Source organism: Streptomyces sp. NBC_01237 (assembly GCF_035917275.1).
Classification (GTDB): Bacteria; Actinomycetota; Actinomycetes; order Streptomycetales; family Streptomycetaceae; genus Streptomyces.
The window spans coordinates 230687-288357 of record NZ_CP108510.1 but is presented as its reverse complement, the minus strand read 5'-3'; the positions used below and the strand labels follow the sequence as shown (position 1 = coordinate 288357).

The window sequence follows — 57671 nt, the reverse complement described above, 5'->3', positions numbered from 1 at the left end:
AGGCCCGCCTACCACCGCGACGGACGCATGGTCGGATACGCCCTGCTCAGCCCGCAGGCCAAGTCGTCGAGGTCCTCCGGCACCTTCCGCCGCCGCGTCTTCTGGCTCCTGCCGCACGACCGGGACACCGACCCCGAGGGCCTGTACGCGACCGGGGCACCCGCCGAAGCCGTGGACCCGGGGACCCTGACCGCCCGTACCAAGGGCTACAAGACGGAGCGTTCCGAGGGCGGGCCGCCCTCCACCGCCATGCGCGAACTGGGCATAACGCTTCCGCTGTGAGCGGGGGAGGGGCGGCGGTGCGCTCCGGTCAGGTGGTGAGGGCCGCGGCTGCCGGAGCGGCGTCCCGGGAGCCGGCCGGCGGGTAGCCCGTGCCGTAGCCCTGTCCCACGATGCGGTCGGCAGCTTCGCCGTAGTAGCTGTCCTCGGCCGGGAGTTCGGTGGCCAGGCAGCTGACGTAGCGGTTGTACATGCAGAAGGCCGCGGCGATCAGCACGGTGTCGTGGATGTCGTCGTCCTCGGCACCTTCGGCGCGGGCGGCGGCCACCGCGTCGTCGGACACCGGACGGGCCTGCCGCTGCACCTCGGCCGCGATCCGCAGCAGGGCCCGCAGCCGGGGCGTGACCGGTGCGCTGTCCGGGCCGGTGAACACGGCATCCACCGTGGCCTGACCACCGTCGAGCTGGGCGGCGGCCGCCGCACCGTGCGTCCCCGAGCAGAAGGGCGTGCTGTTCAGGTGGGAGACGTACGCCGCGATCAGCTCGCGCTCTCCGGGGCTCAGGGAGGCCGGTTCCCGCAGCAGCGTGTTGGCGAGGTGGTTGAGCGGCGCGGCGGTGTCCCGGCGGTGGGCCATCAGACCGCGGATGCCGGGCAGGTCGTTGGTGATCGTGATGTGTGGCACAGAGACATCCTCATGAGTCGCACGAGCGGGAGACGCTCATGCTCCTGACTACGGCGTTTGCGCGCAACCCCTCTGTTGATGAAGGGAGTTCGGCCGGCCGTCGGCATTCTTCCTCCGCCGCTCCGGGTTCTTTCCGGACGGCGTACGGGTATTCGGCACCCTCGAAGAACCGAACGGCCTTCCGCCCTCTCTACGCTGTCACCCGTCCGACAGCTGACAAGGAGTCCCGCTGTGGCACGTGTCGATGAATTACCGGTTCGTGAACGTGCGGCCCTCGGGGGAGAGGACGAGGTGCGGCGGCGCGGACTTCTGCTGATCCTCAGTACGGTCGCCGGCTTCCTCCTGACCGTGATCTGGTCCGCCGAGTTCGTCGACAAGACCGTGGGCGGCAACATAGCCGGTTCGATCCTCGGACATGATCCGGAGACGTCCTCGCTCGCCTCGGTGGCGGCCGGGACGGCCTTCGCCTTCACCTCGGGTCTCGCCGGGACGTTCACCGCGTGCAACATCGCGGTGTTCGGCACGGTCGCCCCGATGCTGGGCACCATGAACAGCCGTACGGGCCGGGCCGTCCAGGCGCTCAAGCCGCTTGGCTGGCTCTTCCTCGGAATGGCCGTGGTCTCCGCCGTGTACGGCGCGGTGGTCGGCCTGGTGGGCACGTCGATGCCGCAGTTCTCCGAGGCGCAGGCCGCGCCGGGGGTGCTGTCGGGGCGTTCCCTCCAGTCGATGATCACGTTCGGGGTCATCGGGCTGGCGATGCTCTACCTGGGGCTGAGCTCGCTGGGGTACGTCCGTGATCCGTTCGCGAAGGCGGCCCGTCGCTTCCCCCACGCCCAGACGGTGTTCATGGGTGTGCTGGTCGGCGGCTTCCTCGTCGGCCGCCCGTATCCGCTCTTCCGGCAGCTCTTCCGCGATGCGGCCGAGAGCGGCAACCCGTTCTACGGGGCGGCGGTCTTCGTGCTCCAGTCGGTCGGCAACGTCGTGATCATCGCGGTGCTCTTCTTCCTGATGGCGTACTTCGCCGGTGGCCGGCTGGCAGCCTGGATGATCGCGAAGCCGGGGCGGATGGCCGCCGTGACGGCGGTGACCCTGATCGTCGCGGGCGTCTTCACCTTCCTCTACTGGGACGTCAGGATGCTCGCGCGCCGCGAGATCATCCCCTGGTACCCGATCGCGCCGTGGGCGGCGTGACCGGAAGGGGGATCTGACCGGCCGGTGCCGGTGCCGTGACGATGTCCGGCCCCGGCACCGGTGCCACGTCCGCCCCTGCCTCTCGGCCCCGTCCGGGTGAGGCAGGTGCCGCCGGGCTGCCCCCGGCGGGTGCCGGGTGTCAGAATGACCCTGTGCGACGGCTCGTCGAGGAGGAGGCAGAGTGAGTGCTCTGATCGACGAGGAAGAGATCAGCGACGAGGCGGAGCTGGTCTGGCTGGAGGATGTGTCCGTGCTGGACTACGTACGGCAGAGCCTGGACCGGCTGCCCACCCGGCGCGGCAGGCCCGCCTACCACCGTGACGGACGCATGGTCGGATACGCGGTCCTGGGACCGGAGGCCAAGGCGTCGCGTTCGTCGGGGACGTTCCGGCGGCGGGTGTTCTGGCTGCTGCCGCACGACCGGGACATCGACCCCGAGGGCCTGTACGCGACCGGCGCGCCGTCCGAGTCGGTCGATCCCCGGACCCTGGCCACGGGGACGAAGGGCTACAAGACGGAGCGTTCCGAGGGCGGGCCGCCCTCCACCGCCATGCGTGAACTGGGCATCACCCGGCCGAAGTAGACGCCTGGGCGGGGCCAACCGCCGATTATCACGGCGTGATAATCCGGACCGGCGGTGAATTATCACGCCGTGATAATGCGCGAGGGGTGCCGGCCGGGAGCCGGTGGCGCGAACGCCGAGGCCCGGGGCCGCCGTTCACTGCGGCTCGGGCAGGAACTCACTGTCCGTCAGAAGGCCGATGCCGGGGTAGTACTTGCGCTGGTTCGACAGCAGCATCACGCGGTGATCGGCGAGGCCGACCGACTCGCGTACCCGGCCGGCGAAGGCCCTCGACGAGACGGGGCTCGTGTCCTCCAGCCTGCACCAGGTTTTGTAGGCGTTGTAGAGGTGGGCTTGTTCGACGCGGTGGTGGGGTTGGTGGGTGCAGCATTCGTTGAGGAATCGGCCGGTGTGGTCTTCGGTTTCGGCGTAGGCGGTGGTGGCGATGCGGACGGTTTCGGGTCCGGTGAGGTCGCGGGGGCTGTTGAGGTAGTGGTGGGCTCCGGTGATGAGCCAGTTGAGGATGCCGGGTCCTTCTTCGGTGACGAGGATGTCGGCGAGGTTGTCGATTTTGCGGTGGTCGGAGACGACGCGTTCGAAGGGGATGAGGCGCATGCGTCGCCAGAAGGCGTAGCCGCCGGTGCCGACTTCGGGGCGGTGGTTGCCCAGGAGCCAGAGTTTGTGGGTGGGGGCGAAGGAGAAGAAGTCCTGGCGCATGCGTCGGGCTTTGATGCGGTCGCCGCCGGTGAGGAGTTTGACGCGGGCTTCGTCGAAGCGGTCGCCGGGTTTGACTTCGGAGCAGACGATGACGCGGCGGCCGTGGAGTTCGGCGAGGTCGGTGGGGTGGCCTTCGAAGGGGCGGGCCATGAGGAAGCCGGGTGGTGCGGCGTCGGCGTAGTCGCCGAGGAGTTTGATGAGGACGTCGAGGAGGACCGATTTGCCGTTCTTTCCGGAGCCGAAGAGGAACGGCATGACCTGGGCTCCGACGTCGCCGGTGAGGGAGTAGCCCAGGAGGAGGTGGAGGAAGCGGATCATTTCCGCGCCCTGGTCGTCGTCGCCGAACGTGTCGGTCAGGAACCGGTCCCAGCGGGGGGTCGGCATCCGCCGCGGTCCGATCGACGTCGACCGTGAGTGGAAGTCCCGGTCCGGGTCCGGGACCCGCAGCACCCCCGACCGCAGATCCACCACCCCCGCGGGAGTGCACAGCACATACGGATCCGCGTCCAGCACCCCCGCACTCAACACCATCCCCGGCGCCGACCTCGCCTGCACCAGCATGGCTCTGATGCCGGATGTCGACAGGGCCCGTCGGCGGTGGAGGCGCAGGGCCGCGGCCGTGTGTGCCCCGGAGGGGTCGGACAGGGCCAGGGACTCGGCCATCTCCCCGGCCGCCCAGAGCACGCACTCGTTCTCGTCGAGCTGCCAGCGACTGCCCGACCACTGGTACCAGCCCAGGCCCGGTACATGGCGGAACCGGTTGCTGTGCAGGGAGGCGAAGAGCTTCGCGCTGCCCCGGTCCGTCAGCGTGTCCGGTAACAGCCCTGCCGTATCGGCCTGTTCGGGTGCCGCGGGGTGCGAGTGCGCCCCGGCCTGGCCGAACAGGCCCGTGCGGACGGAGTCCGGGGGAGTGGTGAGGCGTTTCTTGGTCCTGCGGGTGGACGACTGCCGGATACCGGCCGTCCGTGGACGGTCGGCCGGGGCGGCCGGATCGGCGGGGGCACTGTGCACGATCTGGAGGAGCCGGTTCTCACGTCCGGGCTCCTTGGCGGCGTTCTGCCGGGAGAGGGCAGTTTCCGCCTCGTGTCTGATGCCCTCAGCCACGGTCTCTCCCCGCCGTCGGCCGAGCAGGCGTCCGCCGTAATCGTGTGGTCCGTGGGCTCCGCGCCTTTTCGGCGGGCCCACGGTTCACGGCGGGTTTTCCATGACAGGGGTGAGAGGTGCGCGGTCCCGACCCACTTCCGTGAAATGCCAGGTGAAGGGGCAATGCGCTTCCTCTCAGCGACCGAAGCGACTCAAGGGCCAGACCATGTGCCGAGCAAGGCGCGAGTACCACGGTGGCCGTTCCCACCGCGTGAGGCTGCGGAACGGAAATAACGTAACGGGTACTCGGTTTAGTTGTCGACGCCTGTCCCCATATGTGTGTGAGAAATGTGTTCGGACGGTGTGCGTCGGCGGACGGGGAACGGCCGGTGCGGGTGCCGTGGGTGCCGCGCGGTTGCTGCGGAGCCGGCTACGCGGGTGCGGTGGTGACCATCGCCGAGGCGGTGACCGTGTCGCCCTGCGTGGCGACCAGTTTGATGCTGGAACGGGTGAGCGCCTCCGCCTCGATCAGGCAGGGCTGGTCGAGTTCCACGTACCGCTTGAAGACCGCGTCGAAGGACAGGGGCCGGACCCGCCGCGGTGCGCAGAGCGATGTGGTGGCCTGGCTGAACGCCTCCAGGAGCACCATGCCCGGGATGTGGTCGTGCGGGTGGTCGAACAGCACGGAATGGGTGAGGTCGGCCCGCAGGAACCACAGATCGGCGCGGGTCGTCGGGCTGAGGACCACATCGCTGTCGGACTCGCGGCCGACCAGGGCGGGGGACACCGGGCGGCCGGGTGGCAGCGCTCTCGCGCAGGACTCGGCCGCACCGGCGTACCGCCCGCGCAGCCGGCGGTAGACCGCCTCCGGGTAGGCGGTGTACCTGATCTGGGCGCTGCCCATCCGCACCCCGTCGCGGGTGGCCTCGATCTCCGCGGTCAGACGGGCGCATCCGAGGCGGCGCCGGCTCACGGAGGTGTGGGTGATGTGAAGTTCTACCTGGGCCGGGGACCCCGCCGTACGCAGCCCCTCGGGGGTGGTGGAGCAGCTGATGTACTCCCAGCCCAGACGGTGGTCCAGGGGGATGCCGAACTCGGTGTGGGACAGGAGCGCCAGGGCCTGCCGTGTGCTCTCGGTGAAGAGCAGCGGGCTGTGGGTCTCCTGCTGCGGGGTATAGAACGGGTGAGAGCAGGGCCATTCGGTGGTGACGACGTGCTCGGTGTCCGAGACGCCGTGCCACGCAGTGACGAGCACTTCGGTGGGGTCGGTCTTGCGAACGAGGTGATTGGCTACGGTGGACCGCTGCGGGTGAAGGGTGGTCGAGCCGTGGCCGCTGAATGAAGTCATCACGTGCACTCCCCATGGATCATCGAAGCTGACCGTGCTTGGGTGCCTGGATGTGCAGATGCTTGAACGTGACGTCAGGCACCTGTGCTGTAAAATAAGGATTATTCTTTTTTTTGTCTACGAGGGAGAGGCTTCGTGTCCGAATTGCCTGACAAACGTCCCGTGAAGCAGGAGCGCGCACTTCGGACGCGGGCGAGTCTCATCAGAGCCGCCGCAGAGGTGTTCGCCGAGAGTGGCTTCGCTGGTGCAAGCGTCTCGCGAATTGCGGACCGGGCCGGCGTGACGCTGGGCGCGATGTACTTCCACTTCAAGAACAAGGAGGCACTGGCGCGCGAGATCGTCCGCAGTCAGCCGGACATCGTCTCGCCGCCGATCCCGTCGGACGGCCTGCAGAAGCTCGTCGACATCACGCTCACCTGGTCCTATCAGATGCTCGACGAGCCGCTGCTGCTGGCCGGTGCGCGACTGGTGACGGATCAGGAGCTCTTCATCTCCAGCGAGGAGAACTCGCATCAGCAGTGGACCATGGTGGCCATGTCGACGTTCACGGAAGCGAACGAGATGGGGCAGCTCCGGGACGGGGTCAACATCCCGGCTCTCGCGCGGATGCTGGTGAGCGCCTGTACCGGGGCGCAGATGCACGCGCAGATGGAATCGGGACGGCGGGACCTCCCGGACCGGGTCGAGGAGATCTGGCACTGCATGCTTCCCGCCATCGCGGTGCCGGGCGTCGCCGAGCAGCTGGAGTTCGGCGAGGCGCGGGGACGCCCGGCGGCCCGCCGGAAGAAGAGCGCGTCCGTGGCCGGGTGATCCGGCCGCCACAAATTTTCTGCCGACAGGCCCCGGGGGTTCATCCACTGCCCGCTATGGTCATGCCCCCAGGGAATGCGGTGACCGCTATGACACCCGGCCGTCGGCGGGGTGTCCGGGGGAGGGGTCGATGAACGCGATGTCGAGTGGATTACTGCACGGCAAGAGAGTCATGATCACGGGCGCGTCCAGTGGGATAGGGGCCGCGGCGGCCCGTCTCTTCGCCGCGGAAGGGGCGTCGGTCATCCTGATGGCGCGGCGGCAGAAACCTTTGTGCGATCTGGTGGACGAGATCCACGCCGCGGGGGGCCGGGCCGTCGCGGTCGCCGGGGACGTCATCTGCTCCGAGGACGTCGCGCGGGTCGTCGCGGTGGCGGTGGAGCGTTTCGGAGGGCTGGACGCGGCGTTCAACAACGCGGGCTGGGGGGCCAGGGGAACCGATCTGCACCAGACGGAGGACGCCGCGTACGACCAGATCATGGACGTCAACGTACGAGGGGTGTGGAACTGTCTGCGCCGTCAGATCCCGCTCATGCTGGACCAGCGGACGGGCGGGACGATCGTCAACACCTCCAGCACCGCGGGGCTCTTCGCCACCGGTGCGCTGGCCCCCTATGTCGCCGCCAAGCACGCCGTGCTCGGGCTGACGAAGGCCGCGGCCGCCGAGTACGGGGGCCGGGGGATCAGGGTCAACGCCCTGATGGTGGGCAGCACCCGTACCGAACTGACGGAGGGGAGCACCGGATCGGGGCGGCCCGTGGCCGCGCGAGCCATCCAGCACCGGCTGGCCGATCCGACCGAGATCGCCCAGGCCGCGGCCTGGTTGTGCAGTGACCGTTCGTCCTTCGTCACCGGTGGCGCTGTTCCGGTGGACGGCGGGTGCAGCGCGGTCTGACCCGTCGGCGGGTCCCCGCGACGCGCTCGGGGGCCGGCCCGTGTCCGGCCGTGGTCCGGCTCCGGCGGGACCACGGCCTCACAGGCGTGCCGCCTCGCTCGCCGAGATTCCCGTCAGGACGAGCTGCCAGACACCGGCCAGCAGGTCCACGGCGCTCTCGTGCGACGGGGCCCCGGCGGTGCGGTGGCGCCGGAGCACGATCTCGGATCCGGCCACCAGGTGCACGACCAGGGTCGTCATGGCCTCGGGGTGCGCCGAGGCGCGCAGGTCGCCGCTGTCGTAGGCGCGCCGCAGCAGTTCGTCGGCCGTGGGGAGCCAGATCTCCGTCCAGTGGTCGGTGGCCGCCCGCTCCCGTTCCAGCCGCAGCAGGGCCCGGACGGTGTCCTCCTGCTCGATGAGCCGGGCGAGCTCCAGGGTCAGGTCGGCCAGCTGCTGCAAGGGGGTGGTGGAGGAGTCCGCCATCCGTCGCAGGGCGCCCGTGACCTCGGCCCGGCCCTCCTCCTCGACGGCTTCGGCGAGTTCCGCCTTGGACCGGAAGTGGAAGGTCACCGCGCCCAGGGAGATGCCCGCCGCCCGGCTGATCTTGGCCAGTGAGGCCCCCGCGTAGCCGTCCCGGTCGAACTGTGCGGCCGCCGCCCGTACCAGGCCCTCGCGGGTCCTCGCGGCCCTCTCCTGTTTCACCATGGTGTCTCCGAAAGCGCCGGCGGGTACGGCGCCCCTGGCGCGGTACCTGACTGCCGATGCGGTGTTCCGGTGTTCCCTTCGGCCGGACGACATGAACCGGCCCAGCTTGGGCGGACCGGCCGTGCGAGGGCAACGCGGAGTTGCCGAAGTAGGGAAAACCCTTGGTCAGCGTGGTGATCAGCGTCCTGGTACCGCGCTCCTGGCCGCATCTTTTCTCCTTCCGCCGAGGAGGAGGGCCGCTCCTCCGTTGGAAAAAAAGATAACGTTCGCTATTCTATAGTGGTAGTCGATCGGATGACCGAAGCCGGAAGGAACCAGCCATGGCGGCACAGGACTTGGACCGCGCGCACCTGCCGGTCTCCGCGTTCACCGAACAGATCTTCGGGCACCTGCCGAGGGCCGATCAGCGGGCGTGGGCCCAGGCGTATCTGACGGGCCTGCTCACCACCGAGGGAAAGAAGTCGGTACGGCGGATCGCCGCCACGGTCTCCGGATCGCCGACCGCCTCACAGTCCATGCACCAGTTCGTCAACGCCAGCCCCTGGGAGTGGGCCCCGGCGCGGGCCGAGCTGATGCGGTGGGTCGAGCAGCGGCTGACCCCCCGCGCCTGGACCCTCGACGTGGCGGTCCTGCGCAAGCGGGGCGACCACTCCTGCGGTGTGCACCGCCGCTTCGTCCCGGCCACCGGACGATCGGTCAACTGCCAGCTCGGCATCGGCGCGTTCCTGACCACCGAGAGGGAAGCGGTACCGGTCCACTGGGGCCTGCTGCTGCCCGGAGCCTGGGTCAACGACGAGCAGCGCCGCTCCCGCGCCCGCATTCCCGACGACGCCGGTCACCGCACCATCGAGCAGCACGCGCTCGACCTCGTCGACTCGCTGAGCGACAGCACCCACCTCAGCGCCCCGCCGGTCGTCGCCGACCTCAGCTACTACACCGGTGTGACCTCGCTGGTGCGCGGACTCAGCACCCGGGGCCGTGACTTCGTCATCGCCCTGCCCGGCCGGACCCCGGTGGTCCCCGTCGGCCGGTCGATGCCCCCGCAGACGTACGCCTCCGAACTGCCCGCGGCCGTCGAGGCGCAGCGCCTGTTCGAGCTCAAGCACGGCGGCCACCTCCGGCTCGACACCCATGACGGCCTCGGCGGCCGGACGGACCGCACCTCGGTGATGACCGCCCTGGTGCGCCTGCCCGAGGTGCGGCTCGCCCGCCACGCTCCGCACCACACCTACCGGCTCTTCGCCGTCCGCTCCTACGCGGGACGCCGCTCCACCCGGATGTGGCTGACCAACATGGTGCACCGGCGCACCGACGAACTGGCCGCGCTCACCAGGCTCCAGCGCCGGGCGGGCGCCACGGTGCAGGGACTGGAGGACGACTTCGGCCTGCTCGACTTCGAGGGGCGTTCCTACCCGGGCTGGCACCACCACATGACGCTGGTGTCCGCCGCGGGCGCCTACAGCCGGCTCGAACTGGACAACGCGCGTGCCGCGCTGCCGGCGCTGCCGCCGATGCCCGTCATGTCGGCGGCGGCGCCCGCGCTGACCGCCGTACCCGCCTGACCGCCGTACCGCCGTACCGCCGTCCGGCGCGCGTGTCCGTCCGGGGCGCGGGCCGGACGGGGGAGCGGACGAACAGCGGGTGTGCCCGGCCATTTCGCCGGGCACACCCGCTGTCCGTCCGCTCCGGTGCGCCTAGGCGGACACCGGCCGTGCTGTCCGCCCGGTCGGCGGAGGCGGCATCAGATGCCGGCCGGCCACGACCGCGAGCAGGACGTATCCGGCGATCAGCAGCAGCACTGTGAAGATCCACTCGTTGGAACCGGACGGGTTGTAGACCCGCCCCGCGTTGCCCACGTCCACGGCCGACGCCTGCTGTCCGGCCTCGAACGTGTCCCGGCCGCTGCCGTACAGCTTGACGCCCCGCAGCTCCACCGCTCCGTCGGTGGACCGGAACGACCCCGACCACTCGCACGTCTCGTGCCCGGGGTGGCTCATGCAGGTGAGCCGGGTCGCGGTGAAGGTGCCTTCGGGCCCGTCGGCGGTCGCCGCCCTGGCGGCGTTGCCCAGATTGGGCAGCGCCACGTACAGCAGCAGCACTCCCGTCAGCAGGAGCAGCAGGGACACGAACCCCGAGGGTTTCCTCTTCTTCCCGCTCGTGCTCATGGCCGCCGTTTCAGTCCTTCGGGGCGCAGGCACAGCGCGCGGCGGCGTTGTCGGCCCGCCCCGCACGGGTGTGGTAGTACATCGCCACGATCATGGGGATGGTGACCAGCGTGTTGTAGAAGAGGTGCAGTTCCACGCGCGGCGCGATGAGCTGGATGATGCTCGTCGGGGCGGCCTTGCCCATCAGGTACGAGCCGGCGAGCGCCTGGACCAGGAGCAGCAGGTGCTCGAAGTGGTGCCACACCTGGATGCCGAGCGAGGTCTTCCACCAGGTGCCCGAGCGGCCGGTGAAGCCCGAGCGCAGGAGGAAGAGGGCCACCATCATCACCAGGGCGTAGCCGTAGTGCATCCACTCCGAGGTGACCAGCCACGGGAACGGCACCCCGAGGACGCCGCGCGCCTCCGGTATCGGCCAGCCCATGACGTAGATCTGGATCGCCTGGACGAGGTGCTCCGCCCAGTGCGCGACCACGATGAACATGAAGACGCGCAGGCCGAGTTGGTGGTGCCTGCTGTTGAGCAAGTCGATCTGACCCCGCACTCCGTGCGGCGGCGCTGCGGTACTCGTTGCCATGCTGAACCTCCATGATCCGGGACGGTGGCTCATCACAGCACAGCAGCCGCGCGCCTGTACGGGCTTCTTCCTGCTTGCCGAATCCGCCCGCGCGGGCACTCGATCGAGTCCTTTCACGCAACTCACGCGTTACGGTCTGGGCATGCTGCCACGGACATATGAAGGACAGGACTGCTCGCTTGCCCGTGCCCTCGAAGTGATCGGGGAGCGCTGGACCCTGCTGATCGTCCGTTCGGCCCTCCTGGGGGTCAAACGGTTCGACGGGTTCCTCGGCCACCTCCCGATCGCCCGCAACGTACTGACCAACCGGCTCGCCCGCCTCGTCGATCTCGGCATCATGGAACGGGTGCCGTACCAGGACAAGCCGGTGCGCCACGAGTATCCGCTCACCCCCATGGGACGGGACCTGACCGTGGCCGTGGTCGCCCTGATGCAGTGGGGCGACCGGAACCTTCCCACCGAGCTGGGCCCGCCGCGGCGCGCCGAACACATCGGCTGCGACGGCGATGTACAGGTGCGGATGGGGTGTGTCTCGTGCGGCCGGGACATCCATGACGAAGAGGTCGCGGTGCGCCGCACGCGCTGAGTTGACACGCCCTTCCGGTGCCCTCAAACCCCTTTCAGCACACAGGTGTTGCGCATTTGCGAAGATGCCCTGATCTTTGCCGCCGCCCGACCATGAGGCCCGTCGCCACCCCCCTGGTGGCCGGTCGAGGAGGCACCGCGTGGCAACGGCAATGGGCTCTCTGCGAAGACTGATCATGGCTCCGTCCCTGCGCGACGTGAGCTTCGCGGGCCGTGGTTTTCCGGTCGTCGAAACCGCCGCCACCACAGAGCTGGAGAGCATCCCACAGGCGGTGGTGACCGGTTTCGAGTGGGGCATCGAGTCGAAGGACCTGTGGGAGATCGAGCGGCGGCTGTCGCTGGTCGACCTGGAGGTGCAGGGCTTCGCCTACGAGGGCGCGACCATGGCCTCGGTCATCCGGGACTCGATGCCCGGCCGCGGCGGGCGCACCCGGGAACTCCTCCAGGGCGCCGGTCGGCGGCACATCTTCCTCAACTACATCGGCATCGGCTTCGCCATGGCGAAGCTGCCGAGACCGCTGTGGAAGAAGGTCATGCCCGACGAGCTCGACGGCGAGGAGTTCTACCCGCCGATGACCTGGCTCGCCGTCGACGGCTACGGCTTCGACCGCGCCTACTTCGACCCCGCCCGCTGGGTCGACGAGCAGCGCCTGGACACCCCGTACGCCTGGGACGGGCACCCGGACTACTTCCAGCGGGCGGTGGACCAGGGCATCGGGCGCGCCCTGTGGTTCATCCACGGCGCGCAGGTCGAGCATGTCTGCGCCGCCGTGCGCAGGTTCGCCTCCGAACGCCGGCCGGATCTGTGGGCGGGCGTCGGACTGGCCGCCACCTTCGCGGGCTGCTCCACGGCCGACGACCTGGCCGCGCTGCGCTCCGAGGCCGGCGAACTGCGCGGCCATGTGGCGCAGGGCTCCGTCTTCGCGGCGAAGGCCCGTCACTTCTCCTCCACCATCCCCGAGCACACCCGGACCGCGCTGCACGCGCTGGCCGGGATCACCGTCGAGGCGGCGGCCGCGCTCGCGGACGACGCCGCACCCGAGCCGAGCGCGGACGGCGAGGTCCCCACGTACGAACTCTGGCGTCGCGCGGTGCGTGAACAACTGCTCGTGAATGCCCGTTGAGCATTTCTGGAGTAGACGGCCGGGTACACCGATTGAATATGTTCGATTAAGTGTACGGGAAATTCAGGTAAAGGAATCGAGGGGCGGTCTTTTAGGTGTCCATCTTGCGTGCGCTGAGGCGCCGAGTCCTCACACCCAATGTCCGGGAAACGCAGCTGGAAACACGCGGATTCCACGTCAAGAACGCGGAGGCCAAACAGCAGCTGGAATCCGTCGGGGCGAGTTTCCTCCAGGGGTACGCCTATGCGGTCGAGGCGCGTTCCGCGGACCAGGCCGTCGAATGGCTGGAGACCGTTCCCCGGGCCTTCCGCGGGTTCGCCTACGAGGGCGCCGGTATGGGCGCCGTCATGCTCGACTCGCTGACGGGCAGCAGCAAGCGGCTGACCGGAATCCTGGAGGGCGAGGGCCGGCACCACAACTACATGATCTACGTCGGCGTCGGCTGGGCGATGGCCAGGCTGCCGAAGTTCCTGTGGCCCGACGTGACCGGGACCGACCCGGTGCTGCGCTGGCTGATCCTGGACGGATACGGCTTCCACCAGGCGTACTTCAAGACCGACGCCTACGTCCGCGACCCCGGCCAGGACCACCCCTTCAGCTGGAAGGGCGGCCCGGACGCCTACAGCGCCCGCGTCATCGACCAGGGCATCGGCCGCGCCCTGTGGTTCGTCGGCGGCACCGACCCCGACGTCGTCGCCGGACTCATCGGCGCCTACCCCGCCCACCGTCACGGCGACATGTACGCCGGTGCCGGACTCGCCTGCACCTACGCGGGCAGCGCCGACGCGGACGAGCTGCTGCGCTTCGCCGAGCACGCGGGCGTGCACCGGCCGAACCTGGCGCAGGGCTCCGCGTTCGCCTGCGAGGCGCGCGAGCGGGCGGGCACGACGATCGCCCATACGCATGTGGCGGCCCGCGTCCTGTGCGGCGGCCGTACCCCCGAGGAAGCCGCGCGGGTGTGCACCGACTCGGCGCCCGCGGGCTGCGACGGCGGCGACATCCCGGCCTTCGAGACCTGGCGGCAGCACATCGCCGCCGCGATCACCTCCGTTCCGCACGCGCAGAAAGGCGCCGTCGCATGACACACCCAATTTCCTGGCTGCGAAAGCAGGCGCCCGGAGTCGTGGCACTGGCTCTTATGGTCAGCACCTTTTATGCGGTGAAACCGCATGAGTCGAGTGCATCGGAAAAAGCGGAACTGGCCCAGAATTTCGCCTTCGAGCCGATGGCGATAGCCATGCCGGGCGGATTCAAGCAGCAGACCGTCCGCAAGGTGAACAAGGCGTACAAGCACATCGAGGCCTGGATCTCCTCGGTCGGCGCGGGTGTCGCGATGAACGACATCGACGGCGACGGGCTGCCCAACGACCTCTGCATCACCGACCCGCAGATCGACCAGGCCGTGGTCACGCCCGCCCCGGTGCCCGGCCGCAAGAGCCCGACGTACGCCCCGTTCGCACTCGACCCGTCGCCGCTGCCCAAGAGCGACATCACGGCCCCGATCGGCTGTGTCCCCGGCGACTACAACGAGGACGGCGCCACCGACCTCCTCGTCTACTACTGGGGCCGCACCCCCGTCATCTTCCAGGCGAAGAAGGACGCCGTGGAGGCCGGGACACCGGTGAGCGCCGAGCGCTTCGAGCCCGTCGAGCTGGTGCCCGGCAACGGCGGCAACGTCTACACCGGCCCGCTGTGGAACTCCAACGCCGCGGCCGTCGCCGACTTCGACGGCGACGGACACAACGACATCTACATCGGCAACTACTTCCCCGACAGCCCCGTCCTGGACGACACCAAGGACGGCGGTGTGACGATGAACGACTCGCTGTCGCACGCCCAGAACGGCGGCGGCGGTCACTTCTTCCGCTGGACCGCGTCCGGCTACCAGGAGATCAAGAACGTCCTGCCGGACTCCATCGACAAGGGCTGGACACTCGCCGTCTCCGCCACCGACCTCGACGGCGACCAGCGCCCCGAGATCTACCTCGCGCACGACTTCGGGACCTCGGCGCTCCTCTACAACAAGTCGACGCCCGGGAAGTTCAAGTTCAGCCAGGTCAAGGCCAAGCACACCGCGACCACCCCGAAGTCCAAGGAGATCGGCCGCAGCTCCTTCAAGGGCATGGGCGTCGACTTCGGTGACCTGGACAACGACGGCGTGTACGACGCGTTCGTCTCCAACATCACCACGTCCTTCGGTATCCAGGAGTCGAACTTCGCCTTCATCGGCACGGCCAAGGACAAGGCCGACCTGCGGGCCAAGTTCCGCGACGGCGTCGCCCCGTACAAGGACGAGAGCGCCCCGCTCAACCTCGCCTGGTCCGGCTGGGGCTGGGACGTGAAGATGGGCGACTTCGACAACAACGGCATCCAGGAGATCACCCAGGCCGTCGGCTTCGTCAAGGGCAAGCGCAACCGCTGGGCCCAGCTCCAGGAGCTCGCCACCGCCAACGACGGTCTGGTCAAGCACCCCTACTTCTGGCCCAACGTGGAAGAGGGCGACGACCTCGCCGGTGACCAGCACATCCGCTTCTACGTCAAGAACAAGGACGGCGAAGCCTACAGCGACCTGTCCAAGCAGCTCGGCCTGGCCGTGCCCGTGCCCACCCGCGGCATCGCCACCGGTGACGCCGACGGCGACGGCCGCCTCGACCTGGTCGTGGCCCGCCAGTGGGAGGACCCGGTCTTCTACTGCAACATGAGCGAGAACGCCGGGGACTTCCTGGGCCTCAACCTCACCGACGAGGCCGGCTCGCCCGTGATCGGCGCACAGGTCACCGTCACCCTCTCCGACGGCAGCACCCGGATCGGCCGCGTCGACGGCGGCAGCGGCCACTCCGGCAAGCGCAGTCAGGACGTGCACATCGGCCTCGGCAAGGAGGCCGACGGACCGGTGCAGACCCACCTGACCTGGCGCGACCGCACCGGACAGGTGCGCAACAAGGAACTCCAGTTGAGCCCCGGCTGGCACTCCCTCCAGCTCGGCACCGATGCCAAGGAGAAGTGACCGTGCCTGCCGAACAGACCACCGCTGCCGCCCCACGGCACAACGTCAAAGTCGTCACCGCGCTCCGCCGGTTCGCGATCTCCATCTCCATCCTCAACATCGCCGGGTACACCTTCCTCGGCTTCGAGCAGCCCTGGCTGTGGCCCTTCATCGCGGTCATCACCGCCTACACGGTGGAGATCGGCCTGGAGGCGCTCAGCGCCCGCGGCGAGAAGCGCGCACCCCGCTACGCGGGCGGCGGCTTCAAGGGGATGGTGGAGTTCCTCTTCCCCGCGCACATCACCGGACTCGCGGTGAACATGCTCACGTACGTCAACGACCGCGTCTGGGTCATGATGTTCGGCGTCATCGTCGCCGTCGGCACCAAGTGGGTGCTCCGCGCCCCGCTCAAGGGCCGCATGCGGCACTACATGAACCCGTCGAACTTCGGCATCGCGATGATCCTGCTGCTCTTCCCGTGGGCCAGCATCGCCCCGCCGTACCACTTCACCGAGTACCTGTACGGCCCCGCCGACTGGGTCCTCCCGGCGATCATCCTGACCCTGGGCACCATGCTGAACGCGAAGCTGACGGGCCGTATGTGGCTGATCAGCGCCTGGCTGGTCGGCTTCGCCCTCCAGGCCGTCATCCGCGGCCTCGTCATGGGGACCTCCATCCCCTCGGCGCTCGGCATGATGACCGGGGTGGCCTTCATCCTCTTCACCAACTACATGGTCACCGACCCCGGTACCTCGCCCTCCAAGCGCTCCTCCCAGATCGCCTTCGGCGGCGGCGTCGCCGCGATGTACGGCGTGCTGACCGGGCTCGGCATCGCGTACGGCATCTTCTTCGCCACCGCACTCGTCTGCCTGATCCGCGGCGGCTACCTGTGGGCCCTGCACTTCCTGGCCAAGCAGCGCGCCGCGGAGGCCAAGCAGGCACAGCAGGCCGAGCAGGCTCCGGCGAAACCGGCCGAGCAGCTCGCCGCCGTACCCGCTCATGTACCGGCGCACGCCCCCGTACCCGTCGTCGCGGCGGTCCCCTCCGGTGACCCGTGCAAGGACGGCACCTGCTTCCACGGCAAGTGCGCGGCAGCACGGGCGCAGAACGACAAAAAGGTGGCGATGCCCGTATGAGCAGGATCGCGATAGTCGGGGTGGCGTGCAGCTACCCCGATGCCACCACCCCACGCGAACTGTGGGAGAACGCGGTCGCCGGACGGCGCGCCTTCCGCAAGCTGCCCGACGTACGCATGCGCCTGGACGACTACTACGACCCGGACCCCACGGTCCCGGACAAGTTCTACGCCCGGAACGCCGCGGTCCTCGAAGGGTACGAGTTCGACCGGATCGCCCACCGCATCGCGGGCAGCACCTACCGCTCCACCGACCTGACGCACTGGCTCGCCCTGGACACCGCCACCCGGGCACTGGCCGACGCGGGCTTCCCGGTCGGGGAGGGGCTGCCCAAGGAGCGCACCGGCGTCATCGTCGGCAACACCCTCACCGGTGAGTTCTCCCGCGCCAACGTGATGCGGCTGCGCTGGCCGTACGTACGCCGGGTGCTCGCCGACGCCCTCAAGGGACAGGACTGGAGCGACGACCGCCTCGGCGAATTCCTCGAAGGGGTGGAGGACGCCTACAAGAAGCCGTTCCCCGCCATCGACGAGGACACCCTCGCGGGCGGCCTGTCGAACACCATCGCCGGACGGATCTGCAACCACTTCGACCTCAACGGCGGCGGCTACACCGTCGACGGCGCCTGCTCCTCCTCGCTCCTGTCGGTCACCACCGCCTCCACCTCGCTGCTGAACGGCGACCTCGACGTCGCGGTCGCCGGTGGCGTCGACCTGTCCATCGACCCCTTCGAGATCATCGGCTTCGCCAAGACCGGAGCACTCGCCAAGAAGGAGATGCGGCTCTACGACCGCGGCTCCAACGGCTTCTGGCCGGGCGAGGGCTGCGGAATGATCGTCCTGATGCGTGAGGAGGACGCACTCGCCGCGGGACACCGCGTCTACGCGTCCATCGCCGGCTGGGGCATCTCCTCCGACGGCCAGGGCGGCATCACCCGCCCCGAGGTCAGCGGATACCAGCTCGCCATGGACCGGGCCTACGAGCGGGCCGGCTTCGGCATCGACACCGTCCCGCTCTTCGAGGGCCACGGCACCGGCACCGCCGTCGGCGACGCGACCGAACTCACGGCGATCATGGGCGCCCGTGCGAAGGCCGACCCGAACGCCCCCACCGCCGTGATCAGCTCCATCAAGGGCATGATCGGCCACACCAAGGCCGCCGCCGGAATCGCCGGACTGATCAAGGCCGCGATGGCCCTGGACGCCGCGATGCTGCCGCCCGCCATCGGCTGCGTCGACCCGCACGAGCTGCTCACCGACGAGTCGGCCAACCTGCGGGTCCTGCGCAAGGCGGAGGCATGGCCCAGGAACGCACCGCTGCGCGCCGGGATCACCGCCATGGGATTCGGCGGCATCAACACCCATGTCGTCCTCGACAAGGCGGTCCCCGCCAAACGGCCGGCCGTCAGCCGCCGCGCCACCACCCTGGCCAACTCCCTCCAGGACGCCGAACTGCTGCTCCTGGACGCCGAATCACCGCAGGCGCTCAAGGAACGCCTCACCCGGGTCGCGGACTTCGCCGCCCAGGTCTCCTACGCCCAGCTCGGCGACCTGGCCGCCACCCTCCAGCGCGAACTGCGTGAACTGCCCCACCGGGCGGCCGTCGTCGTCACCTCGCCGGAGGACGCCGAACTGCGGCTGCGCAGGCTGGCCGACGCGACGGACACGGGCGCCGGCTCACCCATCACGCTTTCCCCGGACGGCCGCACCTTCCTCGGCCGGGCCACCGAGGAGGCCCGCATCGGCTTCCTCTTCCCGGGCCAGGGCTCCGGCACCTCGACCGGCGGCGGCGCACTCGCCCGCCGCTTCACCGAGGCCGCCGAGGTGTACACCCGGGCCAAGCTGCCCACCACCGGCGACATGGTCGCCACCGACGTGGCCCAGCCCCGCATCGTCACCGGCTCCACCGCCGCACTGCGCGTCCTGGACGCACTCGGCATCGAGGCCGACGTCGCCGTCGGCCACAGCCTCGGCGAACTCTCCGCCCTGCACTGGGCGGGCGCCCTGGACGCCACCACCCTGCTGGAGGCGGCCCGGGTCCGCGGTGCGGCCATGGCCGAGCACAGCGCCTCGGGCACGATGGCCTCCCTGGCCACCACCCCCGAACAGGCGGGGGCGCTCATCGAAGCGCTCCCCGTCGTCATCTCCGGGTACAACGGCCCCCAGCAGACCGTCGTCGCCGGACCCGTCGACGACATCGCCACCGTCGCCGAACGGGCCGGACAGGCCGGTGTCACCTGCACCCGCCTGCCGGTCTCGCACGCCTTCCACTCGCCCCTCGTCGCCCCGGCCGCCGACTCCTTCGGCGACTGGCTCGACGAAGCGCGCCTGGACGAGGTGGAGCGCCGGGTCGTCTCCACCGTCACCGGCGAGGAACTGGAGAGCGACGCCGACCTCGCCAAGCTGCTGCGGCAGCAGATCACCGACCCGGTGCTGTTCACCCAGGCGGTACGGTCGGCCGCCGCCGACGTCGACCTGTTCATCGAGGTCGGCCCCGGCCGGGTGCTCTCCGGCATGGCCGCGGCCACCTCCGACGTACCGGCCGTCGCCCTGAACACCGACGACGAGTCCCTGCGCGGACTGCTCCAGGTCGTCGGCGCCGCCTATGTGCTGGGCGCCCCGCTCATCCACGAGCGGCTCTTCAACGACCGGCTGACGCGGCCGCTGGAGATCGGCGCCGAGTTCAGCTTCCTGACCAACCCCTGCGAGCAGGCGCCCGATGTCGCCCTGCCCGCCGCCCGCGCCCCCCGTACGGAGAGCTCCGGCGGCGGCGCCCCCGCACCGGCCGGCAGCTCGGCGGGGGAGTCGGCACTCGACGTCCTGCGCGCGCTGGTCGCCGAACGGGCGGAGCTCCCGCCCGAGCTGGTCGACGAGAACAGCAGCCTCCTGGACGACCTGCACATGAGCTCGATCACGGTCGGCCAGATCGTCAACCAGGCCGCCGTCCAGCTCGGCCTCACCGCCGCCCACGTACCGACCAACTTCGCCACCGCGACGGTGGCCGAACTGGCCGAGGCGCTCACCACCCTGGCCGAGACCGGCGGCGACGGCGCGGGCACCGCGGCCGTCGTGGCGGGCTCCGCAGCCTGGGCCCGCCCCTTCGCCGTCGACCTCGACGAGATCGCGCTGCCCGCCGCCGTACCGGGTGGGGAGAAGGGGACCTGGGAGCTGTTCACCGCCCAGGACCACCCCTTCGCCCAGGACGTGCGACGCGCCCTGGAGAACGCCGAGGTGGGCTCCGGGGTCCTGGTCTGCCTGCCGCCCGCCTGTTCACGCGAACAGATCGCACACGCGCTGAACGGTGCCAAGGCCGCCCTCGCGGGCGACCGCGAACGCCGCTTCGTCCTGGTGCAGCACGGCCGGGGCGCGGCCGGACTGGCCAAGACCCTGCATCTGGAGGCACCCCACCTGCGGACCACCGTCGTCCACACCCCGGTGGCCCCCGGTGCCGCGGAACGGGTGGCCGCCGAGGTCGCCGCGACCGGCCGCTTCAGCGAGGTCCACCTAGCCGCCGACGGCAGCCGCCGCGTCCCGGTACTGCGCGCCCTGCCCGTCCGCGCCGAGCACAGCGACCAGATCCTCGACGACTCCGACGTCCTGCTCGTCACCGGCGGCGGCAAGGGCATCACCGCCGAGTGCGCGCTCGCCGTGGCCCGGCGGACCGGCGTCAAGCTGGCCGTCCTCGGCCGGTCCGACCCCGCCCGGGACGAGGACCTCGCCGCGAACCTGCGGCGGATGGCGGACAGCGGGGCGACGGTGCGCTACGCCGCCGCCGACGTCACCGACCCGGCACGCGTCGCCGAGGCCGTCGCCGAACTCACCGACGCGCTCGGCCCCGTCACCGCCGTACTGCACGGGGCGGGCCGCAACGAACCCGCCGCGCTCACCGGCCTCGGCATGGACACCGTCCACAGCACGTTCGCCCCCAAGGTCGACGGGCTGCGCACCGTCCTGGATGTCGTCGGCGAGGAGAACCTGAAGCTCCTCGTCACCTTCGGCAGCATCATCGGCCGGGCCGGACTGCGCGGTGAGGCGCACTACGCCACCGCCAACGAATGGCTGGCCGACCTCACCGAGCAGGTCGCCCGTGACAATCCGGACTGCCGTGCCCTGTGCATGGAATGGTCCGTGTGGTCCGGCATCGGCATGGGCGAGAAGCTCTCCGTCGTCGAGTCGCTGTCCCGCGAGGGCATCGTCCCGGTCTCGCCCGACCAGGGCGTCGAGATCCTGCTCCGGCTGATCTCGGACCCGGACGCGCCCGTGGTGACGGTGATCAGCGGACGTACGGAAGGCATCGAGACCGTACGCCGGGACCTGCCGCCGCTGCCGCTGCTGCGGTTCACCGGCGCCCCGCTCGTGCGCTACCACGGGGTCGAGCTGGTCACCGAGGTCGAACTGAACGCCGGTACCGACCTCTACCTCGCCGATCACCTGCTCGACGGCAACCTGCTGCTGCCCGCCGTGTTCGGCATGGAGGCCATGGTCCAGGTCGCGTCCGCGGTCACCGGCCGCACCGACGTACCGGTCATCGAGGGGGCGCAGTTCCTGCGGCCCATCGTGGTGCCGCCCGCCGGGACCACCCGGATCAGGATCGCGGCCACCGTCACCGACACCGACACGGTGGACGTGGCCATCCACGCGGAGGACACCGGCTTCGTCGCCGAACACTTCCGCGCCAGGCTGGACTACTCCGGTACGCCCATCCCGGACGGGCCCCCGGCCCAGGTGGGCCCGGACGTCCCGGCCGCCCCGCTGGACCCGGCGGCCGACCTGTACGGCGGCGTCCTCTTCCAGGGCGAGCGCTTCCAGCGGCTGCGCCGCTTCCACCGGGCCGCCGCCCGGCACGTCGACGCCGATGTGGCGATCGGGGCGCCGTCCGGCTGGTTCGCCGGCTTCCTGCCGGGCACGCTGCTGCTGGCCGACCCCGGCATGCGGGACGCGCTGATGCACGGCAACCAGGTGTGCGTCCCCGACGCGACCCTGCTGCCGTCCGGCATCGAGCGGCTCTACCCGATGGCCGCCGGCGCCGATCTGCCGGAGGAGGTGCGCTACTGCGCCACCGAGCGCTACCGGGACGGCGACACCTATGTGTACGACATCGCGGTACGCACCCCCGACGGCACCGTCGTCGAACGGTGGGAGGGACTCACCCTGCACGCCGTCCGCAAGACGGACGGTTCCGGACCGTGGGTCGCCCCGCTGCTCGGCTCCTACCTGGAGCGGACCCTGGAGGAGGTGCTCGGCACCCACATCGACGTCGCCGTCGAACCGGACCTGCCCGGCACCGGAGACTCCACGGCCGAGCGCCGCGCGGCCACCGCGCGGGCCGTCCAACGGGCCCTGGGCGAGAGCGCCGAGGTGCGCTACCGCCCCGACGGCCGCCCCGAGCTCGACGGCGGGAGCCACCTCTCGGCGGCCCACGGCCTGGGGGTGACCCTCGGGGTCGTCGCCGCGTCGACGGTGGCCTGTGACGTCGAAGCGGTCAACATCCGCAGCGCCGCCGACTGGGAGGGACTGCTCGGCGAACACGGCGAGCTGGCCGCCCTGGTGGCCAGGGAGACGGGGGAGACCCCCGACACCGCGGCGACCCGTGTATGGGGCGCCGTCGAGTGCCTGCGCAAGGCCGGACTGCTCGGCGGGGTGCCCCTGACCCTGGTCCCGCAGACCCGGGACAACTGGGTCGTCCTCACCGCGGGCGGACTGCGCATCGCCACCTTCGTCACGTCGCTGCGCAACGCGCTGGAACCGGCGGTGTTCGCCTTCCTCACGGACGGCGGGGACACCGCGCGGGCTCCGGGGGCGGAAGGGTGAGCGCCATGACGGCGACGACGGACCCGGGCGACCACTTCGCGTACCGGCACACGGTGGCCTTCGCCGAGACCGATCTCTGCGGCACCGCCGACTACGTGACGTACATGAACTGGCAGGGGCGCTGCCGCCGGGAGTTCCTCCGCGAGGCGTTCGGCCTCGCGGAGGAAGGGGCCGACGGCACGCGGCTGTTCACCCTCCAGGTGGACTGCGAACTGCTGGAAGTGGTCAAGGCACTCGATCAGCTGTCCATCCGGATGCGGGTGGCGGACATCGGCCACACCGAGTTCGACCTCGTCTTCGAGTACGTCAAGGAGGACGGTGAGGTGCTGGTGGCCCGTGGCCGCCAGCGCGTCGCCGTCATGAGCGGTCCACCCACCGCCCCTGTTCCCGCACTGATCCCCGACGTGCTGGCGCGAGCGCTGGCCCTCTACGCGGCCGGTTCGCGGCCGTCGGCTGGGAGGCAGATATGAGTCTGATGGCTGCTCCGCCCGCGGAGCTCGTCAACCTGCTGGACACCAAACAACTACGAGGAACGTTCGGGGCGTTCCCCACCGGGGTCACCGTGGTGACCGTCGGCGGGGAGGCCTCGCGGGGCATGACGGCCAACTCCTTCACCTCCGTCTCCCTCGCACCGCCGCTGGTGCTGTTCTGCGTCAACAAGGACGCCGTGATGCACCGCAGCCTCGACCAGTCGTCCACCTTCTCCGTGTCGGTGCTCGGCGCCGGTCAGGAAGCGGTGGCCCGGCACTTCGCCAACCGGTCGCGCCCCGCCGGGGCGGGCCAGTTCGACACCGTCGACTGGCTGCCGGGACGGGCCGGCGACGCCCCGCTGATCGACGGGGCGGTGGCCCACCTGGAGTGCGAGAAGTGGCGGGTGTACGACGGGGGCGACCACACGATCTTCCTGGGCCAGGTCCTCACCGCCGCGCGCTGGCCCGTCCGGGAGGCCCTGCTCTTCGCCGACGGGCGCTTCCGCCGGTTCCTCCCCGAACAACGCGAAGGCAGGGCGGCATGAGCGTCGATCCGCCCGGACCGCCGGTCCGGGCCCTGCCGGGGCTGCTGAAGAAGCTCGCCGTGGACCGCCTGGGAATGATCCAGGACGCGGCCGACCTGGGCGACGCCGTCCGGGTCTCCATGGGTCCCAAGAAGCTCTACGTCTTCAACCGGCCCGACTACGCCAAGCACGTCCTGGCCGACAACAGCGCCAACTACCACAAGGGCATCGGCCTGGTGCAGGCCCGCCGGGTACTGGGCGACGGCCTGCTCACCAGCGACGGCGAGGTCTGGCGCAACCAGCGCCGGGCGGTGCAGCCCGCGTTCAAACCGGGCCGCATCAACCAGCAGGCCGACGCCGTCGCCGAGGAGGCGGCCAAGCTCGTCGCCCTGCTGCGCACCCACGAGGGCGGCGGCCCGGTCGACGTCCTGCAGGAGGTCACCGGACTCACCCTCGGAGTGCTCGGCCGCACACTGCTCGACTCCGACCTCACCGCGCACGAATCCGTCGCGCACGCCTTCGAGGGGGTCCAGGACCAGGCCATGCTGGAGATGGTCAGCCAGGGCATGGTGCCCTGGTGGCTCCCGCTGCCCGCACAGGGGCGCTTCCGCCGGGCCCGCCGGGAGCTGTACCGGGTCGTCGACCTGCTGGTGGCCGACCGCAGCGCGCGGATGGCCGACGGCGAGCCGGCCGACGACGCCCTGTCCCGGATCATCGTCGCGGCCCGCAAACAGCAGCGCGACCCCGCCAAGGTCCGCGGACGGCTGCGGGAGGAACTGGTCACGCTGCTGCTCGCCGGGCACGAGACCACGGCCAGCACCCTCGGCTGGACGCTCCACCTGGTGGAACGTCACCCCGAGGTGCGCGCCGCGGTCCGCGCGGAGGCCCGCGCCGTCCTGGGGGACCGGGTCCCCGACGTGGACGACCTGCACCGGCTGACGTACACCACGATGGTGGTGCAGGAGGCCATGCGGCTGTTCCCGCCGGTGTGGGTGCTGCCCAGGGTCGCCCAGCAGGCAGACGAGGTCGGCGGCTTCCGGGTGTCGGCCAAGGCGGACGTGCTGATCTGCCCGTACGTCATGCACCGCAATCCGAGCCTGTGGGAGGAGCCGGAGCGCTTCGACCCCGAGCGGTTCGACCCGCAGCGGGTCGCCAGCCGGCCCCGGTACGCGTACATCCCGTTCGGCGCCGGACCGCGGTTCTGTGTCGGCAGCAACCTCGGGATGATGGAGGCGGTGTTCGTCACGGCCCTGGTCACCCGGGATCTCGAACTGCGCACCGTCCCCGGCCACCGGGCGGTGGCCGAGCCCATGCTCTCGCTGCGGATGCGCGGCGGGCTCCCGATGACGGTGCACCCGGTGGGCTGACGGCACGCGGGCACAGAAGAGAGGGCCGGACGCGGAGTGATCCGCGTCCGGCCCTCTCTTCCGTGTCAGTGCGTCGCCACCCGCTGCGGTACGGCGCCGTTCTCGGCGAACCGGGCCACCAGGAGCGGCGGATCGAGCTCGTCCGGGCGGCGCAGCACCATGTCGGCCGGGCGCAGCAGCGCGCCGGGGTGCACCGAGACCGGGCCGTGCTGCCCGACGGACAGGATGTCGGCGCCGTCGGAGCCGAAGGAGCGGTGCTCATGGCCGTAGGGCACGGAGTGGACCAGGACGTACCAGGTGCCGCCGGGCAGGCCCCGCAGTTCGAAGGCACCGGGTCCGTCGAGCATCGTCCAGCGCACCGGCTGGCCCTGGCGGACCCGGCTGGGGAAGAGCCCGACGAAGATGTTGCCCGGCTCCTGGCCGGGGGCGAGGACGATACGGCCGCGCAGCGTCAGGCTGTGGGCGACGGAAGGGGTACGGACCGTGGTGGCGGGGAAGTTCGGCATGACACCGCCGAAATCCCGGAATGCACTCGGTGAGAGACCCACACACGCCTTGAATCGTGAACTGAACGTGCCGACGCTGCTGTATCCGACCTGGCTGCTGATGTCGGCGACGCTGAAATCCGTATGCGTCAGAAGTCGCTTCGCTTCCTGAATCCGCAGTGCGGAGAGAAAACGTCCGGGAGACGTGCCGGTGACTTCACGGAAGATCCGCGTGAAGTGGAACTTGCTGAACATCGCCGTGCGCGCCATGTCGTCGATCGTCAGATCCTGGCCGAGGTTGACGTGCATGTAACCGATGACTCGGCGGACAGCGTGCTCGATGGTATTGGTGGTCACCGTATCTCCCTGTCGAGGCGTGGCGTCAACGTCGAGTTGGCTGAGTCGTACGGATTTCCGGGATGCCCGCCGCTCCGGTGTGCCGGCGCCTGACCAGGTCCTCGGCGAAGCGACGCCAGGCGTCGGAGCAGTGCTGGGCCAGCTCGGCCATGGAGTCGACGCAGTGCGGAGGTACGGCGTCCGCGCGCTTGCGCCACGCCTCGTCGACGATGAAGCGGGTGTGCAGCCAGCGCACGAACTCGCGGCCCGAGTCGGTATGGCGCAGGGACGGGTCGTTGGCGAGCTTGCGCAGCGTGTCCATCGGGGCGCGGGACCTGGGGGAGAACGGTGCCCGGGGGGCCCGTGCGGCTGCCTGCGCGGCCGGGTCGGCCACTGTGGCCTGATCCGGTACGGGGAGGGCCTCGGGGCCCTGTGCGGGCTCCTGGTCCGGGTTCTGACGCGCGGCGGGCCCGGTGGTCTGCCGGCTCTGCGGGACCGGGTCCTCGCCGCGCAGCAGCCGGCGGCGGACGTCGTGCGCGGTCCCCAGCGAGAGGCCGGTGCGCTCGACGACGGCCCGCAGGGGAAGGGCGGGGTCCCGGGTCAGCAGTGCCGCGGCGTGGATGCGTTCGGCGGTCCGGTCGAGCGGATGGGCCCGGCCGTCGGCTCCCGTACGTATGTTCAGCAGCGGAGAACCCGCAGCTGAACAGACCCGCACACCGGCGACGGTCTTGGCGTCGAGGCCCACGTGCGTGGCCACCGCGCGGTCGGAGAGGCTGGGGTGCGAGGCCAGGATGCGCTGGGCGGCGGTCTTGCGGTCGGCCACCGACAGCGGCAGTCCGTTCGAGATGTTCGCGGACACGGACTGGAGGAACACCTGGTCCTCGGCGCCCTCGAAGAACCTCACCTCGACCGCTTCCAGCCCCTTGAGGGTGGCGGCGCCGATGCGGTGCATGCCGTCGACCACACGCATGGTGGGCCGGTGCACGAGGACCGGGGGCAGGGACGTGTAGACGGCTGCCAGCCTGCGCACATGGGAGGGGTCGATGCCATTGAGGCGCGGTGAGTCCGCGGGAATGAGTGCATCGATCCGTACGAGGTGCGTGGGATGTTCCGGTACACGCAGATCAGCGTCTGCACTTTTCACGTTTCCCCCAAGCATGAGACCGGGCCCACTTCCGCATCCCGTTTTCGACGCAGAAGGAAATGTCACGTGCGGGTGGTGAATGCATCCAGGTTCCGAGCCTAGTGAGCAGTCCGCCGATGGGCCTGATTCAGATGCGGTGACGGGGCAACTCAGGGGAGTCGGGTTCAACCTCACGACTACTTTGGCGAGTTGCTTGAACCAGCAGACCGGTTCTAGCTTTCTGTCACGCCGCAAGGCGCCCCACTCCGCACTATCCGAAAGGAGAGAGCATTGCGAAACGAAAATGAGCGAGTGGCGCCGGACGGCGAACTCCGGACGATGACACTGGAGGCCTATGCCGACACGATCGTTCCTGGACAGAAGCGCTCGCCCGAGGACCGCGCCATCGCCGGTGTCTCCACCGGCGGCGGCGCCGTCCAGGCCGGGGCCCTGGAGCTCCTCGAATGGGATGCCACCGGCATCCACGACGGCCTGGACGACCTGGCCCGCCTCGTCAACGAGCACGCCGAGGTCTACGCCGGGGAGCAGGGCCTGACCCTCGACCCGTCCGTACCGCCCTTCGTGGCGCTGGAGTACCCCGACCGCGTCGCCCTGATCCTCCGGCTGACGAAGCCGGGTCACCCGGAGAAGGACTTCTGGGTGATGCTCTCCCTCTTCTGCAACATGTCCTTCGACTCGGCCGCGCACCTGCACACCGCACAGGCACTGGCGGACGGTCACCCCGGGCTCGCGGCCATGGGCCTCTCGCATCCCGACGCGGACGGCCTGTGGCGCTTCAAGGACTTCGGCTACGGCCGGGAATTCGCCCGACTCCACCCCGACACCACGTCTTCCGGGAGCCCAGCATGAGCAGCACGGCCGAGCGCACGGACGTCCTCGTCATCGGCAGCGGTTTCGGCGGCGCGATCGCCGCCTACCACCTGGCCGCCGGCGGCGCCAAGGTCACGGTCCTGGAACGCGGACCCTGGCTGGAGAGCAACGACTTCGAACACGACTACAAGCTCGGCTCGTCCTACACCCGGGCCTTCGACTTCGTGGTCGGCAACGGGATGAGCATCCTGGGCGGCAACTGCGTCGGCGGCGGCAGCGTCGTCTACTTCGCCGCGATGCCGCGTGCCCCGCGCTTCGTCTTCGACCGGCAGGGCTCCATCGGCCGCCGGATGTGGCCGGGCGCGGTCAGCCGCGACACCCTCGACCCCTGGTACGACCGGGTCGAGGAGTCCCTGTCGATCGCCAAGCAGGACTGGAAGGACGTCAGCTACGCCGGTGGCCTGTGGGCCGCCGCCTGCAACCACTCCGGCCGCACCGCCAACCCGCTCGCCGTCGCCATCGACAACACCAAGTGCGTCAACTGCAACTGGATGATGGCCGGCTGCCGCTTCGAGGCCAAGCAGTCGCTGCTGGTCAACTATCTGCCGGCCGCCATCGCCCACGGCGCGGAGATCCGCCCCCTGCACGAGGTGCAGCACATATCGCGCACCTCCGACGGCGACTACCAGGTCCACTACAACGTCATCCACGACGAGGACTACCGCCTCCAGGCCGGCAGCGGCGTGATCGAGGCGAAGATCGTGGTCATGGCCGCCGGAGCCGGTGCCACCCCGGTCATCCTCCAGCGCAGCGAACCCCACCTCGGCACGATGCCGCGGGCCGTCGGCCGCTACTTCTCCGGAAACGGGGAACGGCTCAACACCGCCATCATCGACGAGGAGAAGGCCGCCGAGCTGTTCGGACTGGACCGCGGCGACGGACTGGCGTACGCCGCCAACCAGATCGGCAAGGGCCCCACCGTGGCCAGCTGGGACAAGCTGGACGGCTCACTGCCCGAATACTCCCGCTACTCCCTGGAACAGCTCTACTTCCCGCCGGGCCTCGGCACGATCCTCGCCCAGGTCCCCGACGCCACCGGCGCGAGCTGGTTCGGCAAGGAGAAGAAGGAGATCCTCAAGAAGTGGACGTCCTGGCTCACGATCTTCTCGATGATCGAGGACGACAACGAAGGAGTGTTCGGTCCGCCGCCCGCCACCGGTAACGCCCACCGCATCTCGCAGCAGATGCTCGGCCGGGGCAACCTGACGTACGAGCCCACGAAGAACACCCTGGGCGCCTGGGACGCCTCCGACGCCGAGGTCAAGGAGATCCTGGAGAAGGACGGCCTGGCCAAGGTGATGCCCTGGACCAACGACCTGGTCGGTGCCTACACCGTCCACCCGCTCTCCTCCTGCCGGATGGGCGACGACCCGCACACCTCCGCGCTCGACGACCGCAACGAGCTCCGCGACCACCCCGGGATCTTCGTCACCGACGGCTCCGCCGTGCCCGGTGCGCTGACAGTCAACCCCGCGATGACCATCGCCGCGCTCGCCGAGCGCGCCATCCCCGGCATCGTGCAGGCCGCCCAGGCCAAGGGAATCGCCGTCACCTACGGCGCCCCCGCCCCCGACGGCTCCCGCAGCGGCCGCAAGAAGGTCCTGCCGCTGCTGCCCACGCTGACCCGCGCCTGAGCACCCGCGCCCGAGCGCCCGCGCACCGGCGCACCCCGCGCACCCGGCACACCACGCGTCCGACCGGCGAGAGATCGCCTCGGGCGGACGCGTCCGGCGAGTGAGTTGTTTCAAACAACCGGCTGAACGCCGGACCTGACCACCTGACGACACCCGGATCATGACGAAGGGCTACGGACGATGACTGCGACGACGGACTACTTCGAGTACACCCACACGGTCGGCTTCGAGGAGACCAACCTCGTGGGCAACGTCTACTACGTGAACTACCTGCGCTGGCAGGGCCGCTGCCGGGAGCTGTTCCTCAAGCAGAAGGCGCCCTCGGTGCTGGCCGAGGTGCAGGACGACCTCAAGCTCTTCACGCTCAAGGTGGACTGCGAGTTCTTCGCCGAGATCACGGCCTTCGACGAGCTGTCGATCCGGATGCGGCTGGCCGAACTGGGCCAGACCCAGCTGGAGTTCACCTTCGACTACGTGAAGGTGACCGAGGACGGCGGCGAGACCCTGGTGGCCCGCGGCAAGCAGCGGATCGCCTGCATGCGCGGCCCGAACACCGCCACCGTTCCCTCCCTGATCCCCGCGGCCCTGGCCGAGGCGCTCGCGCCCTACTCGGGCCAGACCCGTTCCCTGGCCGGCCGGGCCGCCGCCTGACCGCGAACCGCGCGGCGATCCCTCTGCACGCCAGGTCAGTTGCTTCACGGGACCGACCCCGATCCCTTCGCACGCCCAGTGAGTTGCTTCACGGGACCCGACCCCTCCCGGGTCCCGGCTCCACCCCGTCCTCGAAGTCCGTATGAGAAGGAGAAAGAAATGAACACCCTCAATGACGTTCTCAAGCACCTGACCGCCGACATCGACGAGGTCGCCCGGCTGGTGGAGAACATCGACGACGAGGCCTGGCACACCCCGACGCCCGCCCCGGGCTGGAGCGTCGCCGACCAGATCGCCCACCTCACCTTCATCTTCACCCTGGCCAGGACGGCCGCCTCCGACGCGGAGGCGTTCAAGGCCATCACCGCCTCGGCCGCCGGGAACTTCAACGGCGCGGTGAACGCCGCGCTCAAGCAGTTCAACGGCTTCCCGCCCAAGGAACTGCTCGCCCGCTTCCGTGCCCAGGGCGAGGCGTCGGTCGACGCGCTCGCCGCCGTCCCGGCGGGTCAGGTCGTGCCGTGGCTGGTCAACCCGCTGCCGCCGGTCGTGCTGGCCTGCGCCGGGATCATGGAGCTCTTCGGCCACGGACAGGACATCGCCGACGCGCTGGGAGCCCGCAGGGAGCCCACCGAGCGGCTGCGCAACATCGTCGACTTCGCCTGGCTGACCCGGGACTTCGGTTACGAGTCGCACGGTCTGACCCCGCCCGCCGAGCCCCTCCGCTTCGTCCTGACCGCCCCGTCCGGCGATGTGTGGACGGCAGGCCCCGAGGACGCCACCGACACGATCCAGGGCCCCGCGCACGACTTCGCCCTGCTGGTCACCCGGCGCCGGCACCGCGAGGACCTCGCGCTGACCGCGACCGGTGCGAACGCCGAGAAGTGGCTGGACATCGCCCAGGCCTACCGCGGCCCGGCCGGTGAGGGGCGCAAGCCGGGCCAGTTCGCGGACGACCACCGGTGAGCCGCCCGGTCGGGCCCCGCCGCCCGCACCGCCATCCCCGTACCCGCGCCAGAAGCCCACCAAGGAGAGCACCATGACCACCACCGGCCTGGAACGCGTCATCGTGATCGGCAGCGGCCTGATCGGTACGTCCATCGCGCTGGCCCTGACCCGGGCCGGCGTGGAGGTCGCCCTCGACGACCTCGACCCCGACGCACTGGACCAGGCGCGGCGGATGGGGGCGGGGACCGTACTGACCGAGGACACCCCGGTCGCCGACCTCGTGGTGATCGCCACCCCGCCGTCCGCCGTCGTGGACACCCTGTGCGACGCCCAGGCCCGGGGGCTCGGCCGCGCCTACACCGATGTGGCCGGCGCCAAGGAGCACATCTGGACGGAGGCCGAGCTGCGCGGCAGCGACCTGCTCGGTTACGTTCCCGGACACCCGATGGCGGGCCGGGAACTCTCCGGCCCCGGCGCGGCGCAGGCGGACCTGTTCACCGGGCGGCCCTGGATCCTCTGCCCTTACCCGACCGTCGATCCCGAGGCGCTCGCCGCCGTCGACGAGCTGGTCTTCGTGTGCGGGGGCCGTCGCAAGGACCTGACGCCGGCGGCGCACGACCGGGCGGTCGCCGCCCTCTCGCACGTACCGCAGGTGATCTCCTCCGCGCTCGCCGCCCAGCTCACCGACCTCGGCCCCGAGGTGCTGGCGCTGGCCGGCACCGGAGTGGGTGACACCACCCGGATCGCGGGCAGCGATCCCCGGCTGTGGGCCGACATCCTGGGCCAGAACGCCGCGTCCGTGGCGGACACGGTGGAGCGGATGGCCGGTGAACTCGCCTCGCTGGCAGCGGAGTTGAGGAAGGGCGGGGCCGATCCGTCGGATGCCGCGGGTGAGCTGGTGGCCCGGGGGAACCGGGGCCGCGCGGCACTCCTCGCCGCCCGCCCCCTGTCGGCGGCCCGGCTGCGGGACCTGCCGGTGGCCGCCCTCACTCCGCTCCGGGCACAGCACCGCTCCTCGCGTCTGCGCGCGGGCAGGCCCGCCGGGCCGATGCCGCGCATCCACCGCCTCGCCGGATGACCGTCCGGTCACCGGCGGGTGTGCCGGGCCTCAGCGTCCGGGAGCCGGACGGGGCATGGCCGACCGGGCGCCGATGTGGACGGCGGTGGTCAGGGCGGCCCAGGAGGTCAGCTGGATCAACTCGCCGTCACCGGGCCGGTGCTCACGGAACGCGGCCACATCGGCGTCGGTGACCTGGTGCGCGGCGAACGCGGTCAGCAGGGCGAGCCGCGCGGTGGGCAGGCAGTCCGCCGGCAGACCGGCCAGTGCCTGACCGAGCCAGGCCCGGCTCAGGCCCACCGGACCGCCGTCCCAGCCGGCCAGCCGTTCCCGCAGCCGCTCGCGCACCGGCTCGGGCACCCAGCGCGCCGCGTCGTCCACGGCCGCCACCGCCCGCCCCAGCGCGTCGGCCACCGCCGGCCTCTCCCGCGCCCACTCCAGGCCGGCCGGCAGGGGCGCGGCGGGCAGGAGGGCGAGCGAGTCCCCGGTCCGCAGCGGTCCCGGCCCGACCGGCCGCATGGCGCGGGCGGCCGTGCGCAGGATGGTGCCGCGCAGGAAGCCGGGGGCCTGGTCGGGCACGGGGGAGTCGGCGAGGAAGACGGCGACCATCCGGTTGATGTAGTGGAAGGTGACGGCCACGCCCTGGATCTCGGCCGCCGCGGCGGCCGAGAACGGCAGGACGGGCGCCTGACGGCCCTCCTCGACGGGGCGGCCCGTCGCGCGTGCCCACGCGACGAGCGCGGCATCGGTCCCGGCCGGCTCCGCCTCCAGGGTCTGGAGCGTGGCCCGGTGGACATCGACGCAGTACGAGCAGGAGTTGGCCTCGGAGACCGCGGTCGCCGTGACCTCCTTGGCCGCCCGGCCCGCCGCCCCTTCGACCAGCAGCGTCTCCCGCAGCATCAGCCAGCCCGCGGCGAGCACGGCGGGAGCGGGGGAGTGCAGGGCCACCGGCGGGGCCAGTACCCCGAAGTCCCGTTCCACCTGGGCGTACACCTCGGCCACCGGCCCGTACGCCTCGGCGGGCGCGACCACCCGCACGTACCGCACATCCTTGAGCGCGCCCCGCAGCACTGCCCTGACAACCGGCCTCACGGTCATGCACCTCCTGGGTCCCGATTCCGCACCCCCGCCGACGGCCGGCGCGACGTGCGCCCGATCCTGACCCCGCGGCCCGGCATGACGCATCCTCAGAACTGCTAAGCGGCGGGCGGCACGGCGCGCAGCGCGGGCTTGCGGGCCGCGGTCCGGGCCACCGCCTCGCCCATCAGACGCAGCGGGGGGAGGGCCGCGCCGTTGTCGGTGGCACGGCGCGCCTCGGCCTGCGCGACGGCCGCGCACATCCGGTCCCAGTCGGTGGGTCCGGCGGCCTCGGCGTCCTCGGGCACGGAGGCGGGCGCGGGCGCCGGGCCCGCCTGCACGTCCGGCGCCGGGTCGTGGAGGGCGACGCCGAACACCCCCTGGTCCACGAACATGCGTACCAGCGCCGTGGCGGCGCCCTTCGCGGCCGCCGCGGTGTAGGCGGTGGAAGCGGCGGCGGCCGCGGTGAGCACCGCCGCTGCCGATGGTTCGCTCTCGGCCCCGTGGGCCGCCGGGCGGATGTCGCTCATGCTCTGCCTCCCTTGCCGGGTGGGAGCCGGGACCGGCCTCGCGGCCACGGCATGGTGTCCGGGAGAACCGTGGCGGCGAGGGGCGACGGTTCCGATCCGGCAGACCTCCCGGGAGCACGTCGCCCCGGGACAGCACGGTGGTGATCAGCTGGAGAAGGAACATTCTCGGACCTGCCGCCGCCGGGGTCGTCTTCTCCTGTGCGCAGAGCCGCGGGAGCCGCCGCCCTTCGGCCCGTGCGGCTCCGCGGCCCCCGCGACCTGCCTGAGTGCGCTGCGCGGACGGTCCCTCCCGACACTTGTCCAAGTCGCCGTGTCCACGGGGCGCGTTCGTCCTTTGGATGGACAGTGGCTCCATGCGTGCGCCGTGGTGTGCCGGAAACGCCGCGACGGCACCGCATTCCCATTCTCCGAGAGGAATCACTGGCATGGCCGGGAGACTGTTCACCTCGGAGTCCGTGACCGAAGGACATCCGGACAAGATCGCCGATCAGATCAGCGACACCGTGCTCGACGCGCTGCTGCGCGCGGACCCGCACGCACGGGTCGCGGTGGAGACCATGGTCACCACCGGCCTGGTGCACGTCGCGGGCGAGGTGAGCACCGCGGCCTACGTGCCCATCGCCCGGCTGGTGCGCGAGAAGGTCCTGGAGATCGGCTACGACTCCTCGGCCAAGGGCTTCGACGGTGCCTCCTGCGGTGTCTCGGTGTCGATCGGCGGGCAGTCGCCCGACATCGCGCAGGGGGTGGACACCGGCGGCGCGGGCGACCAGGGCCTGATGTTCGGTTACGCGTGCGACGAGACGCCCGAGCTGATGCCGCTCCCGATCCACTTGGCGCACCGGCTCTCGCGCCGGCTGTCCGAGGTCCGCAAGAACGGGACCATCCCGTACCTGCGCCCGGACGGCAAGACGCAGGTCACCATCGAGTACGACGGTGACAAGGCGGTCCGCCTCGACACGGTCGTCGTCTCCTCGCAGCACGCGAGCGACATCGACCTGGACTCGCTGCTCGCGCCCGACATCCGTGAGTTCGTCGTCGAGCACGTCCTGGCGCAGCTCGTCGAGGACGGCATCAAGCTGGACACCGAGGGCTACCGCCTCCTGGTGAACCCGACCGGCCGTTTCGAGATCGGTGGCCCGATGGGCGACGCCGGGCTGACCGGCCGCAAGATCATCATCGACACGTACGGCGGTATGGCCCGCCACGGTGGCGGCGCCTTCTCGGGCAAGGACCCCTCGAAGGTGGACCGTTCGGCGGCGTACGCGATGCGCTGGGTCGCGAAGAACGTGGTGGCGGCGGGCCTCGCCTCCCGCTGCGAGGTCCAGGTCGCGTACGCGATCGGCAAGGCCGAACCGGTCGGCCTGTTCGTCGAGACCTTCGGCACCCACACCGTGCCGCCGCACCGCATCCAGCAGGCCATCGGCGAGGTCTTCGACCTCCGCCCGGCCGCGATCATCCGCGACCTCGACCTGCTCCGGCCGATCTACGCCCGGACCGCCGCGTACGGCCACTTCGGCCGCGAACTCCCCGACTTCACCTGGGAGCGCACCGACCGCGTCGAGGCGCTGCGCCGCGCCGTCGGCGCGCCGGCCACCTCCTCCTGAAAGGCCGCCGCCGGGGGCAGTGCGCGGCATCCCGTCCGACACCCGTCCCTCCGTGAGGAGTCACCATGCCGAACACCACAGCACAGCTCCCGAGTACGCCACGGCCGGCGGAAACGCGTCTGTGCGAGGGCCTGGACGCACTCGCCGAGCGCGCGCGGTGCGGCGCCTGGACACCCACGCCGCTGGAGCGGCGCATCGCCGGCCTGCTCACCGTCGCGGCAGCGGGCGACGGCCTGCTCACCGCGGAGCGGGTGCGTACCGCGCTGTGGGAAGGGGCCGTCGCCCTGGTCCAGGAGAACGGCGGCGAACTGGCCGCGCTCCTGGCGGACGTACTGCCGGTCCTGACGGGGCACGCGTACGGGGCGGACGGTGTCCGGCACACCGACGGCCTCCTGGACGACGTGTACCGGTTCGTCGCCGCGACGGCCACCGGCCATGCGCGCTGACCTCGCTGTCCGGAGTCCGCGGTGCGGGGCGCCCGCGTCACCCGCGCCGCGGATACCCGCAGTCCTGACACCCGGGGCTCCCCCCGGTCCGCTGCGACTGCCCGACGGCGCCGCGCACCTGTGGCTGGCGGACGCGAACACGCACCCGGAGAAGGTGGCGGAGCTCGCCCGTCTCGTGCTCGACGACACGGAACGGGACCGGGCCGCCGCGCTGCGCCGCAGCGCCGACCGCCGGTGCTACGTCACCGCTCATGTGGCCCTGCGGCTGCTGCTCGGGGCCCAGCTCGGGATCGCGGCCGACCGGGTCCGCTTCCGGCGCGAGCCCTGCCCCTGCTGCGGCGAACCGCACGGCAGACCGGCGCCCGAGGACCCGGACGTGCCCCTGCACTTCTCGCTCTCGCACAGCGGCGATCTCGCGCTGCTCGCCTTCGCCGCGACGCCCGTCGGGGCGGACGTACAGACCAAGGGCTCGGCCGAGGCCGCCGACGAGATCAAGGGGGTGCTGCATCCCCGGGAGGAGGCGGAACTGGCCGCCTGCTCCGAGGCCGACCGCCCCGACGCGTTCGCGCGCGCCTGGGTGCGCAAGGAGGCCTACCTCAAGGGACTCGGCACGGGTCTCGCCCGCAGCCCGGCGCTGGACTACCTCGGCACCGGTACGGCGGCGGTGGCCGGGCCGCCCGGCTGGCGGGTGGAGGACGTCGCGGTCCCGTACGGATACGCGGCCGCCGTCGCGGTCCGGGAGGAGCGGCGGCCGGCCTGACGGCCGATCGGCCGCCCCCCGGTCCGGGGCGGCGGCCGATCGGGGGTCAGTAGCCGATGCCGACGGTGTCGGTGCGGCCGGAGCCGATGTCGGCCAGCGCCCTGAGGACCATCGGCGGGTGCTCGGCCAGTCGCTGGAGCAGGTACAGCCACCAGTTCGTCCCGTACGTGGCGTAGATCCGGCACACCAGCCCGGACTCGCGGTAGTGCCGCAGCAGTTCCGGCCGTACCCCGTGCAGCATCTCGATCTCCGTGACGCGTTCCAGCAGCCCGCGCTCCTGCGCCGCGGCGAGCACCACGGGGTCCTGGGTGGCGAGGCTCAGCCGGACCCCGCCGTCCACGAGGCTCTGCGCGAGGTCCAGGAAGCGGTCGTCGAGGGCGGGCCCGCGCGGCAGGGCGATGTGGGGCGGTTCGGGGAAGGCGCCCTTGACCAGCCGGATCGTGCGGCCGGGCCGGGCCAGCGTCGCCGCGTCGTGCTCGGTGCGGTGCAGATGCGCCTGGAGCGTGATCCCGAGGTTCGTGTACCGGTCCGAGAGCGGGCGGTACACGGCGAGTACGGCGTCGACGCCCGGCGCGCGCTCCATGCTGAGGACGACCTCGCTGCCGTGCCGGGCCGCGGCGGCCGCGATCCGCCCGGTGTTCTCCACGGCGAGGCGGGACGAGCGGGCGAGGCCCACCTGGGACAGCTCGAAACCGACCCGGTCGGGGGCCGGTTCCGCTTCGAGCAGGCTCAGGTACTCCGCGACGACCTGCTCGATCTGCGCGGGATCGTCGGCGTTCTGATGGGGCGCGGCGCACTCGGCGGACACCAGGTAGCCCCTCGCCCGCAGCTTTCCGACCTGTTCGAGGAACCCGTCCCGGTCGGGAGCCAGTACGTAGCGCCGCGCGGCGGGGGAGAGGATGTCCTGCAGTACCGAACCGGGGGCGGAGAACGCGACCCGGCACCGGGTGTCGGTGGCCAGCTTGCGCAGCCCCTCGGCCGCGGATTCCAGCAGCGCACGCTGGGAGAGCTCGTCGGTCATGGCAGCGCCTCGGCATTCCGGTCGGTACACGGGAGCGCCCGGCCCCGCGCGTACGGATGGGCAGTGAAGGCTCCTGGCAATAAGTTGCCAACCGGATGGGCGGGCAGGGATGCGGAAGCGCCGGGAAAACACCTGCTCGGCCTCATGATCCGCATGATCAGCCACTCCCCGGTCGAAGGCTCGATACGCACGATGTGCCAGCCTTGCCATTTCTCAGGCAAAATATTGCCACAGTTCTGGGCGGGTTGGCAATATCGACGAGGGGGCAGTCGCGCGGGGGCGTGCGGGAAGGCGGTCCGCGGAGAGAGGGGCAGCGGGAGGGGCCGTGAACGGCCGCCGCCCGGGGCACCGATGACCTCCTGGTCATCGGTGCCCCGGGCGGCGGGGCGGTAGGTCAGGCGGCCGGGGCGCTCTGCGCCTTGTCGCGGGCCTTCATGAGGCACTCGGCGGCCAGCCGCCAGATCTCGGCGGCGAGATCTATGTTGGAGTTCTCCTGGGCCTGTAGGGCGAGGGTCTGCAGTCCTGCCAGGCCCTCGTCCTCCTCGCCGTTCAGGATGCGCAGCTGATTGCCGAGGACCTCCAGGCGTACCCGGGTCTGGTACGGCAGGCGCAGCTCGGCCCGGCCGAGCCGGTCCAGCAGCGCGCGGGCATCGGCGAACTTGCCCTCGTGGAAGGCGAGGCGGGCCCGCAGAGCGGTCAGCGACTGTTCGAGCGCGGGTGTGCGGGCGAAGGGGAGCGCCGCCTCGGCGGCCTCGATGCACCGCTGGGCGGCATCGGGCTCCGGCGGGAACTTCTGCAGGTGCAGTTCGGCCATGGCCACCCGCAGCCGCAGCCAGATGGTGAGGTTCTCCCGGCTGTCGAAGCCGTCCAGGGCCTGCTGGAAGAGATCCTGCGCCACACCGAACTCGCCCTCACGGACCTTGAGGGCGCCCGCGGTCCACAGCGATTCGGCCCACAGGGTGTCGGAGCGGCCTTCCACCAGGGAGGTCAGCTCGGACGCGTGCCGGCGGGCGTCCGGCATCCGGCCCGCCTCCGCCTCCACGGACACCAGGACCAGCAGCGCGGCGGCCACGTCCTGGGTGGAGAGGTCGTTCTCCCGGGCCAGCCGGTAGGCCGTCCCGGCGGCCTCGACCGCGGGGACGATCTCGCCCGTGACACGCAGGGACCTGGCCAGCTGGGTGAGTGCCCGCGCCCGCAGCTCGGCCAGGCCGATCTCCTCGCTGAGCGCGGCGAGTTCGTCGAGGTAGACGCGCTCGGCGGCCTGGTCGCCGTGGCGGCGCTTCCACTGGCCGAGCAGCCACAGGGCCTGCCAGCGCAGCATCGGCTCCTGCCCGTGCGCCGACTCCAGCGCCCCGGCCAGCAGCTCGCTGGTCTCGTCGGATTCGAGTGAGGTGGCGAGCGACAGTATCTGCGCGAGTGAGGTGGCCCGGGATTCCTCGAACTCCGAGGGGCTGATGCCCAGCTGCGCCGCCAGATGTGCCACGGCGCGGTCGGTGGGCTGGCGTGCGCCCGATTCCAGGCGCGAGAGATAGCCGGTGGACATTCCGTCCCCGGCGACCACCGCCTGCGACAGGCCGCGTTCAGTCCTCAGCTGCTTCAGCCGGCGGCCGAAGGATGGCTGCTCCAGCACGTGTACACCCCAACGGATGGATGGATGACAGAGATTCCGGGCCGACCGTGTTGCCGTCTTCGCGTCACACTCTTCGTTCCAATTATGCCAAAGGATATCCGGGAAGTGTACGGGTTGGCAAACGCCTGACCTCGCAAGGTGGCTGGATAGCGGGGTCCGGAGGGAGGGTTTGGGCAACACGTGTTGCCAGAAACCTTGGAAAGTTGTTGCCAGCCAGGTGGGGGTTGTCGTACGATGACGGGCAAGATGATGCCAGCCCGACGATGCCCACAGGAGTGGCGAAAATGACCCGTGACCGCTCTGCCGTCATCGCCCTCACCGGTACCGACCGGGCCGGCGCCTCCACAGCACCCGCCGAATCCGACGCACCCGTCGATCACGCCCAGGATGTGCGGGAGTTCATGTTCGGCGCCTGGAGCGATCTGCTCGGCTGCCACAACCTCACCGAACACGCGGACTTCTTCACCCGCGGCGGCGACTCGCTGCTGTTCACCCGGCTCGTACGGCGCGTCGGCAAGGAGTTCGGCGTCGTGATCCCGCTGCACGACATGTCGCGGCGGAATCTGGGCGACCAGATCGACCTCGTCCACACGCTGCGCACCCGCGGCATCTCCGGGCGCGCCCGGCCCGCCGTCACGACGAGCGGCATCCGGACCTTCCTGGCCGAGCAGTGGCGGGATGTCCTCGACTGCCCGACCCCGTCCGACGGTTCGGACTTCTTCGCCCTGGGCGGCGACTCGCTCCTGGTCACCCGGCTCGTACGGCGCGTCGGCAAGGAGTTCGGCGTCGAGGTCTCGGTGCGCGACATCCTGACCGCCACGACGCTGGCCGATCAGACCCGGCTGGTGAGCGGCCTGCTCACCGAGGCCCTGCGCCCGGCACCCCTGCTCCGGCGCCGGGCCGCCTGAAGCAGCTTCTGATCCCGCTGCGCCCCTCCTGATCCGCTGCGCCTCTCCTGGTCCTCCCCGCACGCCTCCCCGCGTGCTCCCCGCCCTCGCCCCGGCCCGGTTCACCCGGCCGGGGCGAGGGCTTTCCGTGTGCCGCGAGTCCGGGAGGTGCTCCGCGCTGCGGCAGGGGCCTGTAGGGGCCTGTGGGGGCTTGTGAGGCCCATACGCGGGCCCTGCCCGGCTCCCCGGGGCCCTCCGCGACCCTCGGCAGCCTTACGCCGCCTTCCCCGGCCCTCGGCGGCCTTCCCCGGTCTCCTCTCCGGGTACGTCACCCTGCCCGTCCTCCTGCCCGCCCCGCCGCTCTCCCGCAGGCCCGCCGGCCCTCCCACCTGGCTCCTTGGTGCCGCTCCGCCCGGACCGGTGCAGCCGAGGTGGTCAAGAGGCAGCACCCCTCCATACAGGCAAGTTGCCAAAGTCTGGCAAAACGTTGCCATTCCCGGCGGGGCTCACTACCTTCCTGGGATCGGGAGACTTCCCACGGCTCGTGGCCCGGTCTCCGCACCTGCATCCCGCCTTCCCCGAGGAGCCGACATGCGTATCGCTCTCACTGTGACCGACGTCCGTGCCGACTCCGGCGAAGGCGTCGAGTGGCCCTGATCCCCACCCCTCTCTTTTGCCGAACAGGCCGCTCCACACCTGGTCCAGAAGGTATTGATGTCCCTGACGCCTGCCTTCCCGCTCGTCGACAAGGGGCTTTCCATGACGCACATCGCACTCGACAACGACCTCCCCGGGATCAGCGGCCTGATGGCCCAGCGGCCCGACACCGCCGGCCCGCTGGGGGATCTCGCCAACGCGCTGCTGCGCGCGCCGTCCTCGCTGAGCGCCGGTGAGCGCGAGCTGATCGCGGCGTACGTGTCCGAGCTCAACGGCACCGAGTTCTGCTCCGCCTCGCACAGCGCCTTCGCCGCCGCCCAGCTCCCCGGCGGCCGGGACCTCGTCGCCGCCGTGCTGGCCGACCCCGACACCGCACCCGTCAGCGGCAAGCTGCGCGCCCTGCTGCGGATCGCGGCCGAGGTCCGGGAAGCCGCCCGACCGGTCTCCGAGAAGGCGATCGCGGCCGCCCGCGCCGAGGGCGCCGACGACACCGACGTGCACGACACCGTGCTGATAGCCGCCGCCTTCTGCATGTACAACCGCTACGTCAACGGCCTCGCCACCGCGGTTCCCTCCGACCCCGCCTACTACGCGCTGTCGGCCGAACGCATCGTCTCGCAGGGCTACCGGGGCTGAGAAGGACCTCCCTCATCCGGCCGTCCCCGCCCCGGAGGCCACCATGTTCCACCGCTCCGTACCGGCGCGGCCCCGACCGCGCCGGGGGCCGCGCGGCGTGTACGCCGCACTCAGCACCTACGGCCGGCTCCTGATCGGACCCCGTCCCCCGCACACCGGCACCGTCACGGCGCCGGTCCACCTGAACAGCCCGCGGCGGACGTCACCGGGCTGCGCGGAGAGCTGAGCAACGCCGGAGATGCCCGCCCCGACGGGCGCTCGGAACATGGACCGCGAATCGCCCACCGGTTCTGCCGGTGGGCCAGGGCGGGGACGACCCGTCGCAGGACCACCGGGATGAGGTGCTCAGCAGTGACCGTTGACATCGCGCCGACCAGCGCGCGCAGCGTTGCCACGATCTACAACTCGGCCGTCGCGGCCTTCGCCATCGCCGCCGCGTGGGAGGTGGGCGCACTGGAAGTTCTCTACCGCGAACGCACCCTGGACACAGCCGAATTCGCCGACCGCAACAGTCTCGACGCTCTCTCCACGAACGGTCTCTTCCGGGCCATGGCCTCGGTCGGACTGGTCCACCGCGAGGGCGCCACCGTGACCCCGCTGCCGGGGTTCGACGCGGTGTACCACAACAAGTCCTTCTTCCACTGGCTCGGCCGGGGCAGCGCCGAACTGTTCCAGCAGATACCGCGGGTGCTGCGCAACGAACAGCGCACCGGCGCCTACTACCGCCGGGACCCGGCGGCCATCGCGTTCGCCTGCCGCGAGATCGACGACATCACCTACGCCCCGGCCTACCGGGGAGCCATCGACCGCCTCGACTTCCCCGTGACCCGCGTCGCGGACCTCGGCTGCGGCAGCGGCGGCCGGCTGATGGACCTGCTGCGCCGCTTCCCCGACAGCACGGGCACCGGCGTCGACATCGCCGCCCCGTCCCTGGAGGTGGCGCGCAAGGAAGCCGCCGACGCCGGTCTCTCCGACCGATCCGAGTTCGTGCAGGGGGATGTGCTCCGGCTGGAGCCGCGCCCGGAGTTCGCCGACATCGAACTGGTCACCTGCTTCATGATGGGCCACGACTTCTGGCCGCGCGAGAACTGCGTGGCGACCCTGCGCCGACTGCGCGAGGTCTTCCCGTCCGCGCGCCGGCTGCTGATCGGCGACGCCACCCGTACCGCGCTGCCGGACACCGAACTGCCGGTCTTCACCCTCGGCTTCGAGCTCGGGCACGACCTGATGGGCACCTTCCTGCCGACCGTCGACGACTGGCAGTCGGTGTTCGCCGAGGGCGGCTGGGAACTCGTACGCACCAACCGCATCGAGCTGACCGTCGGAGAGGTCATCTTCGAGCTGGCCTGATGCCCCGCTCCCCGGTACCTCACGCCCGGCTGCCGCCGTCACCGCCCCCGGAAGCCGGCGCCTCCTGTCGGCCCGGGGCGGGTAGGAGTCAGCATGACCACGCTTGCCGTCGCCGTCGCCCGTGCCCTCGCAGCCGATGGCGTCCGGCACGCGTTCGGCCTGGTGGGCGGTGGCAACATCCTTGCCACCGCCGCCCTGACCGGGGCGGGCGTCCACTACACGGCGGCCCGCCACGAGGGCGGTGCCATGGCCATGGCCGACGCCTACTTCCGGGTGACGGGGGAGGTGGCGGTCTGTACGACGACCCACGGGCCGGGGCTCACCAACGCGGCCACGGCCCTGGCCGAGGCGGCCAAGAACCGTTCCGCCGCCGTCCTGTTGTGCGGTGACGCGCCGACCGGCGGGCCCAGGGCGCACGACATCGACCAGAGCGCCCTGGTGACCTCGCTCGGTGTACCCGTCGTGCGCCTCACCGATCCGGCCACCGCGGTCGCGCGGACCTCCGCCGCGCTGGAACTCGCCCGTCTCCGGCAGTGCCCCGTCGCCGTCATGCTGCCCGGTGATCTGCTGGGCGCCGAGGTGTCCACGCCCTCGGCGCCCGGCGCCAACACGGTCGCGGTGCCGGCCGCCGCGGCGACGGTCCGCCCCGATGAACTGGCTCCGGTGCTGCACGCCCTGGGCCGGGCACGCCGGCCCCTGCTGCTCGCCGGAGCGGGCGCCTGGCGCGCGGGGGCGGGCAAGGTGCTGCGCGATCTCGGTGACCGGCTGGGCGCGCTGTTCACCACGACGGTGATGGCCAACGGGCTGTTCGACGAGAGTCCCTGGTCCCTCGGGATCTGCGGCGGGTTCGCCGCCCCGGAGCCCGCCCGGCTCCTCTCCGGAGCCGACCTGGTACTGGCCTTCGGTACGAGCCTGGACACGTTCACCCTGCACGGCGGGCGGCTGCTGGATCCCGGCGCCACCGTCGTACGGATCGACCTGGAGCCCGGTCCCGGATCGGCCGGGCGCGGGGATCTCTCGGTGACCGGGGACGCCTCGGTCGTCGCCGCCCGTCTGCTGGACGCCCTCGGCACGGCCGGGACGCCGGACGCGTCCGGCACCTGGCGCTCGGCGGAGGTCCGCGCCACCGCCGCCCGCCGCTGGGACACGGTGCCCTTCACGGACGACTCGGGCGCGGGGCGGATCGATCCGCGCACCCTCACACGCCGGCTCGCCGGACTGCTGCCCGCCGACCGCACCCTCGTGCTGGACGGCGGCCACTTCATCGCCTGGCCCGCCATGTACTGGCCGGTGCCCGATCCCGCGGCGATGGTCTTCACCGGGGCCGCCTTCCAGAGCATCGGCCTCGGCCTGGCGGGGGCGGTCGGTGCCGCGGTCGGCCGTCCCGACCGCACGACGGTGGCGGCGCTCGGTGACGGCGGCGCGTTGATGGGGCTCCCCGAGCTGGAGACCCTGGTGCGCACCGGACGGTCCTGCCTGGTGGTGGTCTACGACGACGCGTCGTACGGCTTCGAGGACCACATGTACACACCGCGCGGTGCGGACCCGGCGACGGTCAACTTCAACGACACCGATTTCGCCGGGACGGCCCGCGCGCTGGGCGCTCGGGCCGTCACCGTACGCGCACCGGAGGATCTGGCCGAGGTCACGGCCTGGCGCGAACGCGGCTGCCCCGGCACGCTGCTGCTGGACTGCAAGATCGTGCACACGGTGATGGCGCCGTTCCTGGAGGATCTGCTGGCCCCGGCGGACCGCCCGGACTGACCCGACGGGCCGCGGTCGCGACGGCACAGCGGCCGCGGCGACGGCCCGCGGCAACGCGGACGGCAAGGGCAAGGGCAAGAACAAGGGCGAGGGCAAGGACAAGAACAAGGACAAGAACAAGGGAAGGAGCGACGGCCGCGGACCCGGGTGGGTCCGCGGCCGTCGTCGTGCCCGGCTGCAGCGGGGGATCAGCAGCCGGGCAGGTTCCTGCGGATGTCCCTGAGCCCCTCGAACGAGGAGAGGTCGGGCACCGTCCAGCCGTCCAGGTCGTACTCCGACATGCACTGGTCGACCAGCGCCTTGTAGTCGTCGATCTGCCCCGAGGCGGTCTGCGCGAACAGCAGCTCGGTACGGGTGTTCTCGTGGTTGCCCGCGTAGTTGCGCTCGTACAGCTCGTGGCGTCCGCCGAACTCCGTCCCCACCGCGTCCCACAGGAGCTTGAGCACCTTGACCCGGTCGACGGCTTCGATGCCGTTCGAGCCCCGTACGTACTTGTCGAGGTAGGGGCGGATCTCGGGGTTCTTGAAGTCGTCCGCGCTGGAGTTGAGGTAGATCAGGCCGCTCGCCACGTCCTGCTCGATGATCTCCTTGACGCGCGGATAGCCGATCTGCATGAACCAGCGGTAGGCCATGCCGTACTGCGGATTGGGCAGCACCGCCCCGTTGTGCCACTCCACCGGATTGCGGGCCGCCGCGTCCGACAGTCCCCAGAAGAGGTTGCGCCAGGCCAGGACCTCACCGAGACGGGTCTGCACGCCCCGGAAGTCCTGGGTCCCGGTGACCTCCAGGGCCTTCGCGAGCGCTCCCGCGATGAACTCCAGTTTGACGGCCAGCCGGGTGCATCCGTGGAAGGTGAAGCGCTCCATGAACCCGGACTGCGACGAGAACATCTGGATCTTCGCCATGTCCCCGTAGATGAACACGTTCTCCCACGGGATGAGCACCTTGTCCATGACCAGGATGGTGTCGTTCTCGTCGAGCCGCGAGGACAGCGGATAGTCGAACGGGGTGCCCATCACGGCCGCGGTGGCGCTGTAGGAGGGGCGGCAGATCAGCTTCACCCCGGCGGCGCCCGTGGGCACCGTGGCCACCAGCGCGAACTCCTTCTTCTTGATGGGCAGTCCGTAGTGCGCGATGAAGTTGTGGTGGGTCAGCGCCGAGCCGGTGGCGACCACCTTCGCGCCGCTGACCACGAGACCCGCGTCGGTCTCCTTCTCCACGTGCACGAAGACGTCCGCCACCTCGTCCGGCGGCAGGCTGCGGTCCACCGGCGGATGCACGATCGCGTGGTTCCAGTACAGGACCTTCTCCTGGGCCTCGCGGTACCAGCGCCGTGCGTTGTCGGCGAACGGACCGTAGAAGTCCGCGTTGGCTCCCAGGGTGCCGAGGAAGGCCGCCTTGTAGTCGGGGCTGCGGCCCATCCAGCCGTAGCTCATCCGGGACCACGCGGCGATCGCCTGCTGGTCGGCGACGAGGTCCTCGGCGCTGTGCGGCGTGGTGTAGAAGCGGTGGGTCAGTCCGCCGCTGCCCGTGTCCGTCCGGGTGGTCAGGACGTCCTGGGTGGCCGGGTCGTGCAGGGCGTCGTAGAGCCGTGCCGTCATCCGCACCGGGTTGTGGAACGCCGGGTGGGCGGTGACGTCCTTGACGCGTTCCCCGTACAGGAACACCTGCCGGTCGTCGCGCAGGCTCTCGATGTACTCGTCGCCGGTGAGCGGCCAGCTCACCGATGACCGGGGACGACTCTCGGCGCCGGAGCGGTGCTGATCGGTCATGAGCCCTCTTCCCTCGAAGTCCCCTCACCGCCCGATGCCGGGGCGCGCGGGCGTGGCCGGGATGCCATCGTGGCAGTCGGCGGCGACCAGGGCTTCTCCCTGCGTGCGGGACCGCCGCACGCATCCGTGAACGGCCCGCCGCGGGGCTGCGACGTCCTCCGGCGCCGTGCCGCCGACGACAGGTGCGCAATCCAAGAGGTGCCGCCCGTCCCCTGCCGATGTGACGGTCTGTCCAGCCCTGCCACTCTTCACGATCGTCATGTCCAGGAGGAAACCGATGCTGACCGCCGACATCCCCACGCGGGCGCAACTCGTCCAGCGCGCAGTCGAGCTGGCACCGCTTCTGAAGAAGAACGCCGCGCAGGCGGAGCAGGACGGCAGACTCCAGGACGAGACCGTCGAGGCGCTGGGGGACGCCGGCTTCTTCCGGCTGCGGGTGCCCAAGCGCTACGGCGGCTTCGAGGCCGACACCCGTACCCTCGTCGATGTCGCGGCCGCCCTCGGCCGTGCCGACGGCGCAGCGGCCTGGACCACGGCCGTCTACTGGATCCCGACCTGGATGACCTGCCTGTTCCCCGACAGCGTCCAGGACGAGGTCTTCTCCACCCCGGACGTCCGCATCTGCGGCACCCTCAGCCCGTCCGCGCTGGCCACGCCCGCGCCCGGCGGTATCACCGTCAACGGCAAGTGGGGCTTCGTCAGCGGCGCCCGGCACAGCCACTGGCAGGAGATCATCGCCGTCCTTCAGGGTCCCGACGGACCGCCGCAGCCCGTGATGGCCCTGGTGCCGATCGAGGACCTGACGATCATCGACGACTGGGACACCACCGGTCTGCGCGCCACCGGCAGCGTGAGCACCGTCGCCCAGGACCTCTTCGTCCCGCAGGAGCGCGTCCTGCCGCTCGGCGCGATCCTCCAGGGGAGTTACGCCTCCGAGCTGAACGCCCGGACGCCCGTCTACCGCACCCCGCTGCTGCCCGTCGCCTCGGCCTCGTCGGTGGGCACCGCGCTGGGGCTGGCCCAGGCCGCCCGGGACCTCTTCTTCGAGCGGCTGCCGGGACGCACCATCACCTACACCACCTACCAGCAGCAGTCCGAGGCGCCGCTCACCCACTTCCAGGCGGCCGAGGCGACGCTCAAGACCGATCAGGCCGAGTTCCACGCCCACCGGCTGGCCTCGCTCGTGGACAGCAAGGGCGAGTCCGGCGACACCTGGACGCTGGAGGAGCGCGCCCGCGCCCGCGCCGACCTGGGTGCCGTGTGCCGGCTCGCCAAGGAGGCCGTCGACCTGCTCGCCTCCGCCAGCGGCGGCTCCTCGATCTACCGCGACGTTCCCATCCAGCGCGTCGTCCGCGACATCCAGGCGATCAACCTGCACGCCCTGATGAACCCGAACACGAACAACGAGCTCTACGGCCGCGTCCTGTGCGGCCAGGAGCCGAACACGCTCTACATCTGAGGCCGCAGTCGCAGCCCCAGCCCGCACGTGCGGGACCGCACTTCGGCGGGACCGCATTTCGACGAGACCGAGGAGCCCACCGGAATGACTGCTCAGACCACCGACGCGCCCGCCATCGAGATCTCCGACGAGGACAAGGCCGCCGTCGCGGCCGTGCCCGGCCGAGTCGTCGCCGCCTGGGCCGCGCACGACGCCCAGGCGTTCGCCGAGGTCTTCACCCCCGACGGCACGATGATCCTGCCCGGCGTCTTCCAGCAGGGCCAGGAGGCCATCGCCGCCTTCATGACCGAGGCGTTCACCGGCCCCCTCAAGGGCACCCGGGTCACCGGCACCCCCGTGGACATCCGCTTCGCCGACGCGGAGTCCGGCATCCTCATCACCCGCGGCGGCATCCTCGCCCCGGGACAGACCGAACCGAGCCCCGAGCGCGCCGTCCACGGCTCCTGGGTCGTGGTCAAGCGCGGCGGCGCCTGGCACCTCGCCGCGTACCAGAACACTCCCCTCCACGCCGCCTGACGGCTCCGTACTCATTCCCAAGGAGGTGGCGGCGATGGCCGACACGAAAGCAGGCCGCGCGGTGGTACTCGGCGGCAGCATGGCCGGTCTGCTGGCCGCCCGGGTGCTTGCCGACAGGTTCCGCGAGGTCGTCGTCGTGGACCGCGACGACCTGTCGCCGGGCGCCGAGGCGCGCCGGGGTGTGCCCCAGGGCCGCCACGTGCACGGCCTGCTCGCCCGCGGACAGCAGATACTCGACGAGTTCTTCCCCGGATTCACCGAAGAGGCCGTCGCGGCCGGCATTCCGACGGGTGACCTCGGAGAGCTGCGCTGGTACTTCAACGGCCGCCGGCTCAGCCCCGCCACCACCGGGCTGGTGTGCGTCTCCGCCACCCGCCCGGTGCTGGAGGGCCGGGTACGGGCGCGGGTCGCCGCGCTGGAGAACGTGACGTTCCTCGACCGGCACGACATCGTCGGGCTCGTCACGGACGACGCGAGGACCACCGTCACCGGGGCCCGGGTCCAGAGCCAGCAGCCCGGCGAGCCGGAGCAGGTCCTCGAAGCCGGGCTCGTCGTGGACACCAGCGGCCGGGGCTCGCGCACACCGCTGTGGCTGGAGGAACTCGGGTTCGAGCGCCCCGAGGAGCAGCGCATCAAGATCGACCTCAGCTACACCACGCGCCTCTTCCGGTTGCCGGACCTCGGCGTGCTCAACGGCGACCTGTCCATCAACCCCGTCTCCTCGCCCAGCCACCGGCGCGGGGCGTTCCTCTCCCGCATCGAGGACGGGCTCATCGCGGTCTCACTGACCGGGGTGCTGGGCGACAGTGCGCCCGCCGACCTGGAGGGATACCTCGCCTGGACCAAGACGCTTCCGGTCTCCGACATCTACGACGTCCTCCAGGACGCCGAACCCGTCGGGGACGGCTCGACCTTCCGCTATCCGGCGAGCGTGCGGCGCCACTACGAGCGGCTGCGGAGCCTGCCCGCCGGGCTGCTGGTGATGGGCGACGCGGCGTGCAGCTTCAACCCGGTCTACGGGCAGGGCATGACGGTCGCCGCGATGGAGGCCAAGGTGCTCGACGGCCACCTGGCGCGCGGTCTGTCGCCGCAGCCCCTGGAGTTCCAGCGCGACATCTCCGGTGTCATCGACGTCCCGTGGGACTTCTCCGCGGGAGGGGACCTCGGTTACCCCGAGGTCGAGGGCGTACGGAACGCCAAGGTGCGCACGGGCGGTGCGTACATGGCGCGGCTTCAGGCGGCGGCGGTCCACGACGGCCGCATCACCGGCACCTTCATGCGGGTGGCGGGCCTCGTCGAGTCGCCGCAGGCACTGATGAGCCCGCGCATGATGTACCGCGTGCTCAAGGGCTCACGCCGCGGGAAGCAGTCCGTGGCCGCCTGACCCCCGTCCACCCACGACGCCCGGCCGGAATTCCGGCCGGGCGTCGTGCTGTGCCGTCGTGCTGTGCCGTCGTGCTGTGCTGTCGTGCTGTGCGGGGTGTTGTGCCGTCGTCCGTGTCCCGGTGGTGTGCGGCGGTGCGGGCGGCGGCGGGAACGCCGAAGGGCCGCCCCGGCCGGGGCGGCCCTTCGGCGCGCGGGCGGGACGCGGTGTCAGCCGGCGGCCGCCGGGACCGGGGCCGTCAGACGGACCGGGAGGCTGCGGTGACCGTTCATGATGAACGTCGGCAGCGGCTGCAGTTCACCGCTGTCCACGGCCAGCGACAGGTCCGGGAACCGCTCGAACAGCTGGGAGAGACCCGTCGTGGCGACCAGGCGGGCGATACCGGCCCCCAGGCAGTAGTGCGGGCCCACCCCGAAGGACAGGTGCGACTTGTCGGACCGGGTCAGGTCGAAGGTGCCGGGGCTGTCCGGGTGGAGCTCCGGATCGCGGCCCACGGCGCTGTAGTTGACCAGGATCGGGTCGCCCTTGGGGATGGTGACCCCGTCGAGCTCGATGTCCTCGGCCGCGTAACGCAGGGGCAGGTGCGCCAGCGGCGACTCGACGCGCAGCGTCTCGTCGATGACGTCGTCCCAGGTGGCCCGGCCGGAACGGATCAGCTCCAGTTGTGCGGGATCGCTGAGCAGGGCGGTGATGGCGTTGTCGAAGAAGTTGATCGTGGTCTCCGAACCGGCGCCGAGGATGGCGAAGATGGTGTCGGCGAGCTCCTCCTCCGACAGCGCGGTGCCGTCCTCGTCCCGCGCGGCGACCAGGTCACTGGTGATGTCCTCGCCGGGCTCGCGCCGCTTGTCGGCGATGAGGTCGGCCATCGCCCCGCGCCAGCCGGCCAGCACCGCCTGCGCCTGCTCGGGGGTGACCGTGGTGTCGACCATCGCGTCGATCACCTTGGCGGTCTTCGCGCGGGCCTCCTCCTCCATACCGATCAGGTCGGCGACGAGCCGGGCCGGCAGCGGGTAGGCGAACCGCTCCCGCAGGTCCACCACCTCGTCGGGCCCGGCCGTCTCCAGGGCGTCCAGGAGCTGCTTGGTCAGCTCCTCGACGCGCGGCCGGAAGGCGGCGGTGCGGCGCGGCGTGAACGCCTTGCCGACCAGCTTGCGCAGCCGTACGTGGTTCCTGCCGTGGGCGGTGACCATGTTGTCCATGGCCACCCAGCTGATCAGCTCCCAGTCCGGCGGTATCTCTCCGTTGACGAAGGCCGGCCAGTGGGACCGCGCGCTCTTGGTGACCCGCGGATCGGTGAGCACCTTCTTGATGACGTCGTGGCTGTTGAGGGACCAGGCGACCACTCCGCCCGGCAGTTCCACCCGGGTGGCCGGGCCCTGCTCGCGCAGGGCGGCGGCCTCGCCGTGGATGTCCCGGCCGGTGGTGTCGAGGGCGAACGGGCAGCGTTGCTCCATGGGAGTGTCCGGTTTCTCTTCTGGCCTGGGGCGGCGGGGCGGGCGGCGGTACGGAGCGGTACGAGGAGGTGCGGGGGCGATACGGGCCGGGCGGCGGTACGGGGAGGTACGGGGGCGGTACGGAGGTGGCGTGCCGGGATCAGCCGAGCGGGCCGAAGTGGGCCTGCGACAGCTCGCGGTTGGCGTGGGTGGCGAGGAAGATGCCGTTGCCGGCGTGGCTGTGGAGCATCGACAGGTCGCGCCACACCCGCTCGATCCGCTCGCCGTGCCGGACCGAACTGGAACCGGCCGTGGGGAACAGCTGACTCTCCACCGCTCGCCAGCACAGCCGTACGGCTTCGCGGCTGACCAGGGCCAGACGCAGTTCCGCCTCCCGGGTGAAGGCCGCCGCCTCGCGGTGGCACAGCTCCTGCCACTGCCCGACCGCGTGCAGCACGGCCGCCTCCGCGGCCGCGATGAGCCCGGTGGCCTCGCCGTAGCGGAACTGGTAGTCGGGGTCCTCGGTGCGCGGCACGATCGGGAAGAAGGACGTGGTGCGGTCGCGCATCAGCTGCTCGTACGCGTCCAGGGCGCCCTTGGCCATGCCCACGGCGAGGACGCCGAGTTCGAGCAGCATGAAGCTGAGCGGGCCGCCGCCGTACGCACCTCCGTGCAGGACCCGGCCGGGCAGCTCGTCGGTGACGGGCAGCTGGCTGAGGTGTCCGACGAGGGCCCGGTGGGCCGGGACGCGGGCGTTCTCGATGCGCAGGCTGTGCGAGCCGCTGCCGCGCAGGCCCAGCTGGTCGCCCCAGTCGTCGAGCCGTTCGAACTGGCCGCGGTCGACGACGAACAGCAGCGGCGCGGGCGGCTGCCCCTCCCCCTGGGGGATCAGGGTGTGGCCGATGAAGTGGGTGGCGTACGGCGCTCCCGAGCAGTAGTTCCAGGTGCCGTTCAGCACCCAGCCGCCCTCGCCGTCCGGCTCGGCCGATCCCGTGGGGGCCACGGTCGCCGGGCAGATGAACTCACCGCCGGCGAACAGCTCGTCCTGCGTCCGCTCGTCGAACACCGCACCCGCCACCAGCGCGTGGGCGGCCCCGAACAGATACATCCAGCCCGTCGACGGGCAGCCGCGGGCCAGGGCGGTCGCGACCCTGACGAACGTCTCGGGGCCGAACTCGTAGCCCCCGTAACGCCGGGGGACGAGGATGCGGTAGAAACCGGCCCGGGAGAAGGCCTGGTGGGTGTCCTCGGCGTAGTGGCCGCGCTCCTCGGTCTCCGCCTGCCGCTCGACGAGCGTCGCGGCCAGGGCCTCGGCGCGGGCGACCAGCTCGTCCGGGGTGAGGTCGGGTTCCGGAGGTGACACGGGGCCGGCTGCGAAGGTGCCGGGCAGAGTCGTCGTCATCGTGGATCGGTCCCTTTACGTCTCGGTGGGCGCGGGCGGTGCGGGCTCAGCCCGCGTCGACGGCGGTGTCCGGAGCCGTCGCCAGCGTGTGGAGCAGGGCGCGGAACCGCTCCACGAGCGCGACGGCGGTGGCCTCGTCGAACCGGTTGTTGTCGAACTTGAGGCTGCCGGCCAGGGTGCCGTCCGGCAGCACGTCCATGGCCCACAGACCGCCGTCCGGGATGGCGGAGCTGACGCTCTGGGACAGGACGCGACGGCGGATCTCGGCGAACCGCGGGCCGTCGCCCGCGCCGTCCTCCGCGGCGAACGGCGACTGGAGCACCTCGAAGGCGACGACGGCCAGGAAGCCGTCGGCGAACGGGGCGAGCAGTCCCGGGCTGTCCTGCGCGACGTGCGCGAACGGGATCTCGTGCTGGTAGGCGCCCAGGCAGGCGGCGCGCGCCTGCTCCAGCACCGCGCCGTAGGTGGCGGAGCCGGTGGTGTCGATGCGGATGGGCACGAAGTTGAAGAACGGGCCCACCGATTCGGCGAACCGCTCCTCGTAACGTCCTGAGGAGAAGGTCGGGAAGACGACGTCCGTGGTGCCGGTCAGGCCGCGCAGCAGCAGGCTGTAGGCCGCCGCGAGGACCATGAACGGGGTGCTGCGGGTGGCCTTCGCGTACTGGGTGACGGACGTGGACAGCTCGGCGTCGAAGACGAAGCGGTGCACACCGTAGGCGGCGGGCACGTCCTCGCGGGGGCGGTCGGTGGTGATGCCGGTGATCTCGGCCCCCGCCAGCCGCTCGCTCCAGTACGCCCGCTCGCGTTCCGTGCGCGGGCTGCCCGCGCTCTCCTGCTGCCACCGGGCGAACTCCTGGTACTGGTGGGCCGGCTCGGCCGCCGGTGCCCGGCCCGCGGCCCGGTCCGTGTAGGCGGCGGCCAGGTCGCGCATCAGCAGCTGCACCGACCAGGCGTCGGTCGCGGTGTGGTGGGTGACCAGGACCAGCACACCGTCGGTGGCGTCGAAGCGGCCGAACTCGGCCCGCAGGTGCGGCAGGACGGCGACGCTGAAGGGGGTGGCGTCCAGCTCGTTGAGGAACGCCTCGGCACGCTCGTCGCGCGGGCGGCCGTCGTCCGCCAGGTCCACCACCCGCAGTTCGGCGGGCGTGGCGGGGTGGACGGTCTGGTGACTGCCCGACTCGTCGCCGTGGATCGAGGTGCGCAGCACCTCGTGGCGTTCCACGACGTCGTTCAGCGCCTGGGCCAGCGCGTCGGTGTCCAGTGCGCCGGTCACCCGCCAGCCGCACACGAGGGTGTGCCGGTGTCCGAACGCGCCGTCGGTCTCGCCCTTGTCGAAGCCGCGCAGGAACTCCTGGTTGAACGACAACGGGATGCGGCGGCCCGACTCGGCCGTCTCCGGTGACGCCTGGGTGATGGTCACGTGGACCAGTCCTTTCTCCTGCGATGACCGGTCCGGAATGCCGACCGGGATGGACCGTGCGGTGGTGGGGAGGCGCGAAACGGGATCAGCGGGCGTCGGACCGGCGGGGGCTGCCGGTCACGCCGCGGCTCCGGTCGCGGCCAGGTCGGTGAGGTAGCTGTCGAGCTCGGCCACCGTGGGGTTGTTGAAGACATCGCCGACCGTCAGTTCGGCGCCGAACTCGGCCTGGATGCGGGCGACCAGCCGCATCGCCTGGAGCGACTGCCCGCCCAGGTCGAAGAAGCTGTCGTCCGGGCCGATCTCCGGCACCCCGAGCACCCGGGCGACCAGCACGCACAGCACGCTCTGGCGTTCGCCGACGGGGGCGGTGGCGGTGGTGGCCGCGGGCGCGGGCGCGGCGGGCTCGGGCAGCGCCGCCCGGTCCAGCTTGCCGTTGGGCGTCAGTGGCAGGGCCGCGAGCTCCACGAACGTGTCCGGTACCGCGTAGTCGGGCAGCAGGCCGCCCAGCGCGGTGCGCAGGTCCCCGGGGCCGCTGCCGCGCGGCACCACGTACGCGGCGAGCCGCTTGTCACCGGGCTGCGGTTCACGGACCACGACCGCCGCGTGCGCCACACCGGGCAGTTGCCCGAGCGCGTGCTCGACCTCGGCCGGCTCCACCCGGTAGCCGCGGATCTTGACCTGGTCCCCGGAGCGCCCGGCGAACTCCAGCAGACCGCCCGCGCCACGCCGCATCAGGTCGCCGGTGCGGTACATCCGCTCGCCGTCCGGGCCGGTGACGAAGTGTTCGGCGGTCAGTCCGGGGCTGCGGAAGTACCCGGCGGCCAGCCGCTCGCCCGCGATGTGCAGCTCGCCGACCTCGCCGTCGGGCACCTCGGCGAGCCGGTCGTCCAGCAGCCGGGCGTCGACGGTGTCCATCGGACGTCCCACCGGCACACCCGCGCGGCAGTCGTCCACGGAGGCCAGCGCCGCGTGCGCGGCGAACGAGGACACCTCGGTCGCGCCGTACATGGCCCGTACGACCAGCCCCGGGCAGGCTTCGAGGACCCGCCGCACCGCCGTCGGCGCGATCACGTCGCCGCCGGTGAGGACCTCGGACAGTGTCGCGAAACTCTCCGGGGCCTCTTCGGCGAACACCCGGAACAGGCCCGCCGTCAGGTGTACGGCACTGATCCGCTCCTCGGTGAACAGCCGGCGCAGCGTACCCAGGTCCAGCTCGCCGGGCGGTGCCAGCACCAGGTGGCCGCCGCGCAGCAGCGGCACCCACAGTTCGTAGGTCGACACCCCGAACGCGTAAGGGGCCACGGACAGGATCCGCCGGTGGCCCTCGCCGTCCCAGCAGGAGTCGGCGGCCAGGCCCAGCACGCCGCGGTGCGTCACGGCGACGCCCTTGGGCTCGCCGGTCGATCCGGAGGTGTGGATGACGTAGACGACGTCGTCGCCGCCCGAGGCGACGCCGGGGGCGTGGTCGGGCAGCGTGGCCAGGTCCGGGTCGGCGGCCGGTTCCAGCAGACGGCCGCCGAGCACACCGGCCCGGCCCCGCATCACGGCGTCGGTCAGGATCAGCGGGCTCCCGGCGCGGTTCACGATCCGCCGCATCAGCTCCACCGGGTGGGCGCTGTGCAGGGGCAGGTAGCAGCCGCCCGCCTTGACCACGGCGAGCAGGGAGACGACCAGGTCCACGGAGCGTTCCATCAGGACCGCGACCGGTTCCTCGGGTCGCACCCCGAGGGCGAGCAGCCGGTGGGCGAGCCGGTTCGCGCGGCGGTCGAGCTCCCGGTAGGTGAGGGACCCGTCCCGTCCGGACAGGGCCACGGCATCGGGCACCCGTGCCACCTGTGCGGCGAAGCGCCGCTGCACCGAGGCGGTGTCCTCGGAATCGCTGAAGGCCATCGTCCGTCCAATCCGCTCAGCCGTATCCGTGTCCGCGGGCGATGTCGCCCCGGCACGGCGCACTCTCGGGTATGGCGCCACGTTCACAGACCGCGCCGTGGCCCTGCATCTCCTGGATTGCCGTGCCGCCGCGACGGGCCGTCAGCCCGTCACCGGCCTTGCCCGGAACCAGGACTCCGCCGCCCGGATACGGGCCTCGCACCGCGCCCGGTCCTCGCCCACGACGAGGGAGGCCACCAGGAAGCCGCCGGGGGCCGCGGTGCGGGACGAGCGTGGTCATGCGGCGTACTTCTCGTTCCAGATGCTGATGTAGCGCTCCCCGGTGTCGGGAAGCACGGTGACGATGGTGCGTCCGGCGCTCGACGGCCGACGGGCGACGAGCAGCGCGCCGTGGACGGCGGCGCCCGAGGAGAGCCCGGCGAAGACGCCCTGTTCGCGCGCCAGCCGGCGGGCGGTCTCCAGCGCGGCTCCGTCGGGGCAGGTGAGCACCTCGTCGATGAGGCTGACGTCGGTGGTGGGCAGGACGACACCGCCGTTGAGGCCGGGGATGCGGTGCTGGCCGCCGTACCCCTGCGACAGGACGGGCGAGTTCTCCGGTTCGACGGCGACGACGGTGAGCGCGGGGTTGCGCTCCTTGAGGTAGCGCCCGGTACCGGTCAGGGTGCCGCCGGTGCCGACGCCGACGACCAGGAAGTCGACCTTGCCGTCGGTGTCGTTCCAGATCTCCGGGCCCGTCGTCTCGTAGTGGGCGCGGATGTTGTCGGGGTTCTCGTGCTGACGGCTGTACCAGGAGCCGGGTGTCGTCTCCTGGATCTCCTCCGCCTTGGCGATGGCGCCGGCGAAGCCCTCGGCACTCGGCGTCTGCACGACTTCGGCGCCGAGGGCCCGCAGCAGGCCCACCCGCTCGGGGGTGGTGCTGTCGGGCAGGACCACGGTGCAGCGGTATCCGCCGGTGGCCGCCATCGCGGCCAGGGCGATGCCGGTGTTGCCCGAGGTGGATTCCACCACGGTGCCGCCCGGCTTCAGATCACCGCGCTCGGCGGCGGCGCGCAGCATGTACAGGGCGGCCCGGTCCTTGCTGCTGGCGTAGGGGTTGTGCGACTCCAGCTTCGCCAGTACCTCCACCGTCGGATCGATGCCGGGAAGACTGAGGCGCAGCAGTGGCGTGTTGCCTATGAGGTCGTACAGGTGGTCGACGACGACGCGGCGTCGTGTGACGGTCAGGCTCATCTGCGCGGCTTTCTGCGAAGCCTGCGGCCGTGCTACCACGAGCCGGCCGAGGCGAGCAGCCGCACCGGGTCCGGGGCGGCGGGGTCGTGCGGTTCCCGGATCACGGAGGGCGGCGGGTACACCCGTGCCCCGGAGCAGACGTCCCGGGTCACCGTGGCCATGGCGCCGATGAGCGCGTCGTCGCCGATCGTGACCGGACCCAGCACGGTCGCGTTGGCGCCGAGGACGACCCGGTCACCGATCACGGGGTGGCGCCGGGTGCCCGGCGCCAGGGAGTTGTCGGTCCACCAGCCGAGCGCGCCGAGGGTCACCTGGTGGAAAATGGTGACGTCGTCCCCGACGACGGCGGTCTCGCCGATCACGACGGCGGCACCGTGGTCGATGAAGACCCGCCTGCCGATGACGGCTCCCGGATGGATCTCCACCCCGGTACGGCTGCGGGCGAAGTAGGCCACGATCCGGCTGCTCATGCGGTGGCCGCGCCGGTACAGCCGGTGCGCCACCCGGTGGGTCCACAGGGCCGGCAGCGCCGGGTGCCACAGGCCCTCCAGTCGGGAACGGATGGACGGATCGCGTTCGACGATCACGTTCAGGTCCTCGCGCAGAATGTGCAGCAGTCCGCTCTTCTCGGGCATGACCATCGGCTCCAGGGGTGCGGTGGGATACGGCACGGTGCTGGGGCTTTCCGTTCGGACCGCGCCGGGGCTCGCGGGGCGATCCGGGCGCAACGCCCCTGGGGGGCTCCTCGC

At 71.3% G+C, this 57671-nt stretch carries 50 protein-coding genes (1 of these 50 cut by a window edge); 31 read left to right on the top strand and 19 right to left on the bottom strand.

The window, feature by feature from the left end:
- A protein-coding gene (locus OG251_RS44500) for a DUF6009 family protein (RefSeq protein ID WP_326683002.1) crosses the window boundary here: on the top strand, positions 1-282 show its 3' portion. Its footprint begins 120 nt before the window's first position; 282 of the gene's 402 nt are visible here — the last part of the coding sequence; the start codon falls outside the window, past its left edge; its stop codon occupies positions 280-282.
- Positions 283-310: 28 nt separating this feature from the next.
- Here the strand turns inward: OG251_RS44500 and OG251_RS44495 are convergent, their stop codons facing one another.
- Entirely contained in the window at positions 311-901 is a 591-nt protein-coding gene (locus tag OG251_RS44495; RefSeq protein WP_326683001.1) for a carboxymuconolactone decarboxylase family protein, read from the bottom strand.
- Positions 902-1132: 231 nt separating this feature from the next.
- Between OG251_RS44495 and OG251_RS44490 the strand changes: the two genes are divergently transcribed.
- Both OG251_RS44490 and OG251_RS44485 read left to right on the top strand, forming a co-directional pair.
- Positions 1133-2092, top strand: coding sequence for a hypothetical protein (locus OG251_RS44490; protein WP_326683000.1), 960 nt, complete (start codon positions 1133-1135; stop codon positions 2090-2092).
- 181 nt (positions 2093-2273) lie between these two features.
- Positions 2274-2675: a DUF6009 family protein gene (locus OG251_RS44485; RefSeq protein WP_326682999.1), complete on the top strand. Its 402-nt coding sequence runs from the start codon at positions 2274-2276 to the stop codon at positions 2673-2675.
- A gap of 135 nt (positions 2676-2810) precedes the next feature.
- On the opposite strand, the gene OG251_RS44480 is transcribed toward OG251_RS44485, so the two are convergent.
- Together OG251_RS44480 and OG251_RS44475 are read right to left on the bottom strand one after the other, a co-directional pair.
- Complete coding sequence (locus tag OG251_RS44480; protein ID WP_326683036.1) at positions 2811-4256, bottom strand: DNA primase family protein; 1446 nt, start codon at positions 4254-4256, stop codon at positions 2811-2813.
- Between the two features lie 628 nt (positions 4257-4884).
- Positions 4885-5802, bottom strand: coding sequence for a ScbA/BarX family gamma-butyrolactone biosynthesis protein (locus tag OG251_RS44475; protein ID WP_326682998.1), 918 nt, complete (start codon positions 5800-5802; stop codon positions 4885-4887).
- A gap of 135 nt (positions 5803-5937) precedes the next feature.
- On the opposite strand from OG251_RS44475, the gene OG251_RS44470 reads away from it, so the two are divergent.
- Both OG251_RS44470 and OG251_RS44465 read left to right on the top strand, forming a co-directional pair.
- Complete coding sequence (locus OG251_RS44470; RefSeq protein ID WP_326682997.1) at positions 5938-6612, top strand: ScbR family autoregulator-binding transcription factor; 675 nt, start codon at positions 5938-5940, stop codon at positions 6610-6612.
- 172 nt (positions 6613-6784) lie between these two features.
- Positions 6785-7507 carry an SDR family NAD(P)-dependent oxidoreductase gene (locus OG251_RS44465; RefSeq protein ID WP_326683035.1) on the top strand — a complete coding sequence of 241 codons (723 nt, stop codon included), beginning with the start codon at positions 6785-6787 and terminating at the stop codon, positions 7505-7507.
- A gap of 78 nt (positions 7508-7585) precedes the next feature.
- Here OG251_RS44465 and OG251_RS44460 read toward each other — a convergent pair whose 3' ends face one another.
- The gene (locus OG251_RS44460; protein WP_326682996.1) at positions 7586-8191 is read right to left on the bottom strand and encodes a TetR family transcriptional regulator; all 606 of its coding nucleotides are present in this window, start codon (positions 8189-8191) and stop codon (positions 7586-7588) included.
- A gap of 320 nt (positions 8192-8511) precedes the next feature.
- Between OG251_RS44460 and OG251_RS44455 the strand changes: the two genes are divergently transcribed.
- A complete protein-coding gene (locus OG251_RS44455; protein WP_326682995.1) occupies positions 8512-9753 on the top strand; it encodes an IS701 family transposase in 1242 nt (413 codons plus the stop codon).
- Between the two features lie 132 nt (positions 9754-9885).
- Here OG251_RS44455 and OG251_RS44450 read toward each other — a convergent pair whose 3' ends face one another.
- Both OG251_RS44450 and OG251_RS44445 read right to left on the bottom strand, forming a co-directional pair.
- A complete protein-coding gene (locus OG251_RS44450) occupies positions 9886-10356 on the bottom strand; it encodes a hypothetical protein (RefSeq protein WP_326682994.1) in 471 nt (156 codons plus the stop codon).
- 10 nt (positions 10357-10366) lie between these two features.
- Entirely contained in the window at positions 10367-10930 is a 564-nt protein-coding gene (locus OG251_RS44445; RefSeq protein WP_326682993.1) for a hypothetical protein, read from the bottom strand.
- 142 nt (positions 10931-11072) lie between these two features.
- Between OG251_RS44445 and OG251_RS44440 the strand changes: the two genes are divergently transcribed.
- The 9 genes from OG251_RS44440 to OG251_RS44400 all read left to right on the top strand — a co-directional run bounded on the left by OG251_RS44440 (position 11073) and on the right by OG251_RS44400 (position 24932).
- Positions 11073-11516, top strand: a complete 444-nt coding sequence (locus tag OG251_RS44440; RefSeq protein ID WP_073721089.1) for a winged helix-turn-helix transcriptional regulator — start codon at positions 11073-11075, stop codon at positions 11514-11516.
- 139 nt (positions 11517-11655) lie between these two features.
- Positions 11656-12639, top strand: coding sequence for a DUF1702 family protein (locus OG251_RS44435; protein ID WP_326682992.1), 984 nt, complete (start codon positions 11656-11658; stop codon positions 12637-12639).
- A 95-nt stretch (positions 12640-12734) separates the two neighbouring features.
- Positions 12735-13721 (top strand): DUF1702 family protein, encoded by a 987-nt coding sequence (locus tag OG251_RS44430; protein WP_326682991.1) that lies wholly within the window; start codon positions 12735-12737, stop codon positions 13719-13721.
- Complete coding sequence (locus OG251_RS44425; protein WP_326682990.1) at positions 13718-15646, top strand: CRTAC1 family protein; 1929 nt, start codon at positions 13718-13720, stop codon at positions 15644-15646. Before OG251_RS44430 ends, OG251_RS44425 begins: the two co-directional genes overlap by 4 nt.
- Positions 15643-16761, top strand: a complete 1119-nt coding sequence (locus OG251_RS44420) for an enediyne biosynthesis protein (protein ID WP_326682989.1) — start codon at positions 15643-15645, stop codon at positions 16759-16761. The genes OG251_RS44425 and OG251_RS44420 overlap by 4 nt, the downstream gene beginning before the upstream one ends.
- The gene (locus tag OG251_RS44415; RefSeq protein ID WP_326682988.1) at positions 16758-22571 is read left to right on the top strand and encodes a type I polyketide synthase; all 5814 of its coding nucleotides are present in this window, start codon (positions 16758-16760) and stop codon (positions 22569-22571) included. The genes OG251_RS44420 and OG251_RS44415 overlap by 4 nt, the downstream gene beginning before the upstream one ends.
- A gap of 5 nt (positions 22572-22576) precedes the next feature.
- The gene (locus OG251_RS44410; RefSeq protein ID WP_073721054.1) at positions 22577-23041 is read left to right on the top strand and encodes an acyl-CoA thioesterase; all 465 of its coding nucleotides are present in this window, start codon (positions 22577-22579) and stop codon (positions 23039-23041) included.
- Positions 23038-23586, top strand: a complete 549-nt coding sequence (locus OG251_RS44405) for a flavin reductase family protein (protein WP_326682987.1) — start codon at positions 23038-23040, stop codon at positions 23584-23586. Before OG251_RS44410 ends, OG251_RS44405 begins: the two co-directional genes overlap by 4 nt.
- Positions 23583-24932 (top strand): cytochrome P450, encoded by a 1350-nt coding sequence (locus OG251_RS44400; RefSeq protein ID WP_326682986.1) that lies wholly within the window; start codon positions 23583-23585, stop codon positions 24930-24932. The genes OG251_RS44405 and OG251_RS44400 overlap by 4 nt, the downstream gene beginning before the upstream one ends.
- Before the next feature lie 65 nt (positions 24933-24997).
- Here OG251_RS44400 and OG251_RS44395 read toward each other — a convergent pair whose 3' ends face one another.
- A complete protein-coding gene (locus OG251_RS44395) occupies positions 24998-25774 on the bottom strand; it encodes an AraC family transcriptional regulator (RefSeq protein WP_326682985.1) in 777 nt (258 codons plus the stop codon).
- Between the two features lie 25 nt (positions 25775-25799).
- Positions 25800-26897: a transcriptional regulator gene (locus OG251_RS44390; protein WP_326682984.1), complete on the bottom strand. Its 1098-nt coding sequence runs from the start codon at positions 26895-26897 to the stop codon at positions 25800-25802.
- Between the two features lie 318 nt (positions 26898-27215).
- On the opposite strand from OG251_RS44390, the gene OG251_RS44385 reads away from it, so the two are divergent.
- From OG251_RS44385 to OG251_RS44365, 5 genes are all read left to right on the top strand, one after another.
- On the top strand, positions 27216-27746 hold the full coding sequence (locus OG251_RS44385; protein ID WP_326683034.1) for a DUF5987 family protein: 531 nt from the start codon (positions 27216-27218) through the stop codon (positions 27744-27746).
- Positions 27743-29401 (top strand): FAD-dependent oxidoreductase, encoded by a 1659-nt coding sequence (locus tag OG251_RS44380; RefSeq protein WP_266815088.1) that lies wholly within the window; start codon positions 27743-27745, stop codon positions 29399-29401. The genes OG251_RS44385 and OG251_RS44380 overlap by 4 nt, the downstream gene beginning before the upstream one ends.
- A 180-nt stretch (positions 29402-29581) precedes the next feature.
- The gene (locus OG251_RS44375; RefSeq protein ID WP_326682983.1) at positions 29582-30052 is read left to right on the top strand and encodes an acyl-CoA thioesterase; all 471 of its coding nucleotides are present in this window, start codon (positions 29582-29584) and stop codon (positions 30050-30052) included.
- Between the two features lie 159 nt (positions 30053-30211).
- The gene (locus tag OG251_RS44370; RefSeq protein WP_326682982.1) at positions 30212-31015 is read left to right on the top strand and encodes a TIGR03084 family metal-binding protein; all 804 of its coding nucleotides are present in this window, start codon (positions 30212-30214) and stop codon (positions 31013-31015) included.
- A 73-nt stretch (positions 31016-31088) separates the two neighbouring features.
- Positions 31089-32075 carry a prephenate dehydrogenase gene (locus tag OG251_RS44365; protein WP_326682981.1) on the top strand — a complete coding sequence of 329 codons (987 nt, stop codon included), beginning with the start codon at positions 31089-31091 and terminating at the stop codon, positions 32073-32075.
- 30 nt (positions 32076-32105) lie between these two features.
- Here OG251_RS44365 and OG251_RS44360 read toward each other — a convergent pair whose 3' ends face one another.
- Both OG251_RS44360 and OG251_RS44355 read right to left on the bottom strand, forming a co-directional pair.
- Positions 32106-33152, bottom strand: coding sequence for a carboxymuconolactone decarboxylase family protein (locus OG251_RS44360; RefSeq protein ID WP_442818485.1), 1047 nt, complete (start codon positions 33150-33152; stop codon positions 32106-32108).
- A gap of 98 nt (positions 33153-33250) precedes the next feature.
- Positions 33251-33661: a hypothetical protein gene (locus OG251_RS44355; protein WP_326682980.1), complete on the bottom strand. Its 411-nt coding sequence runs from the start codon at positions 33659-33661 to the stop codon at positions 33251-33253.
- Between the two features lie 425 nt (positions 33662-34086).
- Here OG251_RS44355 and metK point away from each other — a divergent pair, with 425 nt between their 5' ends.
- The 3 genes from metK to OG251_RS44340 all read left to right on the top strand — a co-directional run bounded on the left by metK (position 34087) and on the right by OG251_RS44340 (position 36471).
- Positions 34087-35265, top strand: coding sequence for a methionine adenosyltransferase (gene metK, locus OG251_RS44350; RefSeq protein WP_326682979.1), 1179 nt, complete (start codon positions 34087-34089; stop codon positions 35263-35265).
- A 65-nt stretch (positions 35266-35330) separates the two neighbouring features.
- Entirely contained in the window at positions 35331-35711 is a 381-nt protein-coding gene (locus tag OG251_RS44345) for a hypothetical protein (RefSeq protein WP_326682978.1), read from the top strand.
- Complete coding sequence (locus tag OG251_RS44340) at positions 35701-36471, top strand: 4'-phosphopantetheinyl transferase family protein (protein ID WP_326682977.1); 771 nt, start codon at positions 35701-35703, stop codon at positions 36469-36471. Before OG251_RS44345 ends, OG251_RS44340 begins: the two co-directional genes overlap by 11 nt.
- A 46-nt stretch (positions 36472-36517) precedes the next feature.
- Here OG251_RS44340 and OG251_RS44335 read toward each other — a convergent pair whose 3' ends face one another.
- Positions 36518-37492: a proline dehydrogenase family protein gene (locus OG251_RS44335; protein ID WP_326682976.1), complete on the bottom strand. Its 975-nt coding sequence runs from the start codon at positions 37490-37492 to the stop codon at positions 36518-36520.
- Between the two features lie 394 nt (positions 37493-37886).
- Positions 37887-39122, bottom strand: coding sequence for a helix-turn-helix domain-containing protein (locus OG251_RS44330; protein ID WP_326682975.1), 1236 nt, complete (start codon positions 39120-39122; stop codon positions 37887-37889).
- Positions 39123-39406: 284 nt separating this feature from the next.
- On the opposite strand from OG251_RS44330, the gene OG251_RS44325 reads away from it, so the two are divergent.
- From OG251_RS44325 to OG251_RS44310, 4 genes are all read left to right on the top strand, one after another.
- The gene (locus OG251_RS44325) at positions 39407-40030 is read left to right on the top strand and encodes an acyl carrier protein (RefSeq protein WP_326682974.1); all 624 of its coding nucleotides are present in this window, start codon (positions 39407-39409) and stop codon (positions 40028-40030) included.
- Positions 40031-40768: 738 nt separating this feature from the next.
- Complete coding sequence (locus OG251_RS44320) at positions 40769-41302, top strand: carboxymuconolactone decarboxylase family protein (protein ID WP_326683032.1); 534 nt, start codon at positions 40769-40771, stop codon at positions 41300-41302.
- 351 nt (positions 41303-41653) lie between these two features.
- Entirely contained in the window at positions 41654-42652 is a 999-nt protein-coding gene (locus tag OG251_RS44315; RefSeq protein ID WP_326682973.1) for a class I SAM-dependent methyltransferase, read from the top strand.
- A 93-nt stretch (positions 42653-42745) separates the two neighbouring features.
- A complete protein-coding gene (locus OG251_RS44310) occupies positions 42746-44416 on the top strand; it encodes a thiamine pyrophosphate-binding protein (protein ID WP_326682972.1) in 1671 nt (556 codons plus the stop codon).
- A 188-nt stretch (positions 44417-44604) separates the two neighbouring features.
- Here the strand turns inward: OG251_RS44310 and OG251_RS44305 are convergent, their stop codons facing one another.
- Positions 44605-46188: a 4-hydroxyphenylacetate 3-hydroxylase family protein gene (locus OG251_RS44305; RefSeq protein ID WP_326682971.1), complete on the bottom strand. Its 1584-nt coding sequence runs from the start codon at positions 46186-46188 to the stop codon at positions 44605-44607.
- Between the two features lie 277 nt (positions 46189-46465).
- Between OG251_RS44305 and OG251_RS44300 the strand changes: the two genes are divergently transcribed.
- The 3 genes from OG251_RS44300 to OG251_RS44290 all read left to right on the top strand — a co-directional run bounded on the left by OG251_RS44300 (position 46466) and on the right by OG251_RS44290 (position 49547).
- The gene (locus OG251_RS44300; protein WP_073721024.1) at positions 46466-47647 is read left to right on the top strand and encodes an acyl-CoA dehydrogenase family protein; all 1182 of its coding nucleotides are present in this window, start codon (positions 46466-46468) and stop codon (positions 47645-47647) included.
- An 84-nt stretch (positions 47648-47731) separates the two neighbouring features.
- A complete protein-coding gene (locus OG251_RS44295; RefSeq protein WP_326682970.1) occupies positions 47732-48163 on the top strand; it encodes an SgcJ/EcaC family oxidoreductase in 432 nt (143 codons plus the stop codon).
- A 34-nt stretch (positions 48164-48197) separates the two neighbouring features.
- Positions 48198-49547: an FAD-dependent oxidoreductase gene (locus OG251_RS44290; protein ID WP_326682969.1), complete on the top strand. Its 1350-nt coding sequence runs from the start codon at positions 48198-48200 to the stop codon at positions 49545-49547.
- A gap of 209 nt (positions 49548-49756) precedes the next feature.
- Here OG251_RS44290 and OG251_RS44285 read toward each other — a convergent pair whose 3' ends face one another.
- From OG251_RS44285 to OG251_RS44270, 4 genes are all read right to left on the bottom strand, one after another.
- Positions 49757-51001: a cytochrome P450 family protein gene (locus tag OG251_RS44285; RefSeq protein WP_326682968.1), complete on the bottom strand. Its 1245-nt coding sequence runs from the start codon at positions 50999-51001 to the stop codon at positions 49757-49759.
- Between the two features lie 139 nt (positions 51002-51140).
- Positions 51141-52382: an acyl-CoA dehydrogenase family protein gene (locus OG251_RS44280; protein ID WP_326682967.1), complete on the bottom strand. Its 1242-nt coding sequence runs from the start codon at positions 52380-52382 to the stop codon at positions 51141-51143.
- A 46-nt stretch (positions 52383-52428) separates the two neighbouring features.
- Positions 52429-53802, bottom strand: a complete 1374-nt coding sequence (locus OG251_RS44275; protein WP_326682966.1) for a condensation domain-containing protein — start codon at positions 53800-53802, stop codon at positions 52429-52431.
- Positions 53803-53919: 117 nt separating this feature from the next.
- On the bottom strand, positions 53920-55692 hold the full coding sequence (locus OG251_RS44270; RefSeq protein ID WP_326682965.1) for a non-ribosomal peptide synthetase: 1773 nt from the start codon (positions 55690-55692) through the stop codon (positions 53920-53922).
- Positions 55693-55789: 97 nt separating this feature from the next.
- On the opposite strand from OG251_RS44270, the gene OG251_RS44265 reads away from it, so the two are divergent.
- The gene (locus OG251_RS44265; protein ID WP_326682964.1) at positions 55790-56005 is read left to right on the top strand and encodes a hypothetical protein; all 216 of its coding nucleotides are present in this window, start codon (positions 55790-55792) and stop codon (positions 56003-56005) included.
- Here the strand turns inward: OG251_RS44265 and OG251_RS44260 are convergent.
- The gene (locus tag OG251_RS44260) at positions 55969-56922 is read right to left on the bottom strand and encodes a PLP-dependent cysteine synthase family protein (RefSeq protein WP_326682963.1); all 954 of its coding nucleotides are present in this window, start codon (positions 56920-56922) and stop codon (positions 55969-55971) included. The two genes, OG251_RS44265 and OG251_RS44260, sit on opposite strands and share 37 nt — an antisense overlap.
- Positions 56923-56954: 32 nt before the next feature.
- Entirely contained in the window at positions 56955-57557 is a 603-nt protein-coding gene (gene epsC, locus OG251_RS44255) for a serine O-acetyltransferase EpsC (RefSeq protein ID WP_326683031.1), read from the bottom strand.
- Positions 57558-57671 lie beyond the last annotated feature (114 nt).

Coding starts and splice junctions, on each gene's coding strand:
- OG251_RS44270 (WP_326682965.1), bottom strand. CDS start 55,692: ATGGCCTTCAGCGATTCCGAGGACACCGCCTCGGTGCAGCGGCGCTTC.
- OG251_RS44360 (WP_442818485.1), bottom strand. CDS start 33,152: ATGACCGTGAGGCCGGTTGTCAGGGCAGTGCTGCGGGGCGCGCTCAAG.
- OG251_RS44380 (WP_266815088.1), top strand. CDS start 27,743: ATGAGCAGCACGGCCGAGCGCACGGACGTCCTCGTCATCGGCAGCGGT.
- OG251_RS44415 (WP_326682988.1), top strand. CDS start 16,758: ATGAGCAGGATCGCGATAGTCGGGGTGGCGTGCAGCTACCCCGATGCC.
- OG251_RS44475 (WP_326682998.1), bottom strand. CDS start 5,802: ATGACTTCATTCAGCGGCCACGGCTCGACCACCCTTCACCCGCAGCGG.
- OG251_RS44260 (WP_326682963.1), bottom strand. CDS start 56,922: ATGAGCCTGACCGTCACACGACGCCGCGTCGTCGTCGACCACCTGTAC.
- OG251_RS44400 (WP_326682986.1), top strand. CDS start 23,583: ATGAGCGTCGATCCGCCCGGACCGCCGGTCCGGGCCCTGCCGGGGCTG.
- OG251_RS44345 (WP_326682978.1), top strand. CDS start 35,331: ATGCCGAACACCACAGCACAGCTCCCGAGTACGCCACGGCCGGCGGAA.
- OG251_RS44340 (WP_326682977.1), top strand. CDS start 35,701: ATGCGCGCTGACCTCGCTGTCCGGAGTCCGCGGTGCGGGGCGCCCGCG.
- OG251_RS44445 (WP_326682993.1), bottom strand. CDS start 10,930: ATGGCAACGAGTACCGCAGCGCCGCCGCACGGAGTGCGGGGTCAGATC.
- OG251_RS44460 (WP_326682996.1), bottom strand. CDS start 8,191: ATGGTGAAACAGGAGAGGGCCGCGAGGACCCGCGAGGGCCTGGTACGG.
- OG251_RS44465 (WP_326683035.1), top strand. CDS start 6,785: ATGATCACGGGCGCGTCCAGTGGGATAGGGGCCGCGGCGGCCCGTCTC.
- OG251_RS44295 (WP_326682970.1), top strand. CDS start 47,732: ATGACTGCTCAGACCACCGACGCGCCCGCCATCGAGATCTCCGACGAG.
- OG251_RS44355 (WP_326682980.1), bottom strand. CDS start 33,661: ATGAGCGACATCCGCCCGGCGGCCCACGGGGCCGAGAGCGAACCATCG.
- OG251_RS44320 (WP_326683032.1), top strand. CDS start 40,769: ATGACGCACATCGCACTCGACAACGACCTCCCCGGGATCAGCGGCCTG.
- metK (WP_326682979.1), top strand. CDS start 34,087: ATGGCCGGGAGACTGTTCACCTCGGAGTCCGTGACCGAAGGACATCCG.
- OG251_RS44410 (WP_073721054.1), top strand. CDS start 22,577: ATGACGGCGACGACGGACCCGGGCGACCACTTCGCGTACCGGCACACG.
- OG251_RS44285 (WP_326682968.1), bottom strand. CDS start 51,001: ATGGAGCAACGCTGCCCGTTCGCCCTCGACACCACCGGCCGGGACATC.
- OG251_RS44375 (WP_326682983.1), top strand. CDS start 29,582: ATGACTGCGACGACGGACTACTTCGAGTACACCCACACGGTCGGCTTC.
- OG251_RS44455 (WP_326682995.1), top strand. CDS start 8,512: ATGGCGGCACAGGACTTGGACCGCGCGCACCTGCCGGTCTCCGCGTTC.
- OG251_RS44370 (WP_326682982.1), top strand. CDS start 30,212: ATGAACACCCTCAATGACGTTCTCAAGCACCTGACCGCCGACATCGAC.
- OG251_RS44310 (WP_326682972.1), top strand. CDS start 42,746: ATGACCACGCTTGCCGTCGCCGTCGCCCGTGCCCTCGCAGCCGATGGC.
- OG251_RS44405 (WP_326682987.1), top strand. CDS start 23,038: ATGAGTCTGATGGCTGCTCCGCCCGCGGAGCTCGTCAACCTGCTGGAC.
- OG251_RS44440 (WP_073721089.1), top strand. CDS start 11,073: ATGCTGCCACGGACATATGAAGGACAGGACTGCTCGCTTGCCCGTGCC.
- OG251_RS44365 (WP_326682981.1), top strand. CDS start 31,089: ATGACCACCACCGGCCTGGAACGCGTCATCGTGATCGGCAGCGGCCTG.
- OG251_RS44300 (WP_073721024.1), top strand. CDS start 46,466: ATGCTGACCGCCGACATCCCCACGCGGGCGCAACTCGTCCAGCGCGCA.
- OG251_RS44385 (WP_326683034.1), top strand. CDS start 27,216: ATGACACTGGAGGCCTATGCCGACACGATCGTTCCTGGACAGAAGCGC.
- epsC (WP_326683031.1), bottom strand. CDS start 57,557: ATGCCCGAGAAGAGCGGACTGCTGCACATTCTGCGCGAGGACCTGAAC.
- OG251_RS44335 (WP_326682976.1), bottom strand. CDS start 37,492: ATGACCGACGAGCTCTCCCAGCGTGCGCTGCTGGAATCCGCGGCCGAG.
- OG251_RS44325 (WP_326682974.1), top strand. CDS start 39,407: ATGACCCGTGACCGCTCTGCCGTCATCGCCCTCACCGGTACCGACCGG.
- OG251_RS44280 (WP_326682967.1), bottom strand. CDS start 52,382: ATGACGACGACTCTGCCCGGCACCTTCGCAGCCGGCCCCGTGTCACCT.
- OG251_RS44425 (WP_326682990.1), top strand. CDS start 13,718: ATGACACACCCAATTTCCTGGCTGCGAAAGCAGGCGCCCGGAGTCGTG.
- OG251_RS44290 (WP_326682969.1), top strand. CDS start 48,198: ATGGCCGACACGAAAGCAGGCCGCGCGGTGGTACTCGGCGGCAGCATG.
- OG251_RS44450 (WP_326682994.1), bottom strand. CDS start 10,356: ATGAGCACGAGCGGGAAGAAGAGGAAACCCTCGGGGTTCGTGTCCCTG.
- OG251_RS44305 (WP_326682971.1), bottom strand. CDS start 46,188: ATGACCGATCAGCACCGCTCCGGCGCCGAGAGTCGTCCCCGGTCATCG.